The sequence below is a fragment of the Mesorhizobium sp. M1312 genome (assembly GCF_040318115.1).
Taxonomy (GTDB): domain Bacteria; phylum Pseudomonadota; class Alphaproteobacteria; order Rhizobiales; family Rhizobiaceae; genus Mesorhizobium.
The window spans coordinates 56,540-112,700 of sequence record NZ_JAMYLQ010000019.1 but is presented as its reverse complement, the minus strand read 5'-3'; the positions used below and the strand labels follow the sequence as shown (position 1 = coordinate 112,700).

The window sequence follows — 56,161 nt, the reverse complement described above, 5'->3', positions numbered from 1 at the left end:
GCCATCTGTGATGGGGCGTCTGTCCGGCTCGACTCAAACTGGCCAATGCCCGGAGCGCTTCTTTTCTGGCCCTTGCAACTCTCCTTCAGAATGGCGGACCTTCTGCTTACCCCGACGTAGGGTCCAGGACCCGGGCTTCCCTTCGGCATATTCCGTACTTAACGGTTAACTAATATTTTGATTGCAGCATGCGTGTCGACGATTCGACACGTGGCATCATGGCCGAGGGGAAACCGTCCGGAATGCACCATGGCCGCTTGACGGCATTTTCGCCGCAACCTATTGGAACCGGGTGGAACGCCGGGAGCAATGAGGCCTCGTGGCGGAGTGGTTACGCAGAGGACTGCAAATCCTTGCACCCCGGTTCGATTCCGGGCGAGGCCTCCAAATGCCCAAGCTCCCGCGCACCAGCGCCAGGGCCGCTTGAGTTCCGGTCGAAATGAGCCGCGCTCTTGGCGCGGCAAGCAGATTGGTTTTGGGCGGATTGGTTGGAACATGAGCGCTGATTTTGCCGAACGTCGGGTAAAGATGGTCGATGGCCAGATCCGCACCACCGACGTGACCAGCGCCCCGCTGCTCGAGGCGATGCTTGTCGTGCCGCGCGAGGCCTTTGTCGCCCCCGGCCAGCGCGATCTGGCGTATATCGACGAGGACATCCGCATTGCCAATGGAGCGGGCGGCCCCCGCTACCTCATGGAGCCTTCGCCGCTGGCCAAGCTGATGCAGCTGGCTGAGATCGGCCCTGGCGATTCGGCACTCGATGTCGGCTGCGGCACCGGCTATGCGGCGGCGATCCTGTCGCGGCTGGCAAAGTCGGTCGTTGCATTGGAAAGCGATCCGGCATTAGCCGAGACCGCCATGTCGACGCTTTCGGCGCTGGGCTGCGATAATGTCAGCGTGGTCTCGGGACCGCTGCCGGAAGGCCATGCCGCGGGAGCACCCTACGATGTCATTTTCATCGGCGGCAGCGTGGAGAAAGTGCCGGAGTCGCTGCTCGACCAGCTTGCGGAAGGCGGCCGGCTCGTCGCCGTCGAAGGGCAGGGGAATTCGGGCGTGGCCCGATTGTTTTTCAAAACAGGGGGCGTTGTAACCGGAAGAGGCGCATTTAATGCGGCAATTAAGCCACTACCGGGATTCGAACGTATTCGTGCGTTCGAGTTCTGAGTGATTTTGGCTTGCAGCAAAGCCGTTGTCATGTTCGCTTGCGCTTGAACAATTGTTGCTGATCCGCACAACCGGGGTGTTCTTTTGGGGGCAGACAGCAGGGAACCTGAGACACACGGCGCCGGCTGCTCGAATGGGAGAAGCCGGCGCGGTGTGGTTCCCATGCAAAACGAATGAGGGAATAACGTGCCGTCTTTACGAAAGAGTCTTTTTGCCGCCGTCCTCTTCTCGGCGACCGCACTTTCTCCGCTAGGCGCCTCGGCGGAAACCATTCTGGGCGCACTTTCAAAAGCCTATCAGAACAATTCCCAGCTCAATTCCGCCCGCGCCGGCGTCCGCGTCACCGATGAGGGCGTTGCCATCGCCAAGTCCGGCTGGCGCCCGACCATCACCGGTTCCGCGGACATCGACTTCTCCAGAAGCCATTTCGATGCTCGTCAGGGGCCGAACCGAAGCATCTCGTTGACCACCGGCAACTTCGGCGTCCAGATCGACCAGACCCTGTTCGACGGCTTCCAGACCAGGAACAACGTCGCCGCCGCCGAAGCGCAGGTCCGCGCCTCGTTCGAGAGCCTGCGCAACACCGAAGAGAATATTCTGTTCAATGCGGCAAGCGCCTATATGGACGTGATTCGCGACCGGCAAGTGGCGGTGCTGACGGAGCAAAACCTGCAGTTCCTGACCGAGCAGGCGCGCGCCGCGCGTTCGCGCTTCGAGGTCGGCGAAGGCACCCGCACCGACGTGGCACAGGCCGATGCCGAGCGCTCTTCCGCCGTGGCGGAACTGGCCGCCGCCCGCGCGCAGGCGCTGGCGAGCGCTGCGACCTATCGCCAGCTCGTCGGCGACGAGCCAGGCAGGCTCAGGGCCGCTTCGCCGCTGGCGAAGCTGTTGCCGAGGAATCTCGATGCGGCGATCGCGATCGCATCCGTTGAGCACCCGGCCATCCTCGCCACCCAGCATCTGGTCGACGCGGCGGCATTTACGGTGAAATCGGCCGAAGGCGCGCTGCTGCCGCAGCTTTCGGCTTCCGCCGGCGTTTCCAGCGCCTACCGCAGGACGGCTCCGGGCTCTGCCGATACGGGCCAGGATGGCACAACCAGTTCGGCCAGCATCGGTGCCACCTTGACCATCCCGATCTATTCGGGCGGGCGCACGTCGGCGATAGTGCGTCAGAACAAGGAATCGCTTAGCCAGGCCCGGATCGAGGTCGATGTCAGCCGCGACACCGTGCGGCAAGCCGTGACCTCGGCATGGACGCAATACATCGCCGCGCAGCAAACCGTGGTGGCCAACAGGCAGGTGATCGCCGCCGCGCAGCTTGCCTTGAGCGGCGTCATCGAAGAGCGCAATGTCGGCCAGCGCACTACGCTTGACGTTCTCAACGCCCAAGCCACCCTCATCACCGCCAAGATCAACCAGGCCAGTTCCGAACGCGATTTGGTGGTGGCGAGCTATGCCATCCTCTCGGCGATCGGTCGTCTTTCGGTTGATCGTCTCGCCCTTCAGGTGACGAAATACAGACCCGAAGAGCATTACAATGCGGTCAAGGACAAGTGGATCGGCCTGCGCACGCCAGACGGCCGCTGATCGCTCCACCAGTTTCAATTCCGTCGAATTTCAAAGCATTAGAGCCCGCGTGTTCAAAGGAACGCGCGGGCTCTAATCTGTTGAAATCCAACACGCCCTCAGATTGGGGATTCTCGTAAGGCGATCCGTCGGTTACGCTGTTGCCATGATTCGAATCCGGCTTTGGCCGGACCGGAAATCTGCAACGAGTCACAAGGGCGGCGGATGTGACGATGGCGACGGCAAGCAGCGTACAGCGCGAACCCTCCATGGAGGAGATACTGGCTTCCATCAGGAGGATCATCGAGGACAACGATACCGGCCGCAAGCAGCCGGACGAAGCGGACGACCTGCTGCAGGATTTAGCGTCGGTTGCCGTGCCGGGACCTGCGGTAGGCGGGGCGCCACCGGAGGCGGGTGCGTTTCGCGCCGAGTTGCGCCCGGGATTCGACGCCAGGAGGCCGACCACGCTGACGGAGGTGCAGGCGCAATCGTCGGCCGCCGAGCCCGTCATCGCACCCATGGAGCCGCCGGCGCGTTCCGATCCCGCTCCGGTCAAAACGCCCGTGACACTTGCTGATGCCAGGATCGCGGCCGAACCGGCCCCGGCCGCCAAGCCGGAGCCGGATCCGCCTGCGACGGCAAGGGTTGCGGAGACGACCGACAGCATCGTTGCCGATTGGCGGCGTGAGATCGCCGCAGTCGGCGAAGCGATGACCGCGGCCAAGCCGGACAGGGCCCCAGACAGGGCTGAGGTGCGACGGACGCCGGACGCCGAACCCAAGGCCGAGGTTTTCGAGGACGCGGCCGAACCTGTTTTCGAGCCGGACCCGCCGCGAAGCGGGTTGGCGCGGCCGGCGACAAGCGAGGCACCGTCCACTCGTCCGGCGATCCTTTCCGAACACACAGGCCGGCAGGTTGCCGCTGCCTTCGGCGAGCTTTCCGATGCGTTCGCCAGCCGCAGCAAGAAAACCTTCGACGAGATGGCCGAGGAGATGCTGAGGCCCATGCTGCAGGACTGGCTGGACAACAATCTGCCGACGCTGGTCGAGCGGCTGGTGCGCGAGGAAATTGAGCGCGTGGCGCGCGGCGCGTAGTAATTTCAGGGACCAGTCGAGAACAAAACGCCGCCTCCGGGGCGGCGCAAGCGCTCAACCAGCCAATCGTCCAAGTCGGCGCCGCCCCTCATCCGCCTACCGGCACCTTCTCCCCGTATAGAGACGGGGAGAAGGGACTTGTCGCGATCCTCGGCGCCTTTTATGCAGCGGCCGCGATTGGCGAAAGCGTCAGTGCAGCCTTCTTTCTCCCCGTCACTATACGGGGAGAAATGCCCGGCAGGGCAATGAGGGGCAGCGCCAACCCGGACGCGATTGCCCTGCGACGCTCACTTCCGTGAGTTGCCCAAAGCCGCCCCGGCGCTATTTACTGGCATGGCCGTCTGCCGCTCGCTTGCGGTTGACTTGCCAACTGCCTTCCGATTTACACCAAACCCAACAATCCCGACAGCTCGGACGCCTTTCCATGCTCGAAAAAACCTACGACGCCAAAATCGTCGAGCCGAAGATCGCCAAAATCTGGGAGGAGGCCGACGCGTTTCGTGCCGGCGCAGGCGCCGAGGAGGGCGCGGAAGCCTTCACCATCGTCATCCCGCCACCGAACGTCACCGGCTCGCTGCATATGGGCCATGCGCTCAACAACACGCTGCAGGACATTCTGGTGCGCTTCGAGCGCATGCGCGGCAAGAACGTGCTGTGGCAGCCCGGCATGGACCACGCCGGCATCGCCACGCAGATGGTGGTCGAGCGCCAGCTTATGGAGAAGCAGATCCACCGCCGCGACCTGACGCGCGACGAGTTCATCGAGAAAGTCTGGGAGTGGAAGGCTGAATCCGGCGGCGCGATCTTCAACCAGTTGAAGCGGCTGGGGGCCTCGGCCGACTGGAGCCGAGAACGTTTCACCATGGACGAGGGCCTGTCCAAGGCGGTGCTCGAAGTGTTCGTCACGCTCTACAAGGAAGGCCTGATCTACAAGGACAAGCGCCTTGTCAACTGGGACCCGAAGCTCTTGACTGCGATTTCCGACCTCGAGGTCGAACAGCAGGAGGTCAACGGCAACCTCTGGCATTTCCGCTATCCCGTCGAAGGCGAGGTCTTCGATCCGGAAAATCCAAAAACCTTCATCACGGTGGCGACGACGCGGCCCGAGACGATGCTGGGCGATACGGCGGTGGCGGTGCATCCCGACGACGAGCGTTTTCGGCATCTGGTCGGCAAGAACCTCGTCCTGCCGATCGTCGGCCGCAAGATCCCGGTGGTGGCGGACCAATATTCCGATCCGGAAAAGGGCAGCGGCGCGGTCAAGATCACGCCGGCGCACGACTTCAACGACTTCGAGGTCGGCAGGCGCCACAAGCTGCCGGCGGTCAACATCCTCACCGTCGAGGCGGCGGTCACCCTCACGGACAATGACGACTTTCTCGCCGGGCTGGAGGTGACGCCCGAGCGCCAGGCCGTCTGGAATGAACTCAACGGCCTCGATCGTTTCGTTGCGCGCAAAAAGATCGTCGAACTGATGGAAGCGGGCGGCTTCCTCGAAAAGGTCGAGCCGCATCGGCATGCCGTGCCGCATGGTGATCGCGGCGGCGTGCCGATCGAACCGTTCCTGACCGAACAATGGTATGCGAACGCGGCGGAACTCGCCAAACCGGCTATTCGTGCGGTGCGCGAGGGCCGTACCAATTTCGTGCCGAAAAACTGGGAAAAGACCTATTTCGACTGGATGGAGAACATCCAGCCCTGGTGCATTTCGCGCCAGCTCTGGTGGGGTCACCAGATCCCGGCCTGGTATGGACCGGATGGACGCGTCTTCGTCGAGAAGACCGAAGAGGAGGCGCTTGCAGCCGCCGTCGAATATTATCTGGCGCTGGAAGGGCCATGGAAGGCCTGGGTCGAGGACAAGCTCGAGAACTTCAAGCCGGGCGAGATCCTGACCCGCGACGAGGATGTGCTCGACACATGGTTCTCGTCGGCGCTGTGGCCGTTCTCGACGCTTGGCTGGCCGGACCAGACGCCGGAGCTGAAGACCTACTACCAGACCGACGTGCTGGTGACCGGCTTCGACATCATCTTCTTCTGGGTCGCCCGCATGATGATGATGGGCCTGCATTTCATGGACGAGGAGCCGTTCCACACGGTCTATGTCCATGCGCTGGTGCGCGACAAGAACGGGCAGAAGATGTCGAAGTCGAAAGGCAACGTCATCGACCCGCTCGATCTCATCGACGAATACGGCGCCGACGCGCTGCGCTTCACGCTGACGGTGATGGCCGCACAAGGGCGCGACGTGAAGCTCGATCCGGCCCGCATCGCCGGCTACCGCAACTTCGGCACCAAGCTGTGGAACGCGACGCGTTTTGCTGAGATGAACGACGTCGCGAGGAACGATGAGTTCTGGCTGAACGACGCCAAGCTGGCGGTCAACCGCTGGATCCTGACCGAACTGACGCGCGCCGCGCGCGAAATCACCGATGGCATCACCTCATACCGGTTCAACGAGGCTGCAGGTGCGGCCTACCGCTTCGTCTGGAACCTGTTTTGCGACTGGTATCTGGAACTGCTGAAGCCGGTGTTCACAGGCACGGATGAGGCTGCCAAGGCCGAAAGCCGGGCTTGTGTCGCCTTCGTGCTCGACGAGATCTACAAGCTGCTGCATCCGATGATGCCATTCATGACTGAAGAACTGTGGGCTGAGACATCAGGCGGGGGCAAGGAACGGCCGTCGTTGCTTTGTCATGCCGCGTGGCCGTCGCCCGATTTCGAGGATGAGGCAGCGGCCGCTGACATCAACTGGCTGGTCGATCTCGTCTCAGGCATCCGCTCCGTGCGCTCGGAAATGAACGTGCCGCCGGCTGCGATCGCGCCCCTGATGGTGATCGGCGCTAATACCGCAACCCACGAAAGGCTTGAACGTCAGGCATCGGCCATCAAGCGACTGGCGCGCGTCGGCGACATCTCGCTGGTCGATACAGCACCGAAGGGCTCCGCCCAGATCGTGCTCAACGAGGCGACCATCTGCCTGCCGCTCGGCAGCCTGATCGACCTTACCGCCGAGGCGGCGCGGCTGCAGAAGGAACTGGTCAAGGTGACCGAAGAGATCGCCCGCCTGCACAAAAAGCTGTCCAACGAGAAATTCGTCGCCAACGCGCCGGAAGATGTCGTGGAAGCCGAGCGCGAAAAACTCGCCGAGTATCGCGAGGCGCAAGAAAAGCTTTCGGTGGCGCTGACACGGGTGCGCGAAGCCGGTTGATCTATCTCTGGTGCTTGAAAATCGAATTGGCTGAGGATCGGATTGAAACCGGCTTCCGCTTTTGGTCCGGCGCTCTGGATTCGCGAGTGTCCGAACTCGCTTTTCCGACCGGCTTTCTGCCACGAAAATAGGCATTCCGCAGCGTAAATCTTGACGTAAACGGAATGTTGTAGCCCCATTGTTGCCATAATGTAACAATGAGCTTGGTTCTCGCAAAAAGAGCCGTTTTTGCGCCGTTCCGTGCGAGTTTTCCGAGTTCTTTTCTCGATTTTCAGCCAAATGAGCCGTTTTCCGGCTCTGCGGTGAAGCTGTCACTTTGTCTAAAATGCGGTCGGCGAAGGCGTACATGTACGCGTCGAGAATTCGTTGTTGCGCCGTTAACCTGAATTGGTTCTAGCTTAGTCCATTCGTATCGGGGAGGAGATTCATGAACAATTTGCGTCTGAAAGCGCTGCTGGGGGCGGGGTGCTTTTCGCTATTGATGTCGGGCGCTGCGAACGCCGGCGGCTTCGACCGGGGCGGTGTCAACATCGACCAGTTGTTTGATGCCGCGCCATATTCGTTCGACGCCGGCGTCACCTATGTTTCGCCACAGCGCACACTGAAGAATGTGCAGCGTCTGGATGGCTCGGGAATGTCGTCTTCGTCAGTGGATGTCGGCGGCGACTATGCGGTGCCGCGCATCGGTATCAAGGCCAACATTTTTGAACCAGTGGATTGCCTGGCGAGCTATACGGAACCGTATGGTGCGGAGGCAGACTTCGGAATGAACAACGCCTATTCGCCAACAGCGGTCGAATACTACGTCAAAACAAATGATTTCGGGCTTACCTGCTCCTACAAGATAAACGTCGGCAAGGGCGCCATCCGGTTCATCGGCGGCGTCTCCTACCAGGAGGTCGATGCGTTTTTGTCGCGCCAGACACTGCTGGCCTTCGGCAATACCGGCCTCGGAAAATTCAAGCTTTCCGACGAGGCATGGGGTTGGCGCGTGGGCGCCGCTTATGAAATTCCCGAAATCGCCTTGCGCGCAAGCTTGATGTACTCTTCGAGTTACAAATATGACGAACTGTCGGGAACCGTCGACACGACCGGTTTTAGAGGGGCCTTTCCAGCGGATCTGATTCCAGGCGCTACCGGGGTCTACCCTGTCTCTGCCTCGGCCGAGATACCCCAAGCTGTGGAACTCAAGCTGCAGAGCGGCATAGCTCCTGGCTGGCTGGCCTTTGGTTCCATCCGCTGGCAGGAATGGAGCAGGCTTGGCATCATTCCCATCAATGGTGTGCGCAGTCCGGTGACCGGTGCTCCCTCGCCCGTTTCTTTCGACCTGCTTTATCGCGACGGCTGGACGGTTTCGGGCGGCATAGCTCACAAGTTCACCGACCAATTGTCTGGCGCGGTTTCGCTGACCTGGGATCGTGGAACCTCGACGACCTCCGGCTATCAGTCGGACACTTGGTCCGTGGCCAGCGGCATTTCTTATTCGCCGAACGACAAGATCGAGGTCAGACTTGGTGGTTCGATCGGTGTTCTGACCAGTGGGTCGTCGACCTTCACCGGTGTTGGCGACGCGGCAAATGCCGTCACCTACACATACGACGACGATCTGCTCCTTGCCGGTTCAGCTTCGGTTAAGATCAAGTTCTAAATATAAGTTTTCAATAGCAAAAAAGCCGGGCATTGCCCGGCTTTTTTGGCTTTCCTGACATGCCGGCGGCGTAGCAAAAACGCGGCATCCCTCTGCCTTCTGCGATTGTGACGTTTTGGCAACAGTTTCTGAGCAACCCTCGCACCACAACGACGCCCGGGGAGATTGCCTATTTCCCGCCATAAACCCGGCGCACTCGAATTTGTCCCGGAACACGTGCCCAAAGAGGCTCGGCAATGGGGGCAGGTCGCACCGCCCGCGGCAAGGAAGAGTATGAACGCCAGAGTCATCTCCAAGGCCAAGCTGCCCAGCCGCTATGTGACCGTCGGTCCGGCGCGCGCGCCGCATCGCTCCTATCTCTATGCGATGGGATTGTCGGCGGCTGAGATCGCGCAGCCGCTGGTCGGTGTCGCGAGCTGCTGGAACGAGGCGGCACCTTGCAACATCTCGCTGATGCGCCAGGCGCAGGTGGTCAAGAAAGGCGTCGCCGCGGCTAGCGGCACGCCGCGCGAATTCTGCACCATCACCGTCACGGACGGCATTGCCATGGGTCACCAGGGCATGAAATCGTCGCTGGTGTCGCGCGAGGTCATCGCCGATTCGGTCGAACTCACCATGCGCGGCCATTGCTACGATGCGCTGGTCGGCCTTGCCGGTTGCGACAAGTCGCTGCCCGGCATGATGATGGCCATGGTGCGGCTCAACGTGCCGTCGATCTTCATCTACGGCGGCTCGATCCTGCCCGGCTCCTACAAGGGCCGGCAGATCACCGTGCAGGATGTATTCGAGGCCGTCGGCCAGCACTCGGTCGGCACGATCGGTGACGCCGAACTCCTCGAAATCGAACAAGCCGCTTGTCCGTCGGCCGGATCTTGCGGCGCTCAGTTCACCGCCAACACCATGGCCACCGTCGCCGAGGCCATCGGCCTGGCGCTGCCATATTCCTGCGGGGCGCCGGCCCCCTACGAGATGCGCGACCGCTTCAATTTCGCCTCCGGCGAAAAGATCATGGAGCTGATCGCAAAGAACATCCGGCCGCGCGACATCGTCACGCTCAAGGCGCTGGAGAATGCGGCGACCGTAGTCTCGGCCACCGGCGGCTCGACCAATGCGGCGCTGCATTTGCCGGCGATCGCGCATGAGGCCGGAATAAAGTTCGACCTCTTCGATGTAGCCAGGATCTTCGAGAAGACGCCCTACATCGCCGACCTGAAGCCGGGCGGCAAATATGTCGCCAAGGACATGTTCGAGGCCGGCGGCATTCCGCTCTTGATGAAGACGTTGCTCGACCATGGCTATCTGCATGGCGACTGCCTGACGGTGACCGGCCGCACTTTAGCCGAAAATATGGAGCACGTTGCGTGGAATGATAGCCAGGATGTGGTCCGTCCCGCCAACCGACCAATCACTCAAACGGGTGGTGTCGTGGGCTTGAAGGGAAACCTTGCCCCCGAAGGCGCGATCGTGAAGGTCGCGGGCATGTCGGAGCTGAAATTCTCTGGTCCGGCGCGCTGTTTCGATTCGGAAGAGGAATGTTTCCAGGCGGTTACGGATCGCAGCTACAGCGAAGGCGAGGTCCTCGTCATCCGCTACGAGGGTCCGCGCGGCGGTCCGGGCATGCGCGAAATGCTATCGACGACGGCAGCTCTCTATGGCCAGGGCATGGGCGGCAAGGTGGCTCTCATCACCGACGGACGTTTTTCGGGCGCGACACGCGGTTTCTGCATCGGCCATGTCGGGCCGGAAGCCGCCGTGGGTGGTCCGATCGGGCTGCTCAGGGATGGCGATTTGATCTCGATCGACGCGGTGAACGGCACGATCGAGGTGGCGCTGTCCGACACTGAACTGGCGGCCAGGGCGAAGGCATGGAAGGCGCGCGCGACCGACTATCAGTCGGGCGCGATCTGGAAATATGCACAAACGGTAGGGCCTGCCCGCGACGGCGCGGTCACCCATCCCGGTGGTGCGAAAGAAACACATTGTTATGCGGATATTTGAGTTGCTGAGGTCGTCTGTCTTTTCGGCACTGGTCGCGATCGCCACTTTTGGCGCGACCTTGGGCGCCGCGGGCCAGGCCATGGCCTTCGACGACAAGGTGTTCGACGACAAGACCGGCGTGAAGCCGCAGTCGAGCCCGTGGGCGGTGTTCCAGTTCGGCTTCTCCGCCTATAAGAACGGCCGCAAGGAGCAGGCCGCAGAGGCTTACAAATACGCGGCCGAAAACGGCCAGATCGGCGCCACCTGGAAGCTTGCGCGTATGTATGCCGAGGGTGACGGCGTGGAGCGCGACGACTACGCGGCGTTCAAGTTCTTCAGCGAGATCGTCGACCAGGACGTCGAGCCCGGTTCGCCGGAAGAGAGCTATGTGTCGGATGCGCTCGTGGCGCTCGGCGACTATCTGAGGAAGGGCATCCCCGGCAGCCCTATCACAGAGAACGAGGTGGCGGCCCAGGAATATTACATGCGCGCCGCCGCCAATTACCGCAACCCGAATGCCCAGTTCGAGATGGGCCAGATCTTTCTGAATGGCAAGGGCGGCGTCAAAGCCAGCATCAAGCAGGCCGGACGCTGGTTCCAGCTCGCTGCGGAAAAGGGCCATGCCGGCGCGCAGGCAACGCTCGGCCATCTGCTTTTCCAGAGCGGTAAGATCGTTCGGGGGCTGGCGATGATGACCGCGGCACTCGAACGGGCCTCACCTTCCGATCAGCCATGGATACGCGGCATGCAGGAAGAGGCGTTTGCCGCCGCGGGCGAGGCCGACCGCCGCACCGCGATTTCGCTGGCCGACGACATTCTCACCAAGGGTGGCGACGACCAGTAGTCGCGAAGCCAAGTAGTCACCAAGCCAACAGTCAGAAGACTGGATACCTCGAAAAATCAAGTCGGACAGCCGAGATCAGTTCTTGGTCGGTTCCGTCGTAACGAGGCCGGACTCCGGCGTTGAAATCGGCGTGGCCGACGGCGCCAGCGTGGTTCGCGGGCAATCGTCCCGGATCTTTGTCCATGAGGTGTTGTTGAGCACCATGTCGCAGCGGGCGAGGTGGCTACGGCCGGAAAGCGTCAGGCAGGCGACCTGGCCGATCTGGAATGATTTTCCGTTGGCCAGGCATTCAGGGTCGGCAAAAGCCGGCGTCGTCGCGAGGGCGAGCGCGGCGGCACATGGGCAAAGCGCAAATCTGATCGTCATCCTGAACCCCGGCCGAACCCGGATTGCAGCGGAAACCCCGATTGTGGCGATATGACGGTCCATCTATCGGGAATCCGGCAGTCCGGGCATCGAAATGATCAGATTGGCGCAAAAGCCAGTTCGACGGCCACCGGCACGTGGTCGGAGGGTTTTTCCCAGGCGCGCACATGCTTTTCGATCGAGGCCGAGGAAAAGCGGTTGGCGGCTTCAGGCGAGAGCAGCAAGTGATCGATGCGGATGCCGTTGTTCTTCTGCCAGGCGCCGGCCTGATAATCCCAGAAAGTGTAGATGTCCGGCGCGTCGGTGACCGCGCGCACCGCTTCGGTGAAGCCGAGATTCTTCAGCCGCCGGAAGGCTTGCCTCGTCTGCGGCTGGAACAGCGCATCGCTCAGCCAGTTCTCCGGGAATTTCGCGTCGATGTATTCGGGAATGACATTGTAGTCCCCGGCCAGCACCAGCGCCTCTTCTAGCATAAGCCGTTCTTCGGCCCAGCGCTCCAGTCGCGCCATCCAGGAAAGCTTGTAGGAGAACTTCTTCTCGTCATCGATCGGGTTGCCGTTCGGCAAATAGAGCGAGGCAACGCGCAACGCGCCCTTATCGGTCGAGAACACGCCCTCGATGAAACGCGCCTGCTCGTCGGTGTCGTCGCCCGGCAAGCCTCTGATGACTTCGTCGAAGCGCAGCTTCGACAGGATGGCGACGCCGTTAAAACCCTTTTGGCCATGTATTTCAACGTTATAGCCAAGCGCCTCGATCTCCGCGCGCGGAAACTGCTCGTCGACAGTCTTGATTTCCTGCAGGCAGGCGATATCAGGCGCGCTTTCCGTCAGCCAATGGGTCAAATTGCCGATGCGGGCCCGAACGCCGTTAATATTCCAGGTGACGATTTTCATGACGGCCTCACTGCTGTTCCGGCGGATGACGTTCGACGAGGCCGATCGTATTGCCTGCCGGGTCCTTTAGGAAGGCCATCCATTCGCTTTCCCCCGCCGGCCCGAACAGGCCTTCGGTATCGCGATGAACAAGCATCGGCGGCGCAGTGAAGGGGACGCCGGCGGCTTTTGCCGAGGCGTGGAAATCGTCGAGGCCCGATATGTCGAGATAGACGGTGCCGGCCGGCAGGCCGTCGGTGAACAGCAGCCGCACGTCGCCGGCCATGATGAAGGCGATGCCGGGCGGATCGAAGCGCACGTGCACTGTCATGCCGAGCACGTCGTGCCAGAACGTCAACGTAGTGTCGAGATCGCGCCCGGCTGATAGCGCGACCTGACGGACCGCGCTAATGGCAGGCATTTTCTAAATACTGAAGCTGGTGCCGCAGCCGCACGAGGCGACCGCATTCGGGTTCCTGATCTGGAACGACTGGCCCATCAGATCGTCGACAAAATCAATCACCGAGCCGCCCATATAGACCAGCGAGAGGTCGTCGATCAGCACGGTGGCACCGTCTTTCTCAATGGCGACGTCGTCATCGTTGCGCGTGTCGACCAGGTCGAACTTGTAGGAAAAACCGGAGCAGCCGCCGCCCTCGACCGAAACGCGCAACGCCTTCTTGCCGGCTTCGCCAGATACAATCTTGGCGATCCGTCTGGCGGCGGCGTCGGTCATCTCGACTTTCATGGCAGTCTTGGCATCAGCGCCCATGGGCGTCACCTTGCTTTCGGTTTCACATGATAGGTATGAAGCGCGAGAGCGCAAGTCAACTGCGGCAGCGGCGATGACAAATGAGTTGGGCGACATCGGATTCGGTTATCGGCCGCGCGCGGCCTATGCCTGCGATCCGGCAAAGTCGCGCGGGCGGCTGTTCGACGAGGTGGAGAGCCCGACCCGCACGCCGTTCCAGCGCGACCGCGACCGCATCATCCATTCGACGGCATTCCGCCGGCTGAAGCACAAGACGCAAGTGTTCGTTGCGCATGAGGGCGATCATTACCGCACCCGGCTGACGCATTCGATCGAGGTGGCGCAGATAGCGCGTGCCCTGGCGCGGGCGCTGCGCGGCGACGAGGACCTAGCCGAGGCGGTGGCGCTGGTGCACGATTTCGGCCACACGCCATTCGGCCATACCGGCGAGGACGCGCTGAACGACAAAATGGCCGCCTGGGGTGGCTTCGACCACAACGCGCAATCGCTGCGCGTGGTGACGCGGCTGGAGAGCCGCTATGCCGAGTTCGACGGGCTGAACCTCACCTGGGAAACGCTGGAGGGGCTGGTCAAGCACAACGGCCCGCTGACCGACGCCAGCGGAAAAGGCCTGCAGGGGCCGGTGCCGCAAGCGATCCAAGACTATTCGGAGCTGCACGACCTCGAACTCGACCGCTTCGCCGGCATCGAGGCGCAGTGCGCGGCAATCGCCGACGACATCGCCTACAACACCCATGACATCGACGACGGCCTGAGATCCGGCTTCCTGACGCTGGACATGCTGAAAAAGGTCTCGCTGCCCGGCTCGATCCTGGAAGGCGTGCGCCAGCGCTATCCGGCACTGGACGATGTGAGGACAGGGCACGAACTGATGCGACGGCAGATCACGATGATGGTCGAGGATGTCATCGTTTCCACCACCGCCAATCTGGCCCGTATCAAGCCGGACAGCGCCGACGCGGTAAGGGCGGCAGGCGAGACGATGGTGACCTTTTCAGCCGAAATGGCCGCGTTCGAAAAGGAATTGAAGGCCTTTCTCTACAAGCATCTCTACCGGCACAGCGAGGTCATGCGGGTGCGCAACGAGGCCGAGCAGATCGTCAACGACCTGTTCGAGGTCTATTTCGCCGATCCGCGCGCCATGCCCGACGGCTGGCGCGAAGGGCTCGACCGGGCCGACGATCGCATCAAGGCGCGCAGCGTCGCCGATTTCCTGGCGGGCATGACAGATACCTACGCTTTGAAAGAACACCGCCGTTTGTTTGACCATACGCCTGAATTAAGCTAGGCCGAGCTCGATTTTGCCGGCCAATAAGCCGGATCCCTGCAAAGCCGCCAGAGCCACACCCCAGAGCACACCGATGAACATCTTCGCCGATTTCAACGCGCGAATCACCAGAGCTGTCGAAGCGCTTGATTTGAAAGACAAAGACGGGGGTTCGCTGGACCTGTCGCGCATCGCCGTCGAGCCGCCGCGCGACGCAAGCCATGGCGACCTGGCGACCAATGCGGCGATGGTGCTGGCCAAGCCGACCGGCCAGAATCCACGCGCACTGGCTGAAAGGCTGGCGCAGGCACTGCGCGCCGACATCGACATCGCCGCTGCAGACGTTGCCGGTCCGGGCTTCGTCAATCTCAGGCTCAGGGACGCGTTCTGGCAGGTGCATCTGACTGCGCTGCTCGGCGAAGGCCGCAATTACGGCCGCTCGACGGTCGGCGGCGGCAAGAAGGCCAACGTTGAATATGTCTCGGCCAACCCCACCGGACCGATGCATGTCGGCCATTGCCGTGGCGCCGTGGTGGGTGATGCGCTCGCCAATCTGATGGCCTTCGCCGGTTATGACGTGACCAAGGAATATGTCATCAACGATGCGGGGTCGCAGATCGACGTGCTCGGCCGCTCTGCCATGCTGCGTTACCGCGAAGCGCTCGGCGACGACATTGGCGAGATTCCTGCCGGCCTTTATCCGGGCGACTATCTGGTCCCGGTCGGTCAGGCGTTGGCCAGCGAATTTGGCCGCTCCTTGCTGCAGATGCCGGACGAGGAAGCGCTTGCCATCGTCAAGGACAGGACGATTGATGCGATGATGGCGATGATCCGTGAGGATCTGGCGCTGCTCAACGTGCATCACGACGTCTTTTTCTCGGAGCGCACGCTGCACGCCGACAACGCCCGGAAGATCCGTTCGGCGATCAACGATCTGACGCTCAAGGGCCATATCTACAAGGGCAAGCTGCCGCCGCCCAAGGGCGAGAAGCCGGACGACTGGGAGGATCGCGAGCAGACGCTGTTCCGCTCGACCGCTGTCGGCGACGACATGGACCGGGCGCTGGTCAAGTCGGACGGCACCTTCACCTATTTCGCCGCGGACGTCGCCTATTTGAAGGACAAGGTCGATCGCGGTTTCGTCGAGCTGATCTATGTCCTTGGCGCCGATCATGGCGGCTATGTGAAGCGCCTGGAAGCGCTCGCCCGGGCGATTTCCGGCGACGAGGTGAAGCTTACCGTGCTGCTTTGCCAGCTGGTGAGGCTTTTTCGCGAGGGCGAGCCGGTGCGCATGTCGAAGCGGTCGGGCGATTTCGTGACGCTACGCGAAGTGGTGGAGGAGGTCGGCCGCGATCCGATCCGCTTCATGATGCTCTACCGCAAGAACGATGCGCCGCTCGATTTCGACTTCGCCAAGGTGACCGAGCAGTCGAAGGACAATCCGGTGTTCTACGTGCAGTACGCTTCGGCGCGCTGCCATTCGGTGTTCCGGCAAGCGAGCGAACAGTTGGGCCAAGCCAATTTCGACCGCAACCGGCTGGCCGCCGCCACCGCTTCTCTGACCGACGAAGGCGAGATCGGCCTGATCAGGAAGCTTGCGGAATATCCGCGTCTGATTGAGTCCGCGGCACTTGCGCTCGAGCCGCACCGGCTGGCATTCTACCTCTACGATCTCGCCTCCAGCTTCCACGGACATTGGAACCGCGGCACCGAGAATCCGGACTTACGTTTTGTTAAGGTTAACGACCGACAATTGACGCATGCCAGACTAGGGCTGGTGCAGGCTGTTTCGGACGTTTTGACGTCCGGCCTGACGCTGATCGGGGCCGATGCGCCCACTGAAATGCGTTAGGTTTGACTAAAAAACCTGTCACCTTTTGCCCACATTGCGCTGGTAAGGGCCAACCCTACGCGACGTCCATGGCGTCCGAATGAGTGCGAGTTCGGGAACAATAATGGCAGACAGAACCCAGCTGAGAGCAGCCGCCCAAAACGATATCGCCGACGATGATCCGTTCGCGGAACTGACCAGGATCATGGGGTTCGACCCGCGCCAGCCGGTCAAGCCGCAGGCCCAGCCGAAGGCGCCTCCAGCCAGCCAGCCGGCGGACGAGGGCGATTTCGACATCGATCTCGAGAAGGAGTTGATGGGCGAATTCGGCGCCGACGACAATGACGGCGCAACCGAGGTTCGCGAGCCGGCTTTCGAAGCGGCTGCTACTGAGGCAATGGACGACGGGCTTGGGGACGACGAGCTTGCCGCGTCGCTCGAACAGGATTTCCTGCTAGACGCCGATGCGACGGACGAAGCCGCCCATGCCGTTGCTGCCGACGACATGCGTTCTGGTGTTGCCGAAGCATCCGCGGCGGCTGTTGAAGCTGCGTTCGATGACGATTTCGACGATGCGCTTGCCAGTTCGCTCGAAGACGTGTCGCCATTCGAAGACGATTTGGCAGCGAACGACACGCTTGGAGACGACGAGCTTGCCGCGTCGCTCGAACAGGATTTCCTGCTGGACGACGATGCGACGGACGAAACGGCCCATGCCGTTGCTGCCGATGACGTGCGTTCTGACGTTGCCGAAGCATCCGCGTCGGCTGTTGAAGCTGCATTCGATGACAATTTCGACGATGCGCTTGCCAGTTCGCTCGAAGACGTGTCGCCATTTGAAGACGATTTGGCAGTGAACGACAAGCTTGGAGACGACGAGCTTGCCGCGTCGCTCGAACAGGATTTACTGCTCGACGACGATGCGACGGACGAGGCCGAACAGAATATTGCCGCCGCCGTTTCCCTGGCCGCCGAACCCGCCTTCGACGATGAATTCGACAACGCGGTCGCAAGCTCGCTCGAAGACGAGCTGATGCTCGACGAGCACGTGCCGATGGCGCAGGCTGCCGAAGCCGAAGTCTCCGCGCCGGCCGACCCCGCCTTCGATGAATTCGACAATGCGGTCGCAAGCTCGCTCGAAGACGAGTTGATGCTCGACGAACACGTGCCGATGGCGCAGGCTGCCGAACCCGAAATCTCCGCGCCGGCCGCCGAACCCGTCTTCGACGACGAATTCGACAATGCCGTCGCAAGCTCGCTCGAAGACGAGTTGATGCTCGACGAACATGTGCCGATGGAGCAGACCGCTGTTGAAACTCCTGCGGCGCCCGTTCGGGCCGTTTCGGATGAGTCCGATGAGGACTTTGCCGGCCATTTCGACGACGCAATGGCCGATGTCGACATGGATTTCGACGTTCGCACGGCCGAACCGGTCGAAATTGACGAGCCAGAAATTGACGAACCGGAGGCTGTCGCCGCCAAGGACGAGCCTTTCGCCGCGACCCCGGAAGATGCGTTCGACGCCGATTTTGACGTGAGCTTCGACGACGCGCTTGCCGAGGAAGCCGAAGAGCCGGTTGTCCAGACCTCCGGCGTTGCAGCCCAACCGATGGCGCCGACCGCCCAGCCGGCGGCGCCAGCCCCCGTCGCTGTTGAGCGGAGCCTCGAAGACGAGCTGAACGCGCTGTTGGGCACCATGCGCACACGGGCTGCCCCCGTGGCGGCCTCCGCGGCCAGCGAACCCGCTAAGGTTCAGCACCCTGTAGCCGCGACTGAAAAGGTGGTCGTCAAACCAGCGAATCCTGTCGAAGAACTGGACTGGAGCCTTGACGAGCAAGACCTTTTGGAGTCGCCGGATAGTAGCGTGGTTCAGGCCGCAGGCGTCGATCTCGACAGCGTTCTCCTCGATGGGCTCGAGGGCCAGGATTTCGGCGCTGAAGATGCCGCCGGGTCGGCCGATGTCGATTTCGACGATGATGCTTTGCACACCGCCTTCGCCAAGGACATCGGTCTGGATCATGACGACGGCGATGACGTTGCGGCCGCCGCTCCCCAGCAGGATCCGGCTGATGCGCTCAGCTGGATGGCGGCACCCTCCGCCCCGCCGCCGCCGGCCCGTTCGTGGAGCCGCGTAACGCCGATTGCGCAGTCGCAGCCTGCCTTTGCAGCCCAGCCGACAGCTTCGGCGAGGACCACGGAAGCGACGCCGCCTATGGCTGCGGCACCGGCCTATCCGGCCGAAGACGATGCCGCCAATGCGGCATCTGCGCCGGCGCAAAGCGAACAGTCTTCGGCGTATGACGAGATGCCCGATGTCGAGACGGTCGATGTGCCCGAGCGCGTTGTGGCGCTGGCGGACGACCTCGATATTCCGGACCTCGACTTCAATGACGACGAACCGGCGGCGCCTGCCTATGACGATCTCGACACCGAGTTCGCCAGCCTTCTCACGGAAATGAATGCCGTAGACGTCGCTGCCGCCCCGGCGCGCAGCGCGGCGTATGACGACGAATCCTACAATGCAGGGTTCCAGTCAGGGGCCGGTTTCCAGTCAGCGGCCGGGTTCCAGTCAGGCTATGAGCCCGACCGCGTTGAAACGCGGACCTATGCGGCGAGGCCCGCACAAGCGTCTGTCAGTGCGTCTTATGCCGATGCTGCCAGCGGCTTCGATTTGGGCGACTTGCCCAACGGCCGGCCGGCCTCGCAGGCCGACGACTTTGGCTTGGACGAACTCGACTACGACCCCGAACTGGATGAGGCCATATCAGTTCCCGGCTTGGCTGAGCACGATGCCGCGAGGCCGCGGAGCCGCGGCCTGCTGGTTGCCGCGGTCGTCGGCGCCGTGGCGCTCGCCGGCGGTCTTGGCGCCTTCGCGCTGTCTTTCGGCGGCACCGGCGGCACCGATGCGCCGATCATCGTCAAGGCGGACAACGCACCGATCAAGGTCAGGCCTGAAAATCCGGGCGGCACCGTCGTGCCGAACCAGGACAATAAGGTCTATGACGCAGTGGCCAAGGGTGGCGCAAAGCCTGCCGAACCGGTCCAGGAAAAACTGGTCACCAACACCGAAGAGCCGGTGGACGTGGCGGCCAAGGAGCCGCCGCAGAGCCGTGTGGTCGATCTTTCGCCCGACGATATCGACACGGCTGAAGCCGCCGATGCGATCCGTAATGCCGAATCCGCCGCCGCTGAAGGCGCCAATGCGATCCGCGGCACGCAAGCGGCCGGCGGCACGCAAGCGGCCGGGAATGCTGACGTCGCCGCCGTGCCGGCACCCAAATCCGAGGATCGTATCGCCCAGGTTCTGCAAGAGGCCGACCAGGGCATCGACCCCGACGTCGTCGCCGTTGCGCCGCGCAAGGTGAGAACCATGGTCGTCAAATCAGATGGCTCGCTGGTTGCGCGCGAGGATCCGGCGCCTGCGGCACCGCAGATGGCTGCCGTCGAGCCTGTCGATCCGGCGCCCCAGCATGTGGCCCCGACGGGTCAGGCCGACGACGCAGAACAGACCGGTACGGTACCGCCTGTTGCCGACCAGGCAAGTGGCGACCTATTGGGTAGCGAGCCGGGGGGCGGCGGTCAGACCGAAACCGCCAAGCCGGAAACAGGCAAGCCGGAAACAGCCAAGCCGGAAACAGCCAAGCCGGAAACAGTCAATGCGCCGGCAGCCGCGCCTGAGGCTGAGGCCCAAACCGCCCAGCCTGCCAATACGCCGGCCTCGGTTCCGGTGGCGCCGCAGCGTCCGTCCGACCAGCCGGTCGACGTCGTCGGCGAGGTCAAGCCCGACCAGGTTGCGTCCATTAATCCGGCGGCGGGCTCGACCGGCGGTGGCTCATGGTCGATGCAGATCGCCTCGCAGCCGACCGTCGAAAGCGCCCAGTCGACCTACCAGGATCTGCAGCGCCGCTACGACAGCGTGCTTTCCGGCCACACCGCCAACATCGTCAAGGCCGAGATCGCCGGCAAGGGAACGTTCTATCGCGTCCGCGTCCCGGCGAAGTCGCGCAACGATGCGATCAACCTGTGCACCAACTACAAGGCTGCCGGCGGCAACTGCTTCGTGTCGCGCTAGCCTTTCAGGTCTCCCGCCCTTGGGCGCAAAGAACCGGCGCGGTCACAGACCGCGCCGGTTTTTTTGTGGAAGGGAGTTCCTTGTGTGGAGGGGGTTCTGGCTCAACCGCATGTGGTTCGATGCGATTCCCTTTGTCCGCGTGAAGCTCTAAACTCCTGCCCATGACCGAATCAAAATCCATGATCCTCGGCTGCGCCGGGAAATCGCTCACACGCGACGAAATCAACTTCTATCGCAATGAATGCCCGTGGGGCTTCATCCTGTTTGCCCGCAATATCAGCGAGGCCGAGCAGATCCGCGATCTGGTCGCCGCGATGCGCGACTGTATCGAGCGCCCGGACGCCCCGGTGTTCATCGATCAGGAAGGCGGCCGCGTGCAGCGCCTGCGGCCGCCGCTGGCGCCGAACTATCCGGCCGGTGGTGCGCTCGGCGCCTTGTGGCGCAACGACCACGACGCCGGCAACCGCGCCGCCTGGCTGATGGCGCGGCTGCATGCTTTCGATCTGCTGCGCTATGGCATCACAGCCGATTGCCTGCCGGTGCTCGACGTGCCGATCGAGGGCGCCAGCGACGTCATCGGGGCGCGCGCCTATGGCAAGGAGCCTCGCGCCGTCACCGAACTGGGTCGCGCGGCGGCTGAAGGGTTGATGTCGGGCGGCGTGCTGCCGGTCATGAAGCACATTCCCGGGCATGGACGGGCCTTTGCCGACACGCATTTCGAACTGCCGACCGTCGATGCCTCGATGAGCGACTTGCAGCGGCATGATTTCGCCCCGTTCAGGGAGCTCAATCATTTGCCGATGGCGATGACGGCGCATGTCGTTTACAGCGCGATCGACCCGAAGAACCCGGCCACGACGTCCGGCAAGGTCATCGATGAGATCATCCGCGGCGAAATTGGTTTCGACGGGCTGTTGATGAGCGACGACACCTCGATGAAGGCACTTTCTGGGGATTTCCCGACAAAGGCGGCCGCGATCCTTGCGGCGGGCTGCGATCTGGTCCTTCACTGCAACGGCGTTTTCGAGGAGATGGCCGGCATTGCCTCGCGCACAACGGGGCTTGAAGGCAAGTCGCTGCAACGCGCGCAACGGGCGCTGACCTATATCAAGAATCGCGATCGGGCTGATGAAGCCGAGATACGCGCCGAATTCGCCACCTATTTCGATGCGGTGGCCTAGACCATGATCCCGAAAGTGGGAGCCGGTTTTTCGGAACAGATCATGGTCAAACAAGAAGATAGAAGCAAAGGAAAGCGACAGTAGGTGGCGGAAACATTGGACAGTAAGGCCGGCAAGGCCGCACCGATGGATCGCCTGTGGGCCGAGAATGACGATTCGCGGCTGACCGGCGATCCTGCGCTGGTCGTTGACGTCGACGGGTTTGAAGGCCCGCTCGATCTTCTGCTGCATCTTGCGCGCAACCAGAAGGTCGATCTGTCGCGCATCTCGATCCTGGCGCTGGCCGAGCAATATCTGGCCTTCGTAGAGAAGGTGAGGGCGCTCAGGCTGGAACTCGCCGCCGACTATCTGGTGATGGCTGCGTGGCTGGCGTTTCTCAAGTCGAAGCTTTTGATCCCCAAGCAACCCGGCGACGACGGCGAAAGCGGCGAGGAACTGGCGGCGGTGCTGCAATTCCGGTTGAAGCGGCTGGAAGCGATGCGCGACGCGGCGGCACGCCTGGTTAACCGCAACCGGCTCGGACGCGACGTGTTCGCCCGCGGCATGCCGGAAATGGTCATCGTCGAGAAACGCAACGCCTATTCGGCCTCGCTCTACGACCTGTTGACCGCCTATGCGGCGCAACGCCAGAAGCAGGCGATCACCAATGTGACGATCGCCCGGCGCGGTGTGTGGTCGCTCAAGGACGCGCGCGATATCCTGAACAGGCTGATCGGCACGTTTGCCGACTGGACAGCGCTGGACAGTTTCCTGGTCGAATATCTGACCGGCCCGGACGAGCGGCGCACCGCGATTGCCAGTTCGTTTGCGGCCACTCTGGAACTGGTGCGCGAAGGCAAAATGGAAATGCGGCAGGACGAGGTGTTCGCGCCGCTCTATCTGCGCGGCCGTGCGCAAGGCATCAGGGCAGTCGAGGTGGCATCATGAGTGAACGCGCCAACGCTTCGGTCATTCCGTTCAAGGTCGACGACGAGACCGAAGAGGGCGTGCTCGCCGAGACTCCGTCAGAAAATCAGGCCCAGAATTTGTCCCTGAATCCTGGCGAGCGGCTGCATATGGCGGAAGCCGTGCGCATGGCCGAGGCGATCGTTTTCGCCAGCGCCGAGCCGGTCAGCGAAAAGCAGCTTGCTGCGCGCCTGCCCGACGGCATCAACATTGCCGCGGCGATGACCGAACTGCAGCAGATTTATGCGCGGCGCGGCGTCAATCTGGTGCGCATCTCCGATGCCTGGGCGTTCCGCACCGCCGGCGACCTCGCTTTCTTGATGAGCCGCGACACAGTGCAGCAGAGGAAGCTTTCCCGCGCGGCGCTCGAAGTGCTGGCGATCATCGCCTATCACCAGCCGGTGACGCGCGCCGAGATAGAGGATATCAGAGGCGTCGAGACCTCGAAGGGCACGCTGGACACGTTGATGGAGACCGAATGGGTGAAGATGCGCGGCCGGCGCCGCACGCCCGGCCGTCCCGTCACCTACGGCACCACCGATATTTTCCTCGACCATTTCGCGTTGGAGGAGATCCGCGATCTTCCCGGCATGGAGGAATTGAAGGGCGCCGGGCTGCTTTCGGGCCGCATGCCGTCCAATTTCTCCATTCCGCTGCCGCCGGCCGATCTGGATGCGCTGACCGACGACGAGGATCCGCTGACCGATATCGACCTCGAGGAACTCGGCCTGTTGACGCCGCGTGTCGAGGAAGATTGACCGCAAACGACGTGCTGAAAGCCGTTGGTATTTCGGGGCTGCGCCGATTGGTAGCGGGCTATGGCGCCGAAAGTGCGTGACTTCGGCCACTCATTTATAAACTCTGTCGCGGTTGTGTTTGAATCCCGACGCGAAAGCGCATAGATCATCGTCAGAGAAAACATTCGAGAGAGATTGTTATGGGTTCATTTTCGATTTGGCACTGGATGATCGTGCTGGTGATCGTGCTGCTGGTGTTCGGCCGCGGCAAGATTCCCGAGCTGATGGGTGACATGGCCAAGGGTATCAAGAGCTTCAAGAAGGGTATGGCCGACGACGAGGTTGCCGAGGACAAGCGCACCGTCGAACATCGTGCCGACGAAACCGTTTCGGCAGTGAAGGAAAAGGCCAGCAAGAGCTGAGCCCAAAACTTTAGTCGGAACGTATCGCCATGTTCGACATCGGCTGGACCGAGATGCTGGTGATCGCGATCGTCATGATCGTGGTCGTCGGGCCCAAGGATTTGCCCAACATGCTGCGCACCTTCGGGCGCACGACTGCAAAACTGCGCGTTATGGCAGCCGACTTCCAGAAACAGTTCAACGATGCGTTGAAGGAAGCCGAGCTCGACGACGTCAAGAAGTCGGTCGATTCACTCAGAAGCCTCAATCCGGCCGCCGAGATCAGGAAACAGCTTAATCCATTCGAGCAGGCGGCAGCCGATGTCCGTTCAGGCGTCGACGCTGTGATGAAGCCGAAGCCGGCCGTCGATCCGGTCATGCCAGCCGCTTCGACGCCGCAGGATACCGAGCTGAAGAATGGCGCGACGGTGCTGCCGGGCGTCAGTGCCCCGGAAGCGGCGCCGGCGGCGCCGACCTTTCCGGCGATGACCGATGAGTCGGTGGTGCCGGCGCCTGTCGGGACGGCGACGCCGGCTGCACCGCAAAAGGCCTCGGCAGCGAAGAAGAAGCCTGCGCCAGTGAAAGCGATGCCGGCCTCCAAGGCCAAGCCAGTGGCAGCGGCAGCAAAACCTGCCGTGACAAAGACCGCAGCTAAAAAGGCCGAGCCGAAGCCTGCACCGGTGAAGATGCCGACTGCAGCCGCCAAAAAGACGGCGGGAGCCGGCAAGTGAGCGTTTCGGAAAAGGACGAGATCGATAAATCGGCGGCTCCGCTGATGGAGCATCTGATCGAATTGCGCCGGCGACTGATGTGGTCGATCGGCGGGTTCTTCGTCGCCTTCCTGTTCTGCTTCTTTTTCGCCAAGCAGTTGTTCAATCTCTTGGTGATCCCGTTCAAATGGGCGACCCAGTGGGCAGGGCTCGACCCGCACAAGGTCGAGCTGATCTACACGGCACCGCAGGAATTCTTCTTCACTCAGGTCAAGCTGGCGATGTTCGGCGGCATGGTGATCGCCTTTCCGCTGATCGCCACGCAAATCTACAAATTCATCGCGCCCGGCCTCTACAAGAACGAACGCAACGCTTTCCTGCCGTTCCTTATCGCTTCGCCGATCCTGTTCCTGATGGGCGCGTCGCTGGTCTATTTCTTCTTCACGCCGATGGTGATGTGGTTCTTCCTCGCCATGCAGCAGGCCGGCACCGACGACCAGGTGCAGATTTCGCTGCTGCCGAAAGTGTCGGAATATCTCAGCCTGATCATGACGCTGATCTTCTCCTTCGGCCTGGTATTCCAGTTGCCGGTGGTGACCAGCCTGATGACGCGGGTCGGCATGCTGTCGTCCGAGGCGCTGGTTGAAAAGCGCAAATGGGCGATCGTCATCGCCTTCGTCGTCGCGGCTATTCTGACACCGCCCGACCCGATAAGCCAGATCGGCCTGGCCGTTCCCACGATCCTTCTCTACGAGGTCTCGATCTGGTCGGCCCGGCTGATCGAGCGCAGCAAGGAACGGGAACGTCTGGCGCGCGAGAAGCGGGAGGCTGCGGAAGCGGCGGCCGAAAAAGCAGCGGACGCGTCGTCTACATAGGCTGCATCTCCGTAGGTTCCATCCTGTCGCGCCCCTCTGTCCGGCAGAACAGAGCGGCGCGAAAGGACTCGGCCTTGACATCTTGCATCGATCAAAGATGCGGTTTACGCCCTCTGACCTAAAACACGATGCGTTTTAGGTCTTTGCTTTGGGCATATCGTTGTCCCAAAACCGCTGCGCACTTTGGGCGACATGCCCGCCGAGGACGAACAAACAATGCTCGATATCAAATGGATTCGCGACAACCCCAAGGCCCTTGTCGAGGCGCTCAAGAAGCGCTCGTGGCCCGGCGATGACGCACAGTCCACGGTCGATGATCTGATCGCCAGGGACGAGGCGCGGCGCGAACATCTGACCGAGCTGCAGACCAGGCAAGAGCGCCGCAACGCTGCCTCGAAGGAGATCGGCAACGCGATGCGTTCGGGCGACGCCACCCTTGCCGAAAAACTCAAAGCCGAGGTCGGCGAGATCAAGGCCTTCGTCCAGAACGGCGAGGCGCGCGAACGCGAGCTCGACAAGGCGCTGAATGACGCATTGGCGGTGCTGCCCAACGTGCCGCTCGACGACGTGCCCGTCGGCAAGGACGAGCACGACAATGTCGTCAAGCGCACCGTCGGCAAGGTGCTGGCCCGCCCGAACTGGGTGAAGGAGCATTTCGAGATCGGCGAAGCGCTCGGCATGATGGATTTCGAGCGGGCGGCGAAACTGTCCGGCTCGCGGTTCACCGTGCTCAAAAGGGGACTGGCGCGGATGGAACGCGCGCTTGGCCAGTTCATGCTGGACCTGCATACGACCGAGCACGGCTATGAGGAGATCCAGCCGCCGCTGATGGTGCGCGACGAGGCGATGTTTGGTACCGGACAGTTGCCGAAGTTTGGGACGGATCTATACGAAACGTACTCGGGCGATGTTTATCCAAGAAAGCTTAGGGATAACTTCGCTGCCGTGTGGGCGGCTGCCCTCGACGAAGCCAGTCGTTCCGGAATCGAGGCAGCGAAAGGCAAGCTCCCCAGTACGGCGGGATTCAATTCGGCCGGCAGTGATCCCGATAGACTCTGGCTCATCCCCACAGCCGAAGTCCCACTCACCAATCTCGTCCGCGAAGAAATCACGCCGCATGAAAAGCTGCCGTTGCGCTATACGGCGCTGACGCCGTGCTTCCGTTCGGAAGCGGGCTCGGCCGGGCGCGATACGCGCGGCATGCTGCGCCAGCACCAGTTCTACAAGGTCGAACTGGTGTCGATCACCGATCAGGACTCGTCGCTTGCCGAGCACGAGCGGATGACCGAATGCGCCGAGACCGTGCTGAAGCGGCTCGGCCTGCCGTTCCGCACAGTGACGCTGTGCACCGGCGATATGGGCTTTGGCGCGCGCAAGACCTATGACATCGAGGTCTGGCTGCCGGGCCAAAACGCCTATCGCGAGATTTCGTCCTGCTCGGTGTGCGGCGATTTCCAGGCGCGGCGCATGGACGCCCGCTACAAGGATAAGGACGGCAAGGGCAACCGCTTCGTCCACACGCTGAACGGCTCCGGCACCGCCGTCGGTCGCGCTCTGATTGCTGTCATCGAAAACTACCAGAACGAGGATGGCAGCGTAACCATTCCTGAAGCGCTTCGGCCTTACATGGGCGGTGTGGAAAAGATCGAATCGAAATAATGCGCATCCTCCTGACCAATGATGACGGCATCCATGCCGAGGGCCTTGCATCGCTCGAACGTGTAGCCCGCACACTGTCGGACGATGTCTGGGTGGTGGCGCCGGAGCAGGACCAGTCCGGCTACGCGCATTCGCTGTCGATCTCGGAGCCGCTGCGCCTGCGTAAGATCGGCGAAAAACACTTTGCCGTGCGTGGCACGCCGACCGACTGCGTCATCATGGGCGTGAAGAAGATCCTGCCGGCAGCCCCCGACCTGATCCTGTCCGGCGTCAATTCCGGTGCCAACATCGCCGACGACGTCACCTATTCGGGCACCGTTGCCGGCGCCATGGAAGGCGCGCTGCTCGGTGTGCGCTCGGTCGCCTTCAGCCAGGCCTATTCCTATGCCGGCGAGGACCGCGTCGTTCCCTATGAGACTACCGAGGCGCTGGCGCCGGCGCTGCTCAAAAAGCTTGTCGCCATGCCGCTGCCGGACGGCGTGCTGCTCAACGTCAATTTTCCGAATTGCGCGCCAGAAGAGGTCGCCGGCACTGTGGTCACCTCGCAAGGCAAGCTCGTCCACAGCCTGTGGGTCGACGAGCGCCGCGACGGCCGCGGACTTCCCTATTATTGGCTGCGCTTCGGCCGCGAGCCGGTCGAGGGCAAGCAAGGCACCGACCTCCATGCCATGCGCAACCGGCTGGTGTCAGTAACGCCGCTGCAGCTCGATCTCACCGCTCATGAAATCCGCGATCAACTGACCAAGGCGCTCGCATGAACCTGAACCACGGTCCGACGCTCGACGACCGCGAAGGCTTCGCCGCTTTCCTGCTCCGCCTGCGTGGCAAGGGCGTGGTGCCGAAGGCGCTGATCGCCGCCTTCGAGGCGACGCCGCGGCGCGGCTTCCTTTCCGCGCAGTTCCATACGATCGCCTGGTCGGATCGCATGCTGCCGATCGAATGCGGCGAGGCGATCGAGGGCGCCGATCTGCAAGCCCCGGTGATCGCAGCGCTTGCCATCGAGCCGGGCAACCGCGTGCTCGAGATCGGCACCGGGTCGGGCTACACGGCGGCGGTGATGTCGCGGCTTGCCGCGCGGGTCGTCACTGTCGACCGCTACAAGACGCTGGCCGAGCAGGCCAAACAGCGCTTCGAGGCGCTCGGCATCGGCAATGTCATCGTGCGCCAGGCGGACGGCTCCAACGGACTGGCAAATGAAGCGCCGTTCGACCGTATCGTCGCGTGGGCAGCCTTCGACAGCCTGCCGCGCTTCCTACTCGACCAATTGTCGAGCGGCGGCATCGTCATCGCCCCGATCGGGCCCGAGGAGGGCGAGCAGGTGCTGGCCAAACTGACCAAGGTCGGCAGCCGCTTCGAACGCGAGGACATCGGCCTCGTACGCCTGCAGCCGATCCTGCGCAGCGTAGCTGCGGTCATCTGATTATCCGACGCATCGCGCGCTTGGGAATCGATCAGCCGAAGCCTCTCGGTTCGTCATCCTAGGGCGCAGCAAGGAGCGAAGCGACGCAGCGCAGACCCTAGGATCCATGCCGCGCCATCAAGGCGTTGCAACGGTGCGGAATGCTGCTGCCCTGCATTCTTCGGCTAACGTAACGGAATGGATCCTAGGGTCTCCGCGGACGGAGCTTCGCTCCTGCTCCGCCCTAGGATGACGAAGCTGAGGCTTTCGGCCAATTCTTCGACTCCGGCGCGGCCTGACCTGAAATATCGAGTACCCCAAACAGGCAGCCTTAAATATTTTAAGAAAATTTGCGTCTGATTCTAGAGGTTTAACCGACCAGTAACATTAACGCGCTTTAATCACGGTCAGTCTGTACCGGGTATCTGCGGGTAAAAGCGATGCAATTCAGTATTTTGAAGGCAAACGGACGCAACCTGGCGCGGGGTTTCGCTGTCATTATGGTTGCGGGCACTGCGGCGGGATGCAGTTCCCAGGTCTCGCGGTTCAACAGCGTCGATGACGTTTTCACCTCCTCGACCAACAACCAGCGCGCCATCATCGACAAGCAGGACGCCGCACAGCCTTATCCCGGCGATGAGGCAGTTTCGGCAGCGCCGATCGACGGCAGCCATACCCAGTCGGTCAGCCGCTCAAGCCTCGAACCGGTTACGACGCAGCAATTGCCGCCGGTCAGCCAGTCGCAGCCGGCACCCGCCAATCCGGCGCGCACCGCTTCGGCGCCAGCCGCCCCCCAGGTCGACCGTACTGCGACCGGGACAGCGGCAAAGCCGTTCAAGAACGCACAGCCTGACGCTACGCGCATGGCGACGGCGGGCGGCGAACCGCGTGCCACTGAGATCATCGTTAGGGATGGCGAGACCATTTCCGGCCTGTCGCGGCGCTATGGCGTGCCCGCCGATGCCCTTATGAAGGTCAATGGGTTAAGCGCGACCAACGGGCTGAAGACCGGCCAGAAGCTCGTCATCCCCGCCTATGCCTATTCGGGCAAAAAACCGGGGCCGAAGCTTGCGGACGCCAAGCCTGCGAACGACACCAAGCACGATTTGCCGGCCAAGGCGCCGGCGATGGTGGCCGTGCTGCCGCAGCAGCCGAAGCTCAAGGAGGGCAAGTCCGCCGCGCAGGTGAATGCATCGGCCGCAGCAAGCCAGCCGAACAACGGAAATGCCGCGCCCAAGACGACTGGTGCCGGCGGCAGCTACACCGTCCAGCAGGGTGACACGCTGTCGGCCATCGCCAGGAAGACCGGCGTCGGCGTGGTTGCGTTGAAGCAGGCGAACGGCCTGCAAGACGGTTTGCTCAAGATCGGCCAGACCCTGAAGGTGCCGGCCGGCGGAACCGCGACGGTTGCCGGTGCCAAGCCGGCAAAGGTCGATCCGGTAACCACTGCCACCACCCCGCCTGCGGCAAAGACCACGCCGTCGGAGACGCTCGCCGCATACACGCCGCCGAAGAAGGATGCCAAGGTCATCCAGCAGGCCGAGGATGACGACGCGGTGGCGCCAAACGCCACCGGTATCGGCAAGATGCGCTGGCCGGTACGCGGCCGCGTGATCTCCAGCTTTGGCGGTGGCAAGGATGGTGTCGACATCGCCGTGCCGGAAGGAACCCCAGTCAAGGCGGCCGAGAACGGTGTCGTCATTTACGCCGGCGATGGCCTCAAGGAATTCGGCAACACGGTGCTGGTGCGCCACGAGAACGGGTTGGTCACTGTCTATGGCCACACCCGCTCGATCGAGGTCCAGCGCGGCCAGAAGGTTAAGCGCGGCCAGGAAATCGCGCAGTCCGGCATGAGCGGCACCACCGACTCGCCGAAACTGCATTTCGAAGTGCGCAAGAATTCGGCGCCGGTCGATCCTTCGACCTATCTTGAATAAAGAAGGTCGATCCTTCGACCTATCTTGAATAGAACAAGAAAAGCGATTGCGCGCCGCCTGACCTCCAGTCCGGCCCGCCGGCTCAGCCCGCTCCGCAAGGGGCGGGCTTTTTCAGTCGTTGTCCCTAATCTTGAAGCGACTTGCCAAGCCGGCCTGCCAGATCCTGGATGAACTGCCAGGCGACGCGGCCCGACCGGCTGCCGCGCGTCGTCGCCCATTCCAGCGCCTCGGCGCGCAGCGTCTCGGGATTGATGGCAAGACCGTGATGGCTGATATAGCCGTCGATCATGTCGAGATACTCGTCCTGGGAGCATTTGTGGAAGCCGAGCCAGAGGCCGAAACGGTCGGACAGCGAAACCTTTTCCTCGACCGCCTCTGATGGGTTGATGGCCGTCGAGCGCTCATTGTCGATCATGTCGCGCGGCAGCAGATGCCGCCGGTTCGAGGTGGCATAGAAGATCACATTGGCTGGGCGGCCCTCGACGCCGCCCTCGAGCGCCGCCTTCAGCGACTTGTAGGACGTGTCGTCGTGGTCAAAGGACAGATCGTCGCAAAACAGGATGAAGCGGTAAGGTGCTGCCTTCAGCAAACTCATCAGCTTCGGCAGCGTGTCGATGTCCTCGCGGTGGATCTCGATGAGCTTGAGCGGCAGGTCCAGCTTTGCCGAGGCATTGACCGCCGCATGCACGGCCTTGACCAGCGAGGACTTGCCCATGCCGCGTGCGCCCCACAACAGCACGTTGTTGGCTGCGTAACCGGAGGCGAAACGCTCGGTGTTGTCGACCAGTATGTCGCGGACGCGGTCGACGCCGCGGATCAGGCCGATGTCGACGCGGTTGACCTTGAGCACCGGCTCCAGATAGCCGGGATCAGCCTGCCAGACGAAGCAATCGGCCTCGCCGAGATCGGTTTCCGGCACTGGCGGCGGAGCGAGGCGGGCGACCGCCTCGATCAGGCGGTCGAGCTTCTTGTTCAGGGCTTCAATGGTGCTGTCGCTCATATCTTGTCTTTTGTTTTTGCATTCAGGAAGGTGTGACAACGGGACCTATTTGATACCGGCGGTTTCGGAACCGGCTCCAACCTTTTGTTAGAGCATGATCTTTTCCGAAACCGCGCTCCATTTTTCGGGATCATGCTCTAACACGGCTCAACCAGCCGGAAAAGCAGCCGAAATGCCCGACCGCAGTTGCATTGGCAACTTTACCGACTATATTCCGGCCAAATTTCACGGGGCCGCCAAATTTCCCCAGGACGGTTGGCGGCTGTATTTCAAAATTCAGGAGTACCTCGATGTTCGTGACACCGGCATATGCCCAAGGCGTCGGCGCCTCCCCGGATATGTTCATCAGTATTTTGCCGTTTGTCCTGATTTTCGTGATCATGTATTTTCTGATTATCCGGCCGCAGCGCACGCAGTTGAAGAAGCGCGGCGAGATGCTGGCGGCGGTTCGCCGCGGCGACACGGTCATCACTGGCGGCGGTTTCGTCGGCAAGGTGACCAAGGTGATCGACGATAATGAGCTCGAGATCGATCTCGGCGGCGGCACCAAGGTAACGGCGCTGCGCTCGACGATTGCCGATGTGCGCGTCAAGGGCGAGCCGGTGGCGAACCAGAACGCCAAGAAATAGCCGAAATTTCTGGCAGAGCGGTCCGCGGAAACGCCCCTGACGGACGACGCCATTTGCTGTATTTTCGAACTTCAAGCCGACTCTGATCTGGCTGGCCACCCGGTCCAGGGCGCCAACGATCTCGTGATGCCATTGCGCGCCGGTCCCTTACCGGCAAGATTGACAATAGGCGAAGAAAGCCCGATGGCAGCACCAAAGTGAACTGCCTTGTGCTCGACAATCACCCATGTGCGGACCAAAGGCGAGCCGGTGGCGAACCAGAACGCCAAGAAATAACCCAATTCCAGGCGGAACGATCCGCCAGGATGCCCTGACGGACGACGCTATATGCTGTATTTCTCGCGCTTCAAGATGATCCTGATCTGGCTGGCCGTGGCCGCCACAGTGATCCTCGCGGCGCCCAATCTTTTTTCGGCAAGCACGCTCGCCAAGCTTCCCGACTGGGTGCCGAAGCGCCAGATGACGCTCGGCCTCGATCTGCAGGGCGGCTCGCATATCCTGCTCAGGATGGATCCGAACGATCTGATCAGGGATCGGCTGGAGACGACGCGCGACGAAATCAGGGAGCGGCTGCGCGACGCCAAGATCGGTTACACCGGCCTTGCCGGATCGGGCCGAGCCGTGCAGGTCCGCATCACCGATCCCGGTCAGGTCGAAGCCGCCAAGACGGCGCTGAAGACATTGACCGACCCGGTGGCCGCCGGCCTGTTCAGCGGGGGCTCCGTCCAGGAGATGTCGCTGGATGATTCCGAGCCCGGCCTGCTCAAATTTGCCTTCACCGACGCCGGCATCAAATACCGCACGTCGACGGCGCTGGCGCAGTCGCTCGAGGTCGTCGAGCGCCGCGTCAACGAACTCGGCACCACCGAGCCGATCGTGCAACGCCAAGGCGACGACCGCATTCTGGTCCAGGTGCCGGGGCTGCAGGATCCGCAACGGCTGAAGGACATTCTTGGCCAGACCGCCAAGCTGACCTTCCAGATGGTCGACCAGTCCATGCCGGTGCAGGACGCGCTCAACGGTCGACCGCCGGCGGGATCCTCGGTGTTGTATTCGCAGGATGATCCGCCGGTTCCGTATCTGATCGAGAACCGCGTCATCGTTTCGGGCGAAAATCTCGTCGATGCGCAGGCGACGTACAATTCCCAGACAAATGAGCCGGTGGTTTCGTTCACCTTCGATTCCAAGGGAGCGGCGCGCTTCGGCCAGGCGACCTCACAAAACGTCGGCAAGCTGTTCGCCATTATCCTCGACAATCAGGTGATTTCGGCGCCGCAGATCCGCGAACCGATCCTTGGCGGCAGCGGCCAAATCTCGGGGAATTTCACCGCTGAGAGCGCCAACGACCTCGCCGTACTGTTGCGTGCCGGCGCGCTACCGGCGACGCTGACGGTGATCGAAGAGCGCACAGTTGGGCCTGGGCTCGGCGAAGATTCCATTCACGCCGGCAAGGTCGCCGGCGTGGTCGGGTCGATTCTCGTCGTCGCCTTCATGTTCGTCGCCTACGGCTTCCTCGGCTTCCTCGCCAACCTTGCGCTGGCGGTGCATGTGGCGATGATCATCGGGCTGCTGTCGCTTCTGGGCGCGACGCTGACCTTGCCGGGCATTGCCGGTATCGTGCTGACCATCGGCATGGCGGTCGATTCCAACGTTCTCATCTACGAGCGCATCCGCGAGGAGCGAAGAGCCGGCCGCTCGGTCATCCAGGCGATCGACACCGGTTTCACCAAGGCTCTGGCGACCATCGTCGATTCCAACGTCACCGCGCTGATCGCGACGGTGGTGCTGTTCTGGATCGGCACGGGGCCGGTGAAGGGTTTTGCCATATCCTTCGCCATCGGCATTCTGACTACCGTCTTCACCGCCTTCACCTTCACCCGGTTGCTGGTGTCGATCTGGCTTCGCCGGGCGCGGCCGAAGGAATTGCCGCGGGCGCCGGTGACCTTCATTCCGCCCGGTACGAGAATTCCGTTCATGGGCATCCGCCGCTGGACGTTCGCTCTATCGAGCCTGCTATCGGTGCTGTCGGTCGTGCTGTTCATGACCATCGACATCAATTACGGCATCGACTTCAAGGGCGGCTCGCTGATCGAGGTGCAGGCCAAGACCGGCGACGCCGATCTTGCCGATATCCGCGGGAGGCTGACGGAACTCAACATCGGCGAAGTGCAGGTCCAGCAATTCGGCGAGCCGAACGACGTTTTGATCCGCGTCGGCACACAGGATGGCGGCGAGAATGCCGAGCAGACCGTCATCGACAAGGTGCGCGGCGAGCTGCAGGACCAGCATGATTTCCGCCGCGTCGAAGTGGTGGGGCCGACGGTTTCTGGCGAGCTCGCCAAGCAAGGCACGATCGCTATGCTGGTCGCGCTGCTTGGCATCCTGGCCTATGTTTGGTTCCGCTTCGAATGGCAGTTCGCGGTCGGCGCCATCATCGCGACGGTGCACGACATCGTCATGACCATCGGCTTCTTCGTCATCACCGGGCTCGAATTCAACCAATCGTCGCTGGCGGCGATACTCACCATCATCGGCTATTCGCTCAATGACACGATCGTCGTCTATGACCGTGTTCGCGAAGACCTACGAAAATACAAGAGAATGCCGCTGCCGGAATTGTTGAACAACGCCATCAACGAGACGCTGTCGAGAACGACGCTGACCGCGGTGACGACGATCCTGGCGCTTCTGGCGCTGGTACTGTTCGGCGGCGAGGTGATCCGTTCGTTCACGCTGGCGATGCTGTTCGGCGTCGTCTTCGGAACCTATTCGTCGATCTTTATCGCCGCCCCTCTGCTCATCCTGTTCAAGCTGCGGCCACAGGCCGCGGCGGCCGACGAGGAGAAGCGGGTGAGCGGCGGCAAAGCCGTGGCAACCTGACGATTGCTGCGCCCGTGGCAAAAGGCATCGTCATCCGCGAAGCGCATTACCCCGGCCGTGCACCGATCGAGGCCTACGGCAATGGCGGGTTCCGTTTCGCCGACATGTCGCATCGCGGCTCGCTTCTGTGTCTGCCGTCGGGCATCTATGGCTGGGAGCCGGCTGATCCCCTGGCACTGACGGCGGCGGATTTCGCCAAGCTGCTCAACGAGGCTGACGAGGTCGAGATCCTGCTGGTCGGCGCCGGTAAGGATCTCAGGCCGTTGCCGGCGTCGCTGCGTGCCGCGCTGAAGGCGGCGGGCATTGCGGCCGATTCGATGTCGACTGGTGCTGCCGTGCGGACCTACAATGTTCTTCTGGCGGAAAACCGTGCGGTGGCCGCCGCACTGATTGCCGTCGAGTGACGTGAGCGAGAACGCCAAAATCGTCATGGAAACGGTGCGAGCCGCCGACCATGACCGCTATGTTTGCGCGCTCTATGCGCCCGAGGACAAGCGTGACGCGCTTTTTTCGCTTTATGCCTTCAATGCCGAGATATCAGGCATCCGCGACCGTATCCGCGACCCGCTGCCGGGCGAGATGCGGCTGCAATGGTGGCGCGATGTCATCGCAGCCGAGGACGCCGGGGTAGGCACCGGCCATCCGGTTGCGGACGCGTTGACGGCCACGATTTCCGCCCACCGCCTGCCGAAATCTGCCTTCGAGAACATGCTCGAAGCCCGTATTTTCGATCTCTATGACGACCCTATGCCGTCGCGGACCGATCTGGAAGGCTATTGCGGCGAGACGGCGGCAGCGCTCATCCAGCTTGCGGCAATGGTGCTTGATCCGGTCGAAGCGCCGCGTTTCGCCGAACTTGCGGGCAGGGCAGGTTGTGCACAAGCGATGACCGGTCTTTTGCTGCTGCTGCCATTGCACCGCAAGCGCGGGCAGTGCTTTGTCCCGGCCGACATTCTGGCCGCGGCAGGGTCGTCGCCGAAGGAGTTCGTTGCGGGAAATGGCGGGCCTGGAGCGCAACGCGCTGTCGCCGCGATGATTGCACTCGCGCAGGAGCATTTGTCCGCTTTCGAGAAGGGTGCATCGATCTTGCCGGTTTCGCTGCGACCGGCATTTTTGCAGCTGGCCTTGTCGCGCGCCTATCTCGGCAAGATGGAAAGTTCTCGTCATTCACCCCTGAACGGGGTGGCGCGGCTCTCGGCCTGGCGCCGGCATTGGCTGCCGTTCCGGCGTGCGACGCGAGGCTGGCCGGACGCCTGAAGACTGCCAAATGTGAAGGAACCCAGAGAGGAACGGAAAGCCGGGACTGCCGCTTCGAGATCGGTAATAGCCTCTTCGCTAAGAACGACGGCGAGACGCTGTATCATCGTTGTCTCGCATGAGTTGCGAAATCCGGCTCGTTACCCTGTCGATTGCCTCTTCGAGCGGAACAGCCGGCCTTGTATCCTCGATCGATGCCTTCACGCGCGCTCTGATCGACGCCATGCGCTCGGCATGCTCTTCCTCTTCACGCTGGAAAGCGCGAAGTGCCGCGCGGATGACCTCGCTCGCCGATCCGAAGGAGCCGTCCTCGACTTTTTCGCGGATCATGCGCGCCATGGCGGGGGTGACGGTGACTGACAGTTTCTCGGCGGGCTCCATGGAATTGCTCCCCTGTGATGAAAGTAGGATACTATCCTGCTCTCCTGTCGACCGATCGACAAGAAAAGACAGGCGGACTATTCCGCGGCTTCCGTCGCCAATGATGCCAGCCCCAGCCATTCGCGGCAGTCGGCCAGCGCGCGTGACGTCACCGCACGCCGCTTGGCGACGGTCTTGTCCTTGCCGCGCAGGCGCTTTCCCTCGGCTTTCGGCACCTCCACCGGGGGAAACAGGCCGAAATTGATGTTCATCGGCTGGAAGGAGCGCTTTCCCGGCTCGTCGTCGGAAACGATGTGACCGCCGGTGATATGATTGAGCAGCGCGCCAAAGGCTGTGGTCATCGGCGGCAGCGCCGGCGCCTGGCCCAACCGCTCGGCGGCGGCAAAGCGCGCGGCAAGCAGGCCGATGGCGGCACTTTCGACATAGCCCTCGCAGCCGGTGATCTGGCCGGCGAAGCGCAGGCCGGGCCGCGATTTCAGCTGCAGTGAATGGTCAAGCAGCGTCGGCGAATTGATATAGGTGTTGCGGTGCAGGCCGCCGAGGCGGGCAAACTCGGCGTTTTCAAGGCCCGGGATGGTGCGGAACACGCGCACCTGCTCGGCGTGCTTCAGCTTGGTCTGAAAGCCGACCATGTTGTAGAGCGTGCCCAGCGCATTGTCCTGTCGAAGCTGCACGACGGCATAGGCCTTCACCGATGGATTGTGCGCATTGGTCAGCCCCATCGGCTTCATCGGTCCATGACGCAGCGTCTCCACGCCGCGCTCGGCCATAACCTCGATCGGCAGGCAGCCATCGAAATAGGGCGTGCCTTCCCATTGCTTGAATTCGGTCTTTTGGCCCTCCAGAAGCGCCCCTACGAAGGCGAGATATTGCTCCTTATCCATCGGACAGTTGATGTAGTCCTTGCCGGTGCCGCCAGGCCCGACCTTGTCGTAGCGTGACTGGAACCAGCAAACATCTATGTCGATCGTGTCGAAATGGACGATCGGCGCGATGGCATCGAAGAAGGCGAGCGCATCGGCGCCGGTCGCTTCCGCGATCGATTGGGCGAGCCCAGGTGAGGTCAGCGGGCCGGTGGCGATGATCGCCTGGTCCCAGTCCGCCGGCGGCAGGCCGGGCACTTCCTCGCGCTGGATGGCGATGAGCGGGTGCGCTTCGAGCTTTTTGGTCACCGCTTCGGAAAAGCCGTCGCGGTCGACGGCAAGCGCACCGCCGGCGGGCACCTGGTTGGCATCGCCGGCGCTCATGATCAGCGAACCGGCCAGTCGCATCTCAGCGTGCAGCAGGCCGACGGCATTGGTTTGCGCATCGTCGGAGCGGAAGGAATTGGAACAGACGAGCTCGGCCAGCCCATCCGTCTTGTGCGCATCGGTGCCGCGGACGGGACGCATTTCGTGCAGCACGACTGGAACGCCGGCTTCGGCCGCCTGCCAAGCGGCTTCGGAGCCGGCCAGGCCCCCGCCGATGACGTGAATGGGATTCTCGCTCATGAGCGCCGAAATAGTCGCTTGTAGCTGCGATTGCAATTGCCCGAGTAGCGGCGCTGTTGCCGCCAAGTGCTGCAATCGTCTACTGTCGGAGAATGGACGGGAGTCTCAGGATCTTTGCCAGAGCGACCTTTCTGACAGTCGTGATCGCTGTGGGAGGATCAGCGACCGCCGGCGAACTGGCCGCGACGGCTTCCAAGCGGATCCCCATATGCCACGGCTACAGTTGCAACTATCGCACGATGCTGGCGCTCGGCCCCGGTGACGGCGCGCGTTTCCGCTCTATCCTGCGTGCGGGTGCGGGTTCGCCCCCTGCCGAGCGCTCCGCTATTTCGAAGGCTGTTCGCTATTTCGAGCAGCGCATTTTCCGGGCCATCGGCATTCGCGATCTGCCGCAGTCGGAATTCGGTGCATCGCGCATCAGGGGCCAGATGGATTGTGTCGACGAATCGACCAATACGCATGCTCTGCTGGTCTATCTTGCCGAGCGAAAACTGCTCAGGTTTCACAAGGTCGAGGACAAGGCCTCGCGGGGCCTGTTTGTCGACGGGCGCTATCCCCATTGGACGGCGGTGATCAGCGACCGCGGGGGCACCGAATGGGTGGTGGATTCCTGGTATGCGCCGATGGGCGGCGCACCGGACATTTTTCCGCTGAGCCAGTGGAAGAAACGGGGCGTGCTGGAAAGCGGTGCGCTGGACTGACGGACAGGGGCGTCCCGCCAAGCGCCTCTCAGGCTGCTTCGACCCCGAAAAACAACAACACCCGCCGGGGGAGGAGGTCCGGCGGGTGTCGTTTTGCTGGCCGATCCTCGGGAGGAGGTGAAGATCGACCGTATTCGTCATCGCCGGGGAGGAGGTCGGCTTTGACGAAATTCCTTTCGCCTGATGAAGGGGGCGAAACCCCAGGACGAAACTCGTTTCGTCCTTTTAAACAGCGCCCGCCGCGGGAGGAGGTGCGGCGGGCGCCGTTTTTGTGGTCAACCCTCGGGAGGAGGTGAAGGCCGACCGTATCCGTCAGGGTCGGGGAGGAGGTCGACCCTGGCGAAATTCATTGGACTAGATCGCCTTGCGGGCGATGCTCTTGATCTCTTCGCGGACGATGCCGAGATCATGCAGCTGGCGGTTCGAAAGGCGACCCAGCTCAGTAACCGTCGAGCGATAAACGCGCCAGTTACGATAGTTGCGGATCAGGTTCATTGTCGTTCTCTTTTCAAGTCAAACTGGTTCGGACCATTTGCGGTCCGAAGAGGATTAGACCGCCTTGCGGGCGACGTAGTGGATGTCGCTGCGGCTGATGCCGAGGTCGGTCAGTTCGCGGGTGCTCAGGCGGCTCAGCTCGGAAACGGTGTCCCGGTAGCGGCGCCAGTTGCGGTAGTTGCGGATCAGGTTCATGGTATTTCTCGTTTCGTCTTTCTTTCGGATCATTCCGTCTTTGTGTACGACCTGAAGATAGGTGGGGGCATATCGATTTAAAAGCGCTATTGGTGCATAGCAGCAATGCAAATTGTGCAATGCACCATCACCGCCAAATCACGTCTTCGACACAGATAAACCCGAATCGGAAAATGCCGTGGCGTCAACGGTTTGGCCAGATCGGCTGAAAAAAGACCAAGCTGGGGGAGAAAGGCATGGCGAGCTATTCGTCACGCGTCAGGACCGATATCGCACGATGGCGGCAGGCTGGCCTGATCGACGCCTCGACGGCCGACGCGCTAACGCGCGACGTCGAGGCCAATGAGCGCAAATCACTGAGCTTCGGCTCGATCCTGGCGATGATGGCGGCGCTGCTTTTTGGTGCGGCCGTCCTGATCTTCGTCGCCGCCAACTGGGAGGCCATCCCGCGGCTGGCGCGGGTGGCAGCGCTCTTCGCCATCATCCTCGCCGGCTATGTCGGCGGCGCCGTGCTGAAGACACGCGACCATGCTGCAATCGGCGAGGCACTCTGGATCATCGCCGCGGCGGCGTTCGGCGGATCGATCGCGCTGATCGGCCAGATGTATCATTTGTCCGGCGACGAAACATCGGCCTTGATCACCTGGGGCGCTGGCACAGCCTTGGCGGCGGTTGCGCTGCGCTCGAACCCGCTGACCGTCGCTTCTGTTTGCATTGCCGACGCATGGCTGTTCCTGAAGGGCTTCGATTATTTCAGTCGCACGGAAATCCCGCATTTCTTCATCGTCATGGCGCTGGTGCTGTTTGCCATTTCATTCTGGACGCGCAGCCAGGCGGCGCGCCACCTGATCATCCTGTCGGTCCTCTTCTATCTCGTGCTGTTGTTTGCGGAATACGAAACGCTGCAGGTCGCTGTGCCGCTCGTCGTCGTGTCGGTGCTGCTTTTCTCGGCTGCGATCTTCGCTGCCGAGCCCGTCGACTGGATCGTGCAGCTGGGCGGCCGTCTGCCCTTGCACGCACTGATCGGGTTTCTTACCGGCCTGGCGATGATCCAGTTCGAACTTGCCGGTGAGAGCAACAACAGCGGCTTTGCCATTGCCTCGGCTGTTGCGCTTGCCGGCATTGTCGCGGCAATCATGCTGGGCGGACGCGACAGCAGGGGCTTGCGCTGGGTTGCCTATGCCGGCTTCGCCTTCGAACTCACCATCATCTATGTGGTGACGTTGCAGTCGATGCTCGACACGGCAGGCTTCTTCCTGGCGGCAGCTGTGCTTCTCGGCATCCTTGCCTTTGTGATCCTCCGCGTGGAAAAGCGCATGAGGGCCCCGAGCGTGGAAGGAGCGGCGGCATGATGACCGGTAAAAGGCTGATCATTTCGGCGGTGGTGCTGGCGCTCGTCCAGATCGGCTTCCTGAGCTGGATCATCGCTGGTCGGGCGGCGATCCTGCGCGACGGCAAGCAAGTGCTGCTTAGGGTCGAACCGATCGATCCGCGCGATCTGCTGCGCGGCGACTTCATTCGCCTTGGCTACGATATTTCGCGCATACCGGTGAAGCTGATCGCCAACATTCCGGCCGGTAAGCTGACGAGCGACGATACGCCGATCGTCGTCAGGCTGAAGCAGGGCGCCGACGGCTATTGGGGCGCAACCACGGCCTGGTTCGGGCAAGCGCCGGTGCCGGCAGCATCCGACGAAGCCGATATCGTCGGGCATGTGGCTGCGGGGTGGGAACTCAGCGCAGCAACGACGATCGCGCCGGATTACGGCATCGAGCGCTTTTATCTGCCGGAAGGCGAGGGGATGGCGATCCAGAACGACATGCGGGTTCGGCCATTCGGCATCCGCGTCGCAATCGCGGCCAACGGCACCGCGCAGATCAAGGCGCTGATGGACGGCGACAAGACGCTGTTCGATGAACCGCTTTATTAGAATTGGCCCCGATTAATGCATGTCGCGCAAAAGTGTGCAGCGGTTTTGCGATAACGACATGCATAAAAACAACAACCCAAAGCGCGTCGCATGAGGCCGGTCAAACGCGACGCGCTTTAGAATTGGGAAAGCGTGGCCGGCTCGGACAGCATCAAACATGACAATTATCCTGACGACGCGAGAAGACATAAATCTCAGCTCCGTTTTCCGCGTCGCCTGGAAAAAAGACACGGTGCAAATCAGTGGCGAGGCCCTGCAGCGCCGGAGGAGCCGCGCGCTCGGTGACATGCAGTGCCTGCGAGGCGACCACAGCCAGCATCGCCATCGCGGCATCGAGGCAGCGGCCGGAGCGTGCCTCCTTCGTCCAGGCTAGGAACACCGTCGTCGCGACATCGTCCTGGCCCGCGCCGGCCGATTCCGTTCCCGGGATAAAGGTGCGTTGGGCCGCGAGTTTCGCCTGCTCCAGATAGCCCGTGATCGCCATCGGCACATAGCCGTCATTGCCGTGACCGTCGCTGTCGCTCCAGTCCCTCCCCATCAAAAGCAGATCGGGCAAGAGCGAGACCTTGCCGTTCAGAAGCTTCGAGGCGTGGCGGTCGCACAAGAGGCAGACATCGGCCCAGATTGCTGCCAGATCGTCCAGGGCGGGTGTTGCCATGGCATTGTGATAGCCGCCGGTGCTGATGCAGCGCCCGAGCGGATGCCCGTCGTCAGGCGGGATGTAGACCGGGTTGTCCGATACCGAAGCGAGCGACACGGTGGCCGCGCGCTTGGCGCAGGACAACGCGCGATGCGCGTGTCCGAGGATGCGAGGGACGATGCGGTAGCTGACCGGCGCCTGATAATTGCGGCGCTTCAGTCCTTCCTCGCAGATATCAGAAGCATCGTGCCGCCCGTCGGTGACGATCGTGTGCTGGGGCCGCCCGGTGCCGGCGCCGGCAAGAAGCTCCCTCAATCCGCGCAGGGCCACCGCTTCGTGTTCATCGCCCCAAAGCGCATCGAGCGCCGGGTCGTAATGTTCGAGCGGCGCGCGAAACGCCTCGATCGAAAGCGCAAAGACTTTTTCGGCAAGGTGAACGCGGCGACGAGCCGCCAAGGCCGCGTCGGCCACGAGCGCGGCAGCGCAAGGCGAACCGTTGATCAGGGAGCCTCGTTCCTTGACTTCCAGGTCGAAGCGCGTCGAAAGCTCCGCAAACAGCGGATAGAGCGCGAAGATTTCACCGGCACCGCCCTGACCGGAGGATGGCACCATGGACATCGGTCCGCCGTCCAGCATCGCGGCGACGGCGAGCGCCATGCGCGGTGTCGTCGCGGCATGTCCTTCGAGGAAATTCGCCAGTCGGGCGAGCACGATCGCCCTTACCACGCGATCTGGCAAAGGCTCGCCGAACGATGTGGCGGCTGCGAACGCCTTGATACGCGCATGGCGACCCCGCTCGCCAAGTTCGAGCTGCCTGCTCGCCAGTTCTCCCATAGCGGTGGTTACGCCATAGATGACCGGTACAGGGTCGGTCTCGATATGACGCAGGAACGATGCGCGACACTCTGCGATGCGTGAACTTGCGACTTTGACCGGGTGGTTCACCCGCCAGGTCTTTGAGGAGTAGGCGGCTGGAGTTTCGCGATGCCCAATGGTGGCTACGACCAGAACGGCCCCAGGATGAACACGGCCATTAGGGCGACAAAAAGCATAGCGACGATCACGGCGCCCCACATGAGGACCTTTCCGGTGCCGCGTTGCTCTTCCTCGCGAGGTAGGTCTTTCGCCATTTGCACGGCCCTTTTGTGAAGGTCCATGACTTAGCAACGTGGCTCGCCGAGGCTGGTTCCCGGCAGCCATCTTGAGCAGGTCAGCTTTCAGAAGGGCCGATTGATGCCCTCCCGAACAACGCGCCATCTAGAGACGCCAGCGTTTCCAGGCTTTCTGGTGAAAAACTTGGTGCGGATGAAGGGACTCGAACCCCCACGCCTTTCGGCACTGGAACCTAAATCCAGGGCGTCTACCAATTCCGCCACATCCGCGTCGCCCGGCAATCCCATGTAGTCATCATTCTGTCAATGTCGCGGTCAAAATAGGGCCGTTCGCCGGCGCATGATCCCGAAAATCGAAAATCGATTTTCGGAAAGGATCACGCGCCAAAATGAAGGTGCTACAGCGTCTTTTGCGCGTCCAAGAGGACGCGCGGCGCTGTAGATGCGAAGATAGTTGAAAATTAGCCGGGCCTGTGACAAAAGGCGTGTCGAATGTGACGGGATGCGACGATCCGCTTCTGCAGAATGTGATAAGAAGTAGGAAAAACAAAGACTTATTCACATTTTGGAGCGTATTTCTGAAGGATTTGAGCCGCGTTGGGCGGGCAGATCGCCAAGTCCCGCACCAAAAGCCATTCCCGGCAAGATAATCCCGGCAGGCTGTAAACGGCAGGAGCCGTTTGGCTGCTCATTGGTGGAAACAAAGGTTCTATGATGCAGGTCACCGAAACGCTCAACTCCGGTCTCAAACGCGAGATCAAGATCACCGTGCCGGCGGGTGACATGGAAGCCAAACTGATGGCGCGGCTGTCCGATGCCAGGAACAAGGTCCGCATCAACGGCTTCCGCCCCGGCAAGGTGCCGGTGCAGCACCTGCGCAAGGTCTACGGCAAGTCGTTCATGGCCGAAGTGGTCAACGAGATACTCAACGATTCGACCCGTTCGATCATTACCGGGCGCGGCGAAAAGGCCGCCATGCAGCCCGAAGTGATCATGACCGAGGATGAGAAGGAGGCCGAGAAGATCCTTGCCGGCGGTGCCGACTTCGAGTTCCGCCTGAACTACGAGATCATTCCGCCCATCGAGATCAAGGATTTCTCCGACATCAAGGTGACGCGTCAGGTGTTCGACGTGCCGGATTCCGAGATCGACGAGCAGGTCCAGCGTGTCGCCGAATCGGCGCGTACCTACGAGCCGAAGACCGGCAAGGCGGCCGAAGGCGACCGCGTGACGATCGACTATGTCGGCAAGATCGACGGCGAAGCCTTCAGCGGCGGCGCCGGCACGGACCAGCCGCTGGTGCTCGGCTCCAAGGAATTCATTCCTGGCTTCGAGGATCAGCTCATCGGCAGCGAGGCCGGTGACGAGACGCAGGTCACGGTCACGTTCCCGGAAAACTACCAGGCGGCGCATCTGGCAGGCAAGGAAGCCACCTTCGACGTCACCGTCAAGGAAGTGTCCAAGCCCGGTGCGTTGGAAATCAACGACGAAATGGCCAAGAATCTCGGCCTGGAGTCGCTGGAGCGCCTGCGTGAGGTGGTGCGCGGCCAGATCGAGAACCAGTTCGGTTCGATGACGCGCCAGAAGATCAAGCGGCAGCTGCTCGACCAGCTCGACGCCGCCTACTCGTTCGAGGCACCGTCGAAGCTTGTCGAGGCCGAATTCAACAACATCTGGAACCAGGTCAACCGCGATCTGGAAGCCGCCGGCCGCACCTTCGCCGACGAGGAGACGACGGAAGAAGAGGCACGCGCCGAATATATGCGGCTTGCCGAGCGCCGCGTGCGCCTCGGCCTGGTTCTCGCGGAAATCGGCGAGAAGGCCGGTGTCACCGTGTCGGACGAGGAACTGCAGCGTGGCTTGCTCGAGCAGGTGCGCCGCTATCCGGCCAACCAGCAGCAGGAAGCCTTCGAATTCTACCGCAGCAATCCCGAAGCATTAAACACGCTGCGCGCGCCGATGTTCGAGGAGAAGGTGGTCGACCATCTGCTCAGCCAGATTTCGGTCACCGACGTCAAGGTCAGCAAGGAAGAGCTGATGGCCGACGACGAGGACACCGAGACGGCCAAGGCAAAGCCGGCGAAGAAAGCCGCTGCGAAAAAGGCCGACGCCAAGAAGGCCGACGATGCGGAAGAGCCCAAGAAGAAGGCCGCGCCGAAGAAGAAAGCCGCCAAGGACGCCGAATAACACGGCATTCTGCTGGCTGTGAAAGGGCCGCCCACGAGGCGGCCTTTTCGTTGCTGCCGACGTCGCAAAGCCCCGCCGCCCTAGTCGCGAGGCAATTGATTGACAAGGATCCGCATCACCGTCACTCGCTTGGGCAGTTCAATGAGAAACTCTTCGTCACGCGGCAGGTGGTGGATCTTGTGCGGGTCGCCGCCGGTGAAGCTTGCCATGGCTTCGACGTCAGGCCAGTACGAGATCGTCACGAACTCTGTTTCTTCTTCGCGATTTTCGCGAAACAACTGGACGCCAAGTGCCTTCTCCTGAAGCGGCGGAATGCCTTCGCGGCGTAGATAGGGCTCGTAAGCGTCTGCCAGATCACGGCGTGTCCTTCCCCGCCAGATCCGGGCGATTGTGGCGTTGTCGATCATGGAGTGCGCTCCTCTCGATGGGTCCTGATGGGGATGGGGCAGCGATGGCGGAATCCGCTGCGGTGTTGCGCGGGCGATTAATGCAGGACCTCGCCGAGAAACCGTCGCACCAACGGCAGGGCGACCTCGAAATGGGTTTCCAGAAGCCAGTGTCCTGCGTCGTTCAGCAAATGCAGCTCGGCCTCGAGGAGATCGCGCAGATAGGCGCGCGCTGCCGGCTCGGGCATGTATTCGTCCTTCGGCCCCCAAAGGATCATTGCCGGCGGCCGCTGTTCGCGCAGGTATGCCTGGTAACGAGGGAACCAGTCGAGGTTAGCCTTGAGCTTTTCCATCAGTCCGACTGAAAGCGCCCGGCGCACAGGTGTATCCATCAGCGGCCAATGCAATTTCCACAGATCGGGCGGCACACGTTGGGCGACGTCGTCATCGACTTCGCCCACGAACTCGGCGCGAAAGCCGTCCTCGCTCACCGCCTTTTCGAGCGGCGCGCGGTTCGCCGGTGAAGGATCCCGCCAAAAGCGCCGGATCGTTTCGTATTTAGGGCCAAGCGCATCCGAGTAGATGTCGCCATTCTGGATGATGAGGGCCTTGATCCGCGACGGATGCGCTATGGCGTGGCGCAGGCCGATCTGGGAGCCATAGTCGTGCAGCCACAGCGCGTAGCTGCCGAGCTCCAGCGCGTCGGTGAACCGCTCCAGGAAAGTTGCATAGGCGTCAAAATCATAGCCGAACCGTGCCGGATCTGGGGTCCCACTATAGCCGAAGCCAGGGAAATCCGGCGCGACCGTCCGCCACCGATCGGCGAGCGCCGGCATCAGCCGGCGATACTGGAAGGATGAGCAGGGATAGCCATGCGGAAGCAGCAACACCGGCGCGGTTTCAGGACCTGCTTCTCTGTAAAAGACCGTGTCGCCATCGATCGTGCGGGTGCCGTGGCGCACCTCCAGGACGCTCCTGTCGTTCATGGACGCTTCTCTGATCTTTGATCTCGTGGACGCTGAACCGTAGCTGGTCTAACGCCTTTGCCCGGTATGCGTTCCGATTGCGCTCGACGCCGATCGAGCTGCCTCATCACTTCGGGGCAATCTATCTGCCCGCCGGATTCTGTGGTATGCAGATGCCGCAATTCCATGCGGGAGACGCGGATATTCCGCTCTGTCGTGCAAGGGGCGCATGCCGTGTCGGCATGCGCAGATCGTCCAAGGCAGACTTGGCGATCGGGGAGGGAATGCCATGCGTGCAATCGCGTTTTTCGCCGTCGTGTCCGTTGCGACGTCTATCACGAGCCAATCTCAGGCACAGGATGCCGCCGCGGGTGAGAAGGTCTTCGCCAAATGCAAGGCCTGCCACGTCGTCGACGAGGACAAGAACAAGATCGGTCCGTCGTTGAGCGGCGTTATCGGCCGGACGGCCGGCACGCATCCGGGGTTCAAATATTCCAAGCCCATGACCGAGGCGGGTAAATCCGGCGTCAAATGGGACGAAGCCACGCTGACGGCCTATCTTCGCGACCCGAAGGCCATGATCAAGGGTACGAAGATGGCGTTTCCCGGTCTCAAGAAGGACGAGGATCTCGCCAACGTCATCGCCTATCTGAAGCAATTCTCCAAATGACCCGGTTCTTCCGCCAGGAAGTAACCCGGCTCTTCCGCCGGCCGATGGCGCGGCCGGATTGCCTGTCCCCATCGGTGGTCGCCTGAAATGTCGGCTCGGGAAAGCGGCCTCAAGGATACCGGTATCCAGATATCTGAAGCGACGGTCAGTGATTTCTTCGCGCTTCTGAAACCACGCGTCATGGCGCTTGCTGTTTTTACCGCCTTCGTCGGCCTGATGGTGGCGCCTGGGGCGATGAATCCGGTCATCGCCGTGATTGCAATTGGTGCAATTGCGGTTGGAGCGGGAGCGGCCGGGGCACTCAACATGTGGTACGATGCCGATATCGATGCGCTGATGTCGCGCACATCAAAGCGGCCGGTCCCGTCAGGCCGGATCATGCCAGGCGAAGCTCTCGGCTTCGGCCTGGTGCTTTCCGTCCTTTCGATCATGACGCTCGGCGTGCTGGTGGGGTGGCTTGCCGCCTCGCTGCTGGCCTTCACCATATTCTTCTACGTCGTCATCTACACGATATGGCTGAAACGCTCGACGCCGCAGAATATCGTCATAGGCGGCGCCGCAGGCGCCCTTCCTCCTGTCATCGGGTGGGCGGCGGCCACCGGCGCCGTTGGGGCTGAAAGTCTCATCCTGTTTTTGATCATTTTCCTCTGGACGCCGCCGCATTTCTGGGCACTCGCGCTGTTCAAGATCGGCGACTATGCTGCTGCCGGCATTCCCATGATGCCGAACGTGGCCGGCCAGGCTTCGACCAGAAAACAAATCTTCGTCTATTCACTGATCCTGGCACCAATCGGCGTGCTCCCTTGGGTTTTTGGATTCGCGAGCGGATTGTACGGGCTCGTTTCGGCCGCATTGGGCGCGGGTTTCATCTGGCATGCCTGGAAGCTTCTGATCGACAAAAGGTGTGTTGAAGGGTGGGAGATGAAACGCGCAAAGGCGCTGTTTGCCTATTCGATTTTCTATCTTTTCGCGATCTTTGCCGTGCTGCTTGCCGATACCATTGCAATGCGTGTCGTCATGTCAGCCGGAAATTGACGGCATGACCTGCCTCGTGGCTGCATCGAAACCTGATGTTCTCGGATCGCTTGCCGGGGTGAGAATCGGCAATTGCTGAACGAGGTCCGCCCCGAACCTGCTCAAACCTCACATTGGCACTGCGCAGAACCCCAGCAACAGCAGAATAACTACGCCAAGGCCGAGCATGAGAACGGTCTTTCCATCCATGACCTTCACCCTTCAACCCAGCTTGGAGAATATCGAAGAAAGGCCGTTAGAGCTAGCTGGATCACCGGAGCCGTCCCCTCAGACAAAGGACGGCGACAAATCCCATGCAAGAGCGTATGTTGGCCATGGTGCAGGTCGCGGTTTTGCGTGGCCAGTTACGCTGAACGGCAGCACCGTGAAATCGCGACCTTACCGGACCTGGTCTGGAGGAATGGTCATGGCAAGTTTTCACGTGATTGCAGGCGCCAGCGAGACGCTGGAGCACATCAGAATTCGAAAGATCGGCGTTTCCGACCTTTTCGACGCGCTCAAGCGTGGCGTCGACGATTTTATGGTCAAACCGTCGCATATCGTTTTCCTCTGTCTGATCTATCCGCTTGTCGGCGTCGTGCTCGCTGTCTGGACGTCGGGCAACAATGCGCTGCCGCTGTTGTTTCCGCTGGTGTCAGGTTTTGCGCTGATCGGTCCGTTCGCGGCGATCGGCCTCTATGAGATCAGCCGGCGACGGGAGGCCGGGCTCGACGCCTCCTGGAGCCACGCTTTCGGGGTCAGGAATTCTCCGGCGCTGCCCGCCATCGCGGCGGTCGGGATCATGCTGCTTGCGATCTTCATCGCCTGGCTTTTGACCGCGCAGATATTTTACCAGCAGGTGTTCGGCCCGGCCCCGCCGGAATCGCTCTCCAGCTTCATCAGTGAAATATTCGCCACCGGACGCGGCTGGACGCTGATTATCCTTGGCCACGCCATCGGCTTCGTCTTCGCCGCGGTCGTGTTGTGCACCACGGTTGTCGCGTTCCCGTTGTTGCTCGACCGCGACGTCGGCGCCTATGAAGCCATCCACACCTCGGTGCGCGTGGTCCTGGCGAACCCGATCGTGATGGCTGTGTGGGGCCTGATTGTCGCCGTCGCCTTGATCATAGGCTCGCTGCCGGTGTTCGCCGGGTTGGCTGTCGTGCTGCCGATCCTCGGTCACGCCACCTGGCACGTCTATCGCAAAGTTGTGGAATCGCCGTCTTCCACCAAACCGGCGAGCTGAAAAAATCCTGCCTTGCCGCACCGGCGAGCGCGCCCGGTCGGCAAGGCTGAGCCTTTAGTAAGCTGGGTAGCTAAAGCGGGCTTGCTGTGCGTCGCTGGTCAGGTTGCGGAAATCCTTGCCGCTGACATGCACGAGCGTCCTGTGGTCACCGCCCTCGAAATAGATGTCGGCGGCATTGCCGAGGCTTTCATCCAGAATCACCGGCACATCGTAGGCCGCGCCGATCGGCGGGATGGCGCCAGTGTCGCAATCCTCGAAGAGCGAAACCACCTCGTCTTCGGAGGCGAGTCCGATACGCTGGTCCATTACGTCCTGCAATGTGCCCAGCTCGATCCTGTGCGTGCTGGGCACCACGGCCAGCGCATAGCCACCGTCGTGGTGAACCACCACCGATTTGGCCATTATGCTGCCGGGCACATGCGCCGCTATGGCGGACTGCCTGCTTGTCGAAGTGCGGTGGTGCTCGACGGTGTCGTAGGAAACTCCTTTCTCGTCGATAAAGTCCTTCAGTCTGTTTGCGATCGTCATCTTGAGCCTCCCTCGCTGGAGTTCGCGACGCATATGGAAACGAGGGCAATCATTTTGCTTCTGTCGTTTCCCCTACCAAAAATGGTCCAGTTGTCGATTGTTTCAAGGCACACAGAAGCGGCCCGCAAATAGCGCTTCCTGCTCTTGACAGGAAACGCCGTCGACAAACCCTCTACCCGGATTGCACGTCAGGGCTCAGCCCCAAAAAACAGCGTCCGGGTGAGAAGCGTGTATTCTGATTCGAAGGCCATCATTGCCACGAACACCAGCACCAGTATCGGCGGCAATATGATCGCATATGTCAGCGCCAGCCGTTCCCAGGCCATATGCATGAAGACCGCGACGATCAGCCCAGCCTTGAGCATCATGAAGATCAGGATCAGCGACCATCTGAGATAGCCCTGAAGGCCGACATAATCGACCAGATAGGAGCAGGCGCTGAGGATGAACAGCCATGCCCAGACCACCAGATAGAGCTTGATCGGGTGCTCCTGATGAACCTCGGCAGGGGCGATGCCTGCTGCTGCCGCATCATGCGCTTGAGTTCCGTGCAGCGTATGTTGCCCCAGACCGTTTGCGGTTGCTTCAGCCATATCTGCCTCTCACCAAAGCCATGTCTGCCTCTCACCAAAGATAGAAGAATGCGAAAATGAACACCCAGACCAGGTCGACGAAATGCCAGTAGAGCCCCATGATCTCGACATGCTCGTAGCGGCCCCTGCGGCTGGTGAAGAAACCGGGCCGCCCGGTTTCGTAATCGCCGCGCCAGACCTTTCGCGCCACGATGATCAGGAAGATCACCCCGAACGTCACATGGGTGCCGTGAAAGCCGGTGATCATGAAGAAGGATGATCCGAACTGCGCCGCACCCCACGGATTGCCCCAGGGCCGTACCCCCTCGGAGATCAGCTTGGTCCATTCGAAGGCCTGCATGCCGACGAAAGTCGCGCCGAGTGCTGCGGTCAAAAGCATGAGGATCGCCGTCTTGCGGCGGTCGTGGCGATAGCCGAAATTCACCGCCATGGCCATCGTTCCGCTGCTCGAGATCAGCACGAAGGTCATGATGGCGATAAGGATCAGTGGAATATTCGAGCCGCCAATGTGAAGGGCAAAGACCTCGCTCGGATTGGGCCACGGCACTCGGGTAGACATGCGGGCGGTCATGTAGGAGAGCAGGAAGCAGCCGAAGACGAAGGTGTCGCTGAGCAGGAAGATCCACATCATGGCCTTGCCCCAGGACACGTTCTTGAACGCGCGCTGATCCGAGGACCAGTCGGCGGCGACGCCTTGCAAGCCCGCCGGCCGCGGCTGTGTTTGGCCGATATGCGTCAGTGTCGTGTCTGCCATCCGCCCGGCCCTCCTAGGTCAGCAACTGTCGGCAAATCTCGATAAAAGTCGCGGCCCAGCCGGCCAGAAGCGCGAAGATGGCGAGCCAGACGAAAAGCAGGAAATGCCAGTACATGGCGCACAATTCGACGCTGAGGCGAAGCCGCTCCGGCGGCGTTCCGTTCCAGGCGCCGGCAGTTGTTCTGCTCAGTCCCACCAGCCCGCCCAGTATGTGCAGGCCATGCATCCCGGTTATCAGGTAGAAAAAACTGTTGGCTGGATTGGCGGTCAGCAAGTAGCCGTCGGCGGTCAGTTCCCGCCATGCCACAAGCTGTCCGATCAGGAAGGCAAGCGCGGTGAGACCCGCCGTGACGAGGCCGAGCCTGACCGTGTCGATCTGGCCCCGGCGCGCAGCGACCGAGGCGCATTGCAGCGCGATGCTGCTCAGGACCAGCACGCCGGTGTTGAACCAGAGCACGCGCGGCAGCGGCAGCGCCTGCCAGTCCGACAGCGCCATGCGCATGAAATAAGCGCTGGTGAACAGCGCGAACAGGCAGCCGACGACAGCGAGGAAGACGCCAAGGCCGATCTTGGCGGTCGGCAGCGCCGAGCCTTCCATGCCGACAAGGTCCCCGATCACACCTTGCTCAAGCCATGGCTTGGCCATCAGCCGCTGATGGGAAAGCCACCATCCGGCAAAGCCGGCGATCACAGCCAAGAAGACCAGGATGACGCTCATGCCGGCTCCTTGGAGGTACCGAAGGTGCCCGGCATGTTTTGCGGGATAAAGTCCTCCTTGGCTCCCGGCACGCTGTAGTCATAGGCCCAGCGATAGACGATCGGCAGTTCCTTGCCGAAATTGCCATGGGCGGGCGGTGTTTGCGGCGTCTGCCATTCGAGTGTCGTGGCGCGCCACGGATTGCCGCCGGCCTCCCGGCCGTGGCGGATGCTCCAGATCAGATTGAACAGGAACACGACCTGGGCGAAGCCGACGAGGAACGCCATGATGCTGATGAACGCGTTCAGATCGTGGGCCGACTCGGTCATCACCGTCGTGGCGGTCAGTTCGTGGTAGCGGCGCGGCACGCCCATCAGGCCGATGTAGTGCATGGGAAAGAAAATCAGATAGGCACCGAGGAAGGTGACCCAGAAATGGAACTGGCCCATTGCCTCGTTCAGCATCCGGCCGGTGACCTTCGGGTACCAGTGATAGATCGCCCCGAAGATCACCATGATCGGGGCGACGCCCATGACCATGTGGAAATGGGCAACGACGAACATCGTGTCCGACAGCGGGACGTCGACGACGACGTTGCCGAGAAAAAGCCCCGTCAGCCCGCCATTGACGAAGGTCACGATGAAGGCCAGGGCAAAAAGCATCGGTATGGTGAGGTGGATGTCGCCGCGCCACAGCGTCAGCACCCAATTGTAGACCTTGATCGCAGTCGGGACGGCAATGATCAAAGTCGTGGTGGCGAAGAAGAAGCCGAAATAGGGATGCATGCCGCTGACATACATGTGGTGCGCCCAGACCACGAAGCTCAACGCGCCGATGCCGACGATGGCCCAGACCATCATGCGGTAGCCGAAGATGTTCTTGCGCGCATGGGTGCTGATCAGGTCGGATACGATGCCGAAGGCCGGGAGCGCCACGATGTAGACCTCGGGGTGGCCGAAGAACCAGAACAGATGCTGGAACAGGATCGGGCTGCCGCCGCCGTGCTGCAACTGTTCACCCATCTCGACGATGGCCGGCATGAAGAAGCTGGTGCCGAGCGCACGGTCGAACAGCATCATCACGCAGGCGACAAACAGCGCCGGGAAGGCGAGCAGCGCCATGACCGTGGCGGTGAAGATACCCCAGACAGTCAACGGCAGGCGCATCAGCGTCATGCCGCGTGTGCGGGCCTGCAGCACCGTCACGACGTAGTTCAAGCCGCCCATGGTGAAGCCGATGATGAACAGGATCAGCGAGACGAGCATCAGGATGATACCCCAGTCCTGGCCGCCTGGTGTGCCGGTCATGATCGCCTGCGGCGGGTAGAGCGTCCAGCCGGCACCGGTCGGTCCGCCGGGCGCAAAGAAGCTCGACACCAAAACCAGCACGGCAAGCAGGTAAATCCAGTAGCTCAGCATGTTGACATAGGGAAAGACCATGTCCCGCGCGCCGACCATCAGTGGGATCAGGTAGTTGCCGAAGCCACCCAGGAAGAGTGCCGTGAGCAGATAGATCACCATGATCATGCCGTGCATTGTGATGAACTGGTAGTAGGCTTCGGGGCTGATGAAATCGAACGTGCCGGGGAAGCCGAGCTGCAGCCGCATCAACCAGGACAGCACCAGCGCCACCAGGCCGATTGCCGTGGCCGTCGCCGAATACTGAATGGCGATGACTTTGGCGTCCTGCGAGAAGACGTATTTTGTCCACCAGCTGTGCGGGTGGTAGAGTTCCATCTCCGCGACTTCGGCCGGCGGTACCGCATCCGCAGGTGTGACATCGACCATAAGAACACTCCGTGCCCTTTTCGGCCAGACTCGACAGTTTCGAGTCCTGCCGCAATTTCAAACCACGTCGCCGTCTTTCCCGGCGTCTACTCTGCCGAGCCCACCTGCTGGGGGGCCGACAATTGCGCGAAGGTCTGCTGTTCGCCGAGCCACGCCAGATAGTCTTCCGGCGTGTCGACCATCACCACGCCATTCATCAACGGGTGCCCCTGGCCACAAAGTTCGGCACACAGGACCTGAAAAGTTCCGGTCTTGGTCGGGGTGAACCAGAAATAGGTGACCGAGCCCGGGATCATGTCCATCTTGGCGCGGAATTCAGGGACATAGAAATCATGCAGCACGTCGATCGAGCGGAGCAACATCTTGACCGGCTTGCCGACCGGCAGATGCAGATCGGCGGCTTCGACGACGACATCGTCCTGGCCGTTGGCATCACTGGCGTTCACGCCGAGGGGATTTTCAGGGCTAACGTTGCGGGTGTCGGATGTGCCGAGCTTGCCGTCCTTGCCGGGCAGCCGGAAACTCCACTGCCATTGCTGGCCGACGACTTCGACCACTGTTGCGTCGCTTGGGACGCTGACGAACTGGTTCCAGACGAACAGGCCGGGAACCAGCATGGCCGTGACCCCGATTGCGGTGACGATCGTCAGCCACCATTCGAGCCGCTTGTTCTCGGGTTCGTATGCCGCCTGATTGCCTTCCCGATGACGGAAGCGGAAGACGCAATAGGCCATGAATAGGACGACCGCGGCGAAGACGACGCCGGTAATCCAGAAGGTGATGATGATGGTGTTGTCGATATAATCCCAATTAGAGGCAATCGGCGTCCACCACCATGGGCTCAGGAAGTGGAACAACACTGAGCCCACAACTACCAAAACGAGTACAAGCGCTATGGCCATCCCGTTTCCTCCCGGCATTCCAAGGCCGCGAAGCCGTCCCAGGAAATGCCAAATGCATCATAGCTCGATTTCCGTTCGAAATTCTAGTGCGGTCTTCCGGCCAGCCGAAAACGCAGTGGGGATGATGTGGAAAAACCTAAGAAGAAGAAGGTTGTGGCGAAGAAAAAGGCTGCCATGGGCGCCGAACCGGCATTCCGCCGAATTGTGAAAGGCCGCTCTCAATGCGGCCTTTTCGTTACGACCCTAAAGCGACGTGCGTCCACTTGGAGGCAGAAAGCACACTCTGAACGAACGCTCGTCATACGCGCATCGTGCTGTCCGAGAATCGATTCCGATTTGGCGACAGATTCGTGCCCAAGCGGCGGTTGGCGGCTGGCGATACGATGTTTTGATCATTATCTGCGCCGAGTTGCAAAGTGCAGGGTCGTTGGAGGGATCGTTGAAACTATTCGTCGGCATCGGAGGCGCGGTCGCCACGGCGTTCCTCTTCGCCTCGGTCTGCGGTATTGCCCAGGCCGGCAGCGTCCTTGACAATTGGCGGTTCGACACCGGCAGCGATGGCCTGGTCACGGCCTCGCTCCATGTCACCAACAAGCTCATCACCGGCGGCGGCGCCTTAAGCTACAGCCCGATCCTGGCCATTGCCTGCCGGGCGAATGGCGAACCGCGCTGGAGCGAATGGCTGCAGTTGAACGACGCCGGTCCGCCAGCCGGACCATCACCGTGTCAGTGACCGTCGACAAGGCCAGCAAGGTCAACGAAAGCTGGTCGGTCGGCCGGCGGGTAGGAGGCTGGTTCGGGATGGTGCCGACGGGATCAGGCGATTGGTTTCCGCAGACCGGCTCCAGCTGTCCTGGCGGTTCGGGCTGCTATCGGGGCGAGGCGAGGCTGATTTCGACCTTGCCGGGCCAGATCGCCGGCACCTGCAACACCGAGTTGCCGTGATCGGATCAGCAACGCTCGCCTCAACCACTAAGAAATCCAGTGAGTTATTCCGGCGCAAACGTCTCGAACGCACCCGCGCAGCCAGCGGTGAGCCGGATCGGCATCGAGCCGCGGGTGCCACAAAAGTGAGACCGTGATTTCCGGCAAGGGAACCGGCAACGGGAAACAGAACATTCCATCGCGCAGGTTCCCTGTATAGCGTTCGGGAACGCTGGCGATCAGGTCCGAGGCGCGCGCCAGAGCCAGGGC

General features: G+C 61.8%; 52 protein-coding genes, 2 tRNA genes and 2 pseudogenes (1 of these 56 only partly in view). 35 read left to right on the top strand and 21 right to left on the bottom strand.

Features of this window, described 5'->3' with window-relative positions; translation table 11 throughout:
- The first annotated feature begins 313 nt into the window (after positions 1-313).
- From NKH36_RS21420 to NKH36_RS21385, 8 genes are all read left to right on the top strand, one after another.
- Positions 314-387 (top strand) — tRNA-Cys (locus NKH36_RS21420).
- Between the two features lie 108 nt (positions 388-495).
- Entirely contained in the window at positions 496-1,164 is a 669-nt protein-coding gene (locus NKH36_RS21415; protein ID WP_352963555.1) for a protein-L-isoaspartate O-methyltransferase family protein, read from the top strand.
- A 186-nt stretch (positions 1,165-1,350) separates the two neighbouring features.
- Positions 1,351-2,751 (top strand): TolC family outer membrane protein, encoded by a 1,401-nt coding sequence (locus NKH36_RS21410; RefSeq protein WP_352963552.1) that lies wholly within the window; start codon positions 1,351-1,353, stop codon positions 2,749-2,751.
- Positions 2,752-2,963: 212 nt separating this feature from the next.
- Positions 2,964-3,827 carry a DUF2497 domain-containing protein gene (locus tag NKH36_RS21405; protein WP_352963549.1) on the top strand — a complete coding sequence of 288 codons (864 nt, stop codon included), beginning with the start codon at positions 2,964-2,966 and terminating at the stop codon, positions 3,825-3,827.
- A gap of 424 nt (positions 3,828-4,251) precedes the next feature.
- Positions 4,252-7,035, top strand: a complete 2,784-nt coding sequence (locus NKH36_RS21400) for a valine--tRNA ligase (RefSeq protein WP_352963546.1) — start codon at positions 4,252-4,254, stop codon at positions 7,033-7,035.
- A gap of 427 nt (positions 7,036-7,462) precedes the next feature.
- Positions 7,463-8,683, top strand: coding sequence for an OmpP1/FadL family transporter (locus NKH36_RS21395; RefSeq protein WP_352963543.1), 1,221 nt, complete (start codon positions 7,463-7,465; stop codon positions 8,681-8,683).
- 273 nt (positions 8,684-8,956) lie between these two features.
- Positions 8,957-10,681, top strand: a complete 1,725-nt coding sequence (gene ilvD / locus NKH36_RS21390) for a dihydroxy-acid dehydratase (RefSeq protein ID WP_352963540.1) — start codon at positions 8,957-8,959, stop codon at positions 10,679-10,681.
- Positions 10,668-11,504 carry a tetratricopeptide repeat protein gene (locus NKH36_RS21385; RefSeq protein ID WP_352963538.1) on the top strand — a complete coding sequence of 279 codons (837 nt, stop codon included), beginning with the start codon at positions 10,668-10,670 and terminating at the stop codon, positions 11,502-11,504. The genes ilvD and NKH36_RS21385 overlap by 14 nt, the downstream gene beginning before the upstream one ends.
- Positions 11,505-11,579: 75 nt before the next feature.
- Here the strand turns inward: NKH36_RS21385 and NKH36_RS21380 are convergent, their stop codons facing one another.
- From NKH36_RS21380 to erpA, 4 genes are all read right to left on the bottom strand, one after another.
- Positions 11,580-11,870, bottom strand: coding sequence for a hypothetical protein (locus tag NKH36_RS21380; protein WP_352963535.1), 291 nt, complete (start codon positions 11,868-11,870; stop codon positions 11,580-11,582).
- Positions 11,871-11,968: 98 nt separating this feature from the next.
- Entirely contained in the window at positions 11,969-12,763 is a 795-nt protein-coding gene (xth, locus tag NKH36_RS21375; protein WP_352963532.1) for an exodeoxyribonuclease III, read from the bottom strand.
- Positions 12,764-12,770: 7 nt separating this feature from the next.
- Positions 12,771-13,163 carry a VOC family protein gene (locus tag NKH36_RS21370; protein WP_352963529.1) on the bottom strand — a complete coding sequence of 131 codons (393 nt, stop codon included), beginning with the start codon at positions 13,161-13,163 and terminating at the stop codon, positions 12,771-12,773.
- Between the two features lie 3 nt (positions 13,164-13,166).
- Positions 13,167-13,514: an iron-sulfur cluster insertion protein ErpA gene (erpA, locus tag NKH36_RS21365; protein WP_126106215.1), complete on the bottom strand. Its 348-nt coding sequence runs from the start codon at positions 13,512-13,514 to the stop codon at positions 13,167-13,169.
- A gap of 73 nt (positions 13,515-13,587) precedes the next feature.
- Here erpA and NKH36_RS21360 point away from each other — a divergent pair, with 73 nt between their 5' ends.
- From NKH36_RS21360 to NKH36_RS21295, 14 genes and pseudogenes are all read left to right on the top strand, one after another.
- Positions 13,588-14,802, top strand: coding sequence for a deoxyguanosinetriphosphate triphosphohydrolase (locus tag NKH36_RS21360; protein ID WP_352963527.1), 1,215 nt, complete (start codon positions 13,588-13,590; stop codon positions 14,800-14,802).
- 73 nt (positions 14,803-14,875) lie between these two features.
- A complete protein-coding gene (argS, locus tag NKH36_RS21355; protein WP_352963524.1) occupies positions 14,876-16,633 on the top strand; it encodes an arginine--tRNA ligase in 1,758 nt (585 codons plus the stop codon).
- Positions 16,634-16,736: 103 nt separating this feature from the next.
- Positions 16,737-20,684, top strand: a complete 3,948-nt coding sequence (locus tag NKH36_RS21350) for an SPOR domain-containing protein (RefSeq protein ID WP_352964340.1) — start codon at positions 16,737-16,739, stop codon at positions 20,682-20,684.
- 161 nt (positions 20,685-20,845) lie between these two features.
- Positions 20,846-21,865, top strand: a complete 1,020-nt coding sequence (nagZ, locus tag NKH36_RS21345; protein WP_352963519.1) for a beta-N-acetylhexosaminidase — start codon at positions 20,846-20,848, stop codon at positions 21,863-21,865.
- Between the two features lie 126 nt (positions 21,866-21,991).
- On the top strand, positions 21,992-22,792 hold the full coding sequence (locus NKH36_RS21340) for a segregation and condensation protein A (RefSeq protein WP_352963567.1): 801 nt from the start codon (positions 21,992-21,994) through the stop codon (positions 22,790-22,792).
- Positions 22,789-23,568: an SMC-Scp complex subunit ScpB gene (gene scpB, locus NKH36_RS21335; protein ID WP_352963516.1), complete on the top strand. Its 780-nt coding sequence runs from the start codon at positions 22,789-22,791 to the stop codon at positions 23,566-23,568. Before NKH36_RS21340 ends, scpB begins: the two co-directional genes overlap by 4 nt.
- 179 nt (positions 23,569-23,747) lie before the next feature.
- On the top strand, positions 23,748-23,969 hold the full coding sequence (locus tag NKH36_RS21330; protein ID WP_287270573.1) for a twin-arginine translocase TatA/TatE family subunit: 222 nt from the start codon (positions 23,748-23,750) through the stop codon (positions 23,967-23,969).
- A 29-nt stretch (positions 23,970-23,998) separates the two neighbouring features.
- Positions 23,999-24,679 (top strand): Sec-independent protein translocase protein TatB, encoded by a 681-nt coding sequence (gene tatB, locus NKH36_RS21325; RefSeq protein WP_352963514.1) that lies wholly within the window; start codon positions 23,999-24,001, stop codon positions 24,677-24,679.
- Positions 24,680-24,723: 44 nt separating this feature from the next.
- The gene (gene tatC / locus NKH36_RS21320) at positions 24,724-25,533 is read left to right on the top strand and encodes a twin-arginine translocase subunit TatC (protein ID WP_095493799.1); all 810 of its coding nucleotides are present in this window, start codon (positions 24,724-24,726) and stop codon (positions 25,531-25,533) included.
- Positions 25,534-25,749: 216 nt separating this feature from the next.
- A pseudogene (locus NKH36_RS21315) lies at positions 25,750-26,439 on the top strand (serine--tRNA ligase); the annotation flags it as partial.
- A 147-nt stretch (positions 26,440-26,586) separates the two neighbouring features.
- A pseudogene (gene serS / locus NKH36_RS21310) lies at positions 26,587-27,192 on the top strand (serine--tRNA ligase); the annotation flags it as partial.
- Entirely contained in the window at positions 27,192-27,950 is a 759-nt protein-coding gene (gene surE, locus NKH36_RS21305) for a 5'/3'-nucleotidase SurE (protein WP_352963511.1), read from the top strand. The pseudogene serS and the gene surE, both read left to right, overlap by 1 nt.
- The gene (locus NKH36_RS21300; protein WP_352963508.1) at positions 27,947-28,612 is read left to right on the top strand and encodes a protein-L-isoaspartate(D-aspartate) O-methyltransferase; all 666 of its coding nucleotides are present in this window, start codon (positions 27,947-27,949) and stop codon (positions 28,610-28,612) included. The genes surE and NKH36_RS21300 overlap by 4 nt, the downstream gene beginning before the upstream one ends.
- Before the next feature lie 419 nt (positions 28,613-29,031).
- Positions 29,032-30,528: a peptidoglycan DD-metalloendopeptidase family protein gene (locus NKH36_RS21295; RefSeq protein ID WP_352963504.1), complete on the top strand. Its 1,497-nt coding sequence runs from the start codon at positions 29,032-29,034 to the stop codon at positions 30,526-30,528.
- Positions 30,529-30,652: 124 nt separating this feature from the next.
- Here the strand turns inward: NKH36_RS21295 and NKH36_RS21290 are convergent, their stop codons facing one another.
- Positions 30,653-31,528 carry an ATP-binding protein gene (locus tag NKH36_RS21290; protein ID WP_352963502.1) on the bottom strand — a complete coding sequence of 292 codons (876 nt, stop codon included), beginning with the start codon at positions 31,526-31,528 and terminating at the stop codon, positions 30,653-30,655.
- 290 nt (positions 31,529-31,818) lie between these two features.
- Here NKH36_RS21290 and yajC point away from each other — a divergent pair, with 290 nt between their 5' ends.
- The 4 genes from yajC to NKH36_RS21270 all read left to right on the top strand — a co-directional run bounded on the left by yajC (position 31,819) and on the right by NKH36_RS21270 (position 36,294).
- Entirely contained in the window at positions 31,819-32,157 is a 339-nt protein-coding gene (gene yajC / locus NKH36_RS21285) for a preprotein translocase subunit YajC (protein WP_352954379.1), read from the top strand.
- A gap of 327 nt (positions 32,158-32,484) precedes the next feature.
- The gene (gene secDF, locus NKH36_RS21280) at positions 32,485-35,037 is read left to right on the top strand and encodes a protein translocase subunit SecDF (protein WP_352963498.1); all 2,553 of its coding nucleotides are present in this window, start codon (positions 32,485-32,487) and stop codon (positions 35,035-35,037) included.
- A gap of 14 nt (positions 35,038-35,051) precedes the next feature.
- Complete coding sequence (locus NKH36_RS21275) at positions 35,052-35,441, top strand: Mth938-like domain-containing protein (RefSeq protein WP_352963495.1); 390 nt, start codon at positions 35,052-35,054, stop codon at positions 35,439-35,441.
- A 1-nt stretch (position 35,442) separates the two neighbouring features.
- Positions 35,443-36,294 (top strand): phytoene/squalene synthase family protein, encoded by an 852-nt coding sequence (locus NKH36_RS21270; protein ID WP_352963492.1) that lies wholly within the window; start codon positions 35,443-35,445, stop codon positions 36,292-36,294.
- A gap of 78 nt (positions 36,295-36,372) precedes the next feature.
- Here the strand turns inward: NKH36_RS21270 and NKH36_RS21265 are convergent, their stop codons facing one another.
- Entirely contained in the window at positions 36,373-36,675 is a 303-nt protein-coding gene (locus NKH36_RS21265; RefSeq protein ID WP_352963489.1) for a type II toxin-antitoxin system ParD family antitoxin, read from the bottom strand.
- Positions 36,676-36,752: 77 nt separating this feature from the next.
- The gene (trmFO, locus tag NKH36_RS21260; protein ID WP_352963486.1) at positions 36,753-38,165 is read right to left on the bottom strand and encodes a methylenetetrahydrofolate--tRNA-(uracil(54)-C(5))-methyltransferase (FADH(2)-oxidizing) TrmFO; all 1,413 of its coding nucleotides are present in this window, start codon (positions 38,163-38,165) and stop codon (positions 36,753-36,755) included.
- A gap of 92 nt (positions 38,166-38,257) precedes the next feature.
- Between trmFO and NKH36_RS21255 the strand changes: the two genes are divergently transcribed.
- Positions 38,258-38,866 carry a hypothetical protein gene (locus tag NKH36_RS21255; RefSeq protein ID WP_352963483.1) on the top strand — a complete coding sequence of 203 codons (609 nt, stop codon included), beginning with the start codon at positions 38,258-38,260 and terminating at the stop codon, positions 38,864-38,866.
- Positions 38,867-39,220: 354 nt separating this feature from the next.
- Here NKH36_RS21255 and NKH36_RS21250 read toward each other — a convergent pair whose 3' ends face one another.
- Positions 39,221-39,361 (bottom strand): DUF1127 domain-containing protein, encoded by a 141-nt coding sequence (locus NKH36_RS21250; RefSeq protein WP_023802557.1) that lies wholly within the window; start codon positions 39,359-39,361, stop codon positions 39,221-39,223.
- A gap of 54 nt (positions 39,362-39,415) precedes the next feature.
- Positions 39,416-39,556, bottom strand: coding sequence for a DUF1127 domain-containing protein (locus tag NKH36_RS21245; RefSeq protein WP_091596947.1), 141 nt, complete (start codon positions 39,554-39,556; stop codon positions 39,416-39,418).
- A gap of 236 nt (positions 39,557-39,792) precedes the next feature.
- Here NKH36_RS21245 and NKH36_RS21240 point away from each other — a divergent pair, with 236 nt between their 5' ends.
- Both NKH36_RS21240 and NKH36_RS21235 read left to right on the top strand, forming a co-directional pair.
- Positions 39,793-40,908 carry a DUF2157 domain-containing protein gene (locus tag NKH36_RS21240; protein ID WP_352963479.1) on the top strand — a complete coding sequence of 372 codons (1,116 nt, stop codon included), beginning with the start codon at positions 39,793-39,795 and terminating at the stop codon, positions 40,906-40,908.
- A complete protein-coding gene (locus NKH36_RS21235; RefSeq protein ID WP_352963476.1) occupies positions 40,905-41,486 on the top strand; it encodes a GDYXXLXY domain-containing protein in 582 nt (193 codons plus the stop codon). Before NKH36_RS21240 ends, NKH36_RS21235 begins: the two co-directional genes overlap by 4 nt.
- 151 nt (positions 41,487-41,637) lie before the next feature.
- Here the strand turns inward: NKH36_RS21235 and NKH36_RS21230 are convergent, their stop codons facing one another.
- The 3 genes from NKH36_RS21230 to NKH36_RS21220 all read right to left on the bottom strand — a co-directional run bounded on the left by NKH36_RS21230 (position 41,638) and on the right by NKH36_RS21220 (position 43,508).
- Positions 41,638-43,071 carry an aromatic amino acid lyase gene (locus NKH36_RS21230; protein ID WP_352963474.1) on the bottom strand — a complete coding sequence of 478 codons (1,434 nt, stop codon included), beginning with the start codon at positions 43,069-43,071 and terminating at the stop codon, positions 41,638-41,640.
- Positions 43,072-43,124: 53 nt separating this feature from the next.
- The gene (locus NKH36_RS21225; protein WP_352963472.1) at positions 43,125-43,256 is read right to left on the bottom strand and encodes a hypothetical protein; all 132 of its coding nucleotides are present in this window, start codon (positions 43,254-43,256) and stop codon (positions 43,125-43,127) included.
- Positions 43,257-43,423: 167 nt separating this feature from the next.
- A tRNA-Leu gene (locus NKH36_RS21220) sits at positions 43,424-43,508 on the bottom strand.
- A gap of 444 nt (positions 43,509-43,952) precedes the next feature.
- On the opposite strand from NKH36_RS21220, the gene tig reads away from it, so the two are divergent.
- Positions 43,953-45,425 carry a trigger factor gene (gene tig, locus NKH36_RS21215; protein ID WP_352963564.1) on the top strand — a complete coding sequence of 491 codons (1,473 nt, stop codon included), beginning with the start codon at positions 43,953-43,955 and terminating at the stop codon, positions 45,423-45,425.
- Between the two features lie 80 nt (positions 45,426-45,505).
- Here tig and NKH36_RS21210 read toward each other — a convergent pair whose 3' ends face one another.
- Positions 45,506-45,832: an antibiotic biosynthesis monooxygenase family protein gene (locus NKH36_RS21210; protein ID WP_352963470.1), complete on the bottom strand. Its 327-nt coding sequence runs from the start codon at positions 45,830-45,832 to the stop codon at positions 45,506-45,508.
- 77 nt (positions 45,833-45,909) lie between these two features.
- Positions 45,910-46,797, bottom strand: a complete 888-nt coding sequence (locus NKH36_RS21205; protein WP_352963467.1) for an alpha/beta fold hydrolase — start codon at positions 46,795-46,797, stop codon at positions 45,910-45,912.
- 268 nt (positions 46,798-47,065) lie between these two features.
- Here NKH36_RS21205 and NKH36_RS21200 point away from each other — a divergent pair, with 268 nt between their 5' ends.
- The 3 genes from NKH36_RS21200 to NKH36_RS21190 all read left to right on the top strand — a co-directional run bounded on the left by NKH36_RS21200 (position 47,066) and on the right by NKH36_RS21190 (position 49,706).
- Positions 47,066-47,446 (top strand): c-type cytochrome, encoded by a 381-nt coding sequence (locus NKH36_RS21200; RefSeq protein WP_352961937.1) that lies wholly within the window; start codon positions 47,066-47,068, stop codon positions 47,444-47,446.
- An 87-nt stretch (positions 47,447-47,533) separates the two neighbouring features.
- Positions 47,534-48,481: a heme o synthase gene (locus NKH36_RS21195; protein WP_352964334.1), complete on the top strand. Its 948-nt coding sequence runs from the start codon at positions 47,534-47,536 to the stop codon at positions 48,479-48,481.
- Positions 48,482-48,887: 406 nt separating this feature from the next.
- On the top strand, positions 48,888-49,706 hold the full coding sequence (locus NKH36_RS21190) for a DUF2189 domain-containing protein (protein ID WP_352964332.1): 819 nt from the start codon (positions 48,888-48,890) through the stop codon (positions 49,704-49,706).
- 54 nt (positions 49,707-49,760) lie between these two features.
- Here the strand turns inward: NKH36_RS21190 and NKH36_RS21185 are convergent, their stop codons facing one another.
- The 6 genes from NKH36_RS21185 to coxB all read right to left on the bottom strand — a co-directional run bounded on the left by NKH36_RS21185 (position 49,761) and on the right by coxB (position 54,967).
- Positions 49,761-50,234: an aminoacyl-tRNA deacylase gene (locus NKH36_RS21185; protein ID WP_352964329.1), complete on the bottom strand. Its 474-nt coding sequence runs from the start codon at positions 50,232-50,234 to the stop codon at positions 49,761-49,763.
- A gap of 188 nt (positions 50,235-50,422) precedes the next feature.
- The gene (locus tag NKH36_RS21180) at positions 50,423-50,827 is read right to left on the bottom strand and encodes a cytochrome C oxidase subunit IV family protein (RefSeq protein ID WP_352954364.1); all 405 of its coding nucleotides are present in this window, start codon (positions 50,825-50,827) and stop codon (positions 50,423-50,425) included.
- 31 nt (positions 50,828-50,858) lie between these two features.
- Positions 50,859-51,581, bottom strand: coding sequence for a heme-copper oxidase subunit III family protein (locus NKH36_RS21175; RefSeq protein ID WP_352954363.1), 723 nt, complete (start codon positions 51,579-51,581; stop codon positions 50,859-50,861).
- 13 nt (positions 51,582-51,594) lie between these two features.
- A complete protein-coding gene (locus NKH36_RS21170; RefSeq protein ID WP_352964326.1) occupies positions 51,595-52,299 on the bottom strand; it encodes a cytochrome c oxidase subunit 3 in 705 nt (234 codons plus the stop codon).
- The gene (gene ctaD / locus NKH36_RS21165) at positions 52,296-54,065 is read right to left on the bottom strand and encodes a cytochrome c oxidase subunit I (RefSeq protein WP_352964323.1); all 1,770 of its coding nucleotides are present in this window, start codon (positions 54,063-54,065) and stop codon (positions 52,296-52,298) included. Before ctaD ends, NKH36_RS21170 begins: the two co-directional genes overlap by 4 nt.
- 86 nt (positions 54,066-54,151) lie before the next feature.
- On the bottom strand, positions 54,152-54,967 hold the full coding sequence (coxB, locus tag NKH36_RS21160; RefSeq protein WP_077381602.1) for a cytochrome c oxidase subunit II: 816 nt from the start codon (positions 54,965-54,967) through the stop codon (positions 54,152-54,154).
- A gap of 439 nt (positions 54,968-55,406) precedes the next feature.
- Between coxB and NKH36_RS21155 the strand changes: the two genes are divergently transcribed.
- A complete protein-coding gene (locus NKH36_RS21155) occupies positions 55,407-55,700 on the top strand; it encodes a hypothetical protein (RefSeq protein ID WP_352964321.1) in 294 nt (97 codons plus the stop codon).
- Positions 55,691-55,912, top strand: a complete 222-nt coding sequence (locus tag NKH36_RS21150) for a hypothetical protein (RefSeq protein WP_352964318.1) — start codon at positions 55,691-55,693, stop codon at positions 55,910-55,912. Before NKH36_RS21155 ends, NKH36_RS21150 begins: the two co-directional genes overlap by 10 nt.
- 27 nt (positions 55,913-55,939) lie before the next feature.
- On the opposite strand, the gene NKH36_RS21145 is transcribed toward NKH36_RS21150, so the two are convergent.
- On the bottom strand, positions 55,940-56,161 hold the 3' portion of the coding sequence (locus tag NKH36_RS21145) for a LysR family transcriptional regulator (protein ID WP_352964316.1). 687 nt of this gene lie beyond the right edge of the window; 222 of the gene's 909 nt are visible here — the last part of the coding sequence; its start codon lies beyond the right edge, outside the window; it ends in the stop codon at positions 55,940-55,942.

Coding starts and splice junctions, on each gene's coding strand:
- NKH36_RS21205 (WP_352963467.1), bottom strand. CDS start 46,797: ATGAACGACAGGAGCGTCCTGGAGGTGCGCCACGGCACCCGCACGATC.
- NKH36_RS21175 (WP_352954363.1), bottom strand. CDS start 51,581: ATGGCAGACACGACACTGACGCATATCGGCCAAACACAGCCGCGGCCG.
- NKH36_RS21190 (WP_352964332.1), top strand. CDS start 48,888: ATGGCAAGTTTTCACGTGATTGCAGGCGCCAGCGAGACGCTGGAGCAC.
- NKH36_RS21350 (WP_352964340.1), top strand. CDS start 16,737: ATGGCAGACAGAACCCAGCTGAGAGCAGCCGCCCAAAACGATATCGCC.
- NKH36_RS21360 (WP_352963527.1), top strand. CDS start 13,588: ATGACAAATGAGTTGGGCGACATCGGATTCGGTTATCGGCCGCGCGCG.
- NKH36_RS21400 (WP_352963546.1), top strand. CDS start 4,252: ATGCTCGAAAAAACCTACGACGCCAAAATCGTCGAGCCGAAGATCGCC.
- nagZ (WP_352963519.1), top strand. CDS start 20,846: ATGACCGAATCAAAATCCATGATCCTCGGCTGCGCCGGGAAATCGCTC.
- tatB (WP_352963514.1), top strand. CDS start 23,999: ATGTTCGACATCGGCTGGACCGAGATGCTGGTGATCGCGATCGTCATG.
- NKH36_RS21245 (WP_091596947.1), bottom strand. CDS start 39,556: ATGAACCTGATCCGCAACTACCGCAACTGGCGCCGCTACCGGGACACC.
- NKH36_RS21330 (WP_287270573.1), top strand. CDS start 23,748: ATGGGTTCATTTTCGATTTGGCACTGGATGATCGTGCTGGTGATCGTG.
- erpA (WP_126106215.1), bottom strand. CDS start 13,514: ATGGGCGCTGATGCCAAGACTGCCATGAAAGTCGAGATGACCGACGCC.
- NKH36_RS21405 (WP_352963549.1), top strand. CDS start 2,964: ATGGCGACGGCAAGCAGCGTACAGCGCGAACCCTCCATGGAGGAGATA.
- NKH36_RS21300 (WP_352963508.1), top strand. CDS start 27,947: ATGAACCTGAACCACGGTCCGACGCTCGACGACCGCGAAGGCTTCGCC.
- NKH36_RS21295 (WP_352963504.1), top strand. CDS start 29,032: ATGCAATTCAGTATTTTGAAGGCAAACGGACGCAACCTGGCGCGGGGT.
- NKH36_RS21170 (WP_352964326.1), bottom strand. CDS start 52,299: ATGAGCGTCATCCTGGTCTTCTTGGCTGTGATCGCCGGCTTTGCCGGA.
- ilvD (WP_352963540.1), top strand. CDS start 8,957: ATGAACGCCAGAGTCATCTCCAAGGCCAAGCTGCCCAGCCGCTATGTG.
- trmFO (WP_352963486.1), bottom strand. CDS start 38,165: ATGAGCGAGAATCCCATTCACGTCATCGGCGGGGGCCTGGCCGGCTCC.
- NKH36_RS21415 (WP_352963555.1), top strand. CDS start 496: ATGAGCGCTGATTTTGCCGAACGTCGGGTAAAGATGGTCGATGGCCAG.
- surE (WP_352963511.1), top strand. CDS start 27,192: ATGCGCATCCTCCTGACCAATGATGACGGCATCCATGCCGAGGGCCTT.
- secDF (WP_352963498.1), top strand. CDS start 32,485: ATGCTGTATTTCTCGCGCTTCAAGATGATCCTGATCTGGCTGGCCGTG.
- NKH36_RS21250 (WP_023802557.1), bottom strand. CDS start 39,361: ATGAACCTGATCCGCAACTATCGTAACTGGCGCGTTTATCGCTCGACG.
- xth (WP_352963532.1), bottom strand. CDS start 12,763: ATGAAAATCGTCACCTGGAATATTAACGGCGTTCGGGCCCGCATCGGC.
- NKH36_RS21290 (WP_352963502.1), bottom strand. CDS start 31,528: ATGAGCGACAGCACCATTGAAGCCCTGAACAAGAAGCTCGACCGCCTG.
- NKH36_RS21185 (WP_352964329.1), bottom strand. CDS start 50,234: ATGACGATCGCAAACAGACTGAAGGACTTTATCGACGAGAAAGGAGTT.
- NKH36_RS21385 (WP_352963538.1), top strand. CDS start 10,668: ATGCGGATATTTGAGTTGCTGAGGTCGTCTGTCTTTTCGGCACTGGTC.
- ctaD (WP_352964323.1), bottom strand. CDS start 54,065: ATGGTCGATGTCACACCTGCGGATGCGGTACCGCCGGCCGAAGTCGCG.
- coxB (WP_077381602.1), bottom strand. CDS start 54,967: ATGGCCATAGCGCTTGTACTCGTTTTGGTAGTTGTGGGCTCAGTGTTG.
- NKH36_RS21370 (WP_352963529.1), bottom strand. CDS start 13,163: ATGCCTGCCATTAGCGCGGTCCGTCAGGTCGCGCTATCAGCCGGGCGC.
- NKH36_RS21380 (WP_352963535.1), bottom strand. CDS start 11,870: ATGACGATCAGATTTGCGCTTTGCCCATGTGCCGCCGCGCTCGCCCTC.
- NKH36_RS21200 (WP_352961937.1), top strand. CDS start 47,066: ATGCGTGCAATCGCGTTTTTCGCCGTCGTGTCCGTTGCGACGTCTATC.
- NKH36_RS21210 (WP_352963470.1), bottom strand. CDS start 45,832: ATGATCGACAACGCCACAATCGCCCGGATCTGGCGGGGAAGGACACGC.
- argS (WP_352963524.1), top strand. CDS start 14,876: ATGAACATCTTCGCCGATTTCAACGCGCGAATCACCAGAGCTGTCGAA.
- NKH36_RS21225 (WP_352963472.1), bottom strand. CDS start 43,256: ATGGCGAAAGACCTACCTCGCGAGGAAGAGCAACGCGGCACCGGAAAG.
- tatC (WP_095493799.1), top strand. CDS start 24,724: ATGGAGCATCTGATCGAATTGCGCCGGCGACTGATGTGGTCGATCGGC.
- NKH36_RS21240 (WP_352963479.1), top strand. CDS start 39,793: ATGGCGAGCTATTCGTCACGCGTCAGGACCGATATCGCACGATGGCGG.
- NKH36_RS21265 (WP_352963489.1), bottom strand. CDS start 36,675: ATGGAGCCCGCCGAGAAACTGTCAGTCACCGTCACCCCCGCCATGGCG.
- NKH36_RS21395 (WP_352963543.1), top strand. CDS start 7,463: ATGAACAATTTGCGTCTGAAAGCGCTGCTGGGGGCGGGGTGCTTTTCG.
- tig (WP_352963564.1), top strand. CDS start 43,953: ATGCAGGTCACCGAAACGCTCAACTCCGGTCTCAAACGCGAGATCAAG.
- NKH36_RS21235 (WP_352963476.1), top strand. CDS start 40,905: ATGATGACCGGTAAAAGGCTGATCATTTCGGCGGTGGTGCTGGCGCTC.
- yajC (WP_352954379.1), top strand. CDS start 31,819: ATGTTCGTGACACCGGCATATGCCCAAGGCGTCGGCGCCTCCCCGGAT.
- scpB (WP_352963516.1), top strand. CDS start 22,789: ATGAGTGAACGCGCCAACGCTTCGGTCATTCCGTTCAAGGTCGACGAC.
- NKH36_RS21180 (WP_352954364.1), bottom strand. CDS start 50,827: ATGGCTGAAGCAACCGCAAACGGTCTGGGGCAACATACGCTGCACGGA.
- NKH36_RS21255 (WP_352963483.1), top strand. CDS start 38,258: ATGGACGGGAGTCTCAGGATCTTTGCCAGAGCGACCTTTCTGACAGTC.
- NKH36_RS21195 (WP_352964334.1), top strand. CDS start 47,534: ATGTCGGCTCGGGAAAGCGGCCTCAAGGATACCGGTATCCAGATATCT.
- NKH36_RS21340 (WP_352963567.1), top strand. CDS start 21,992: ATGGATCGCCTGTGGGCCGAGAATGACGATTCGCGGCTGACCGGCGAT.